This is a genomic window from Stenotrophomonas sp. 63632_Sma, from assembly GCF_056482875.1.
The window spans coordinates 2,877,935-2,934,533 of the sequence record NZ_CM151220.1 but is presented as its reverse complement, the minus strand read 5'-3'; the positions used below and the strand labels follow the sequence as shown (position 1 = coordinate 2,934,533).

Annotated in this window: 53 protein-coding genes (2 of these 53 cut by a window edge); 29 read left to right on the top strand and 24 right to left on the bottom strand. The window is 66.1% G+C overall.

All coding sequences use genetic code 11. The features are described 5' to 3' along the window. The 7 genes from kynU to asnS all read right to left on the bottom strand — a co-directional run. A protein-coding gene (gene kynU, locus ACZK45_RS13685; protein ID WP_478444831.1) for a kynureninase crosses the window boundary here: on the bottom strand, positions 1-742 show its 5' portion. Its footprint begins 533 nt before the window's first position; only the first 742 of its 1,275 coding nucleotides appear in the window; it begins with the start codon at positions 740-742; its stop codon lies off the left edge, out of view. A gap of 218 nt (positions 743-960) precedes the next feature. Then, positions 961-1,482, bottom strand: coding sequence for a 3-hydroxyanthranilate 3,4-dioxygenase (locus tag ACZK45_RS13680; RefSeq protein WP_032127723.1), 522 nt, complete (start codon positions 1,480-1,482; stop codon positions 961-963). A gap of 19 nt (positions 1,483-1,501) precedes the next feature. After that, positions 1,502-2,164: a carbonate dehydratase gene (gene can / locus ACZK45_RS13675; protein WP_014037740.1), complete on the bottom strand. Its 663-nt coding sequence runs from the start codon at positions 2,162-2,164 to the stop codon at positions 1,502-1,504. A 72-nt stretch (positions 2,165-2,236) separates the two neighbouring features. Next, positions 2,237-2,875 carry an FMN-binding negative transcriptional regulator gene (locus tag ACZK45_RS13670; protein ID WP_180837523.1) on the bottom strand — a complete coding sequence of 213 codons (639 nt, stop codon included), beginning with the start codon at positions 2,873-2,875 and terminating at the stop codon, positions 2,237-2,239. 7 nt (positions 2,876-2,882) lie between these two features. Beyond that, complete coding sequence (locus ACZK45_RS13665) at positions 2,883-3,197, bottom strand: hypothetical protein (protein ID WP_006453002.1); 315 nt, start codon at positions 3,195-3,197, stop codon at positions 2,883-2,885. A gap of 7 nt (positions 3,198-3,204) precedes the next feature. Continuing rightward, on the bottom strand, positions 3,205-3,504 hold the full coding sequence (locus tag ACZK45_RS13660) for a hypothetical protein (RefSeq protein WP_005417403.1): 300 nt from the start codon (positions 3,502-3,504) through the stop codon (positions 3,205-3,207). Positions 3,505-3,534: 30 nt separating this feature from the next. Further along, a complete protein-coding gene (gene asnS / locus ACZK45_RS13655; protein WP_032127679.1) occupies positions 3,535-4,929 on the bottom strand; it encodes an asparagine--tRNA ligase in 1,395 nt (464 codons plus the stop codon). 128 nt (positions 4,930-5,057) lie between these two features. Between asnS and ACZK45_RS13650 the strand changes: the two genes are divergently transcribed. The 7 genes from ACZK45_RS13650 to zipA all read left to right on the top strand — a co-directional run bounded on the left by ACZK45_RS13650 (position 5,058) and on the right by zipA (position 11,959). Next, positions 5,058-5,396, top strand: a complete 339-nt coding sequence (locus ACZK45_RS13650; protein ID WP_005410230.1) for a HesB/IscA family protein — start codon at positions 5,058-5,060, stop codon at positions 5,394-5,396. A 78-nt stretch (positions 5,397-5,474) separates the two neighbouring features. Next, complete coding sequence (locus ACZK45_RS13645; RefSeq protein ID WP_478444830.1) at positions 5,475-6,017, top strand: CbrC family protein; 543 nt, start codon at positions 5,475-5,477, stop codon at positions 6,015-6,017. Between the two features lie 160 nt (positions 6,018-6,177). Continuing rightward, positions 6,178-6,615 carry a 30S ribosomal protein S6 gene (gene rpsF / locus ACZK45_RS13640; protein WP_006452997.1) on the top strand — a complete coding sequence of 146 codons (438 nt, stop codon included), beginning with the start codon at positions 6,178-6,180 and terminating at the stop codon, positions 6,613-6,615. Positions 6,616-6,626: 11 nt separating this feature from the next. Then, positions 6,627-6,857: a 30S ribosomal protein S18 gene (gene rpsR, locus ACZK45_RS13635; RefSeq protein ID WP_002804494.1), complete on the top strand. Its 231-nt coding sequence runs from the start codon at positions 6,627-6,629 to the stop codon at positions 6,855-6,857. A gap of 105 nt (positions 6,858-6,962) precedes the next feature. Then, on the top strand, positions 6,963-7,412 hold the full coding sequence (rplI, locus tag ACZK45_RS13630; RefSeq protein WP_014037734.1) for a 50S ribosomal protein L9: 450 nt from the start codon (positions 6,963-6,965) through the stop codon (positions 7,410-7,412). 259 nt (positions 7,413-7,671) lie between these two features. Then, positions 7,672-11,175 carry a chromosome segregation protein SMC gene (gene smc / locus ACZK45_RS13625; protein WP_478444829.1) on the top strand — a complete coding sequence of 1,168 codons (3,504 nt, stop codon included), beginning with the start codon at positions 7,672-7,674 and terminating at the stop codon, positions 11,173-11,175. Between the two features lie 46 nt (positions 11,176-11,221). Next, positions 11,222-11,959 (top strand): cell division protein ZipA, encoded by a 738-nt coding sequence (gene zipA, locus ACZK45_RS13620; protein WP_006376490.1) that lies wholly within the window; start codon positions 11,222-11,224, stop codon positions 11,957-11,959. Between the two features lie 134 nt (positions 11,960-12,093). Here the strand turns inward: zipA and ACZK45_RS13615 are convergent, their stop codons facing one another. Together ACZK45_RS13615 and ACZK45_RS13610 are read right to left on the bottom strand one after the other, a co-directional pair. Beyond that, positions 12,094-12,540 carry an REP-associated tyrosine transposase gene (locus ACZK45_RS13615; protein WP_080103081.1) on the bottom strand — a complete coding sequence of 149 codons (447 nt, stop codon included), beginning with the start codon at positions 12,538-12,540 and terminating at the stop codon, positions 12,094-12,096. Positions 12,541-12,715: 175 nt separating this feature from the next. After that, positions 12,716-13,840 (bottom strand): pyridoxal phosphate-dependent aminotransferase, encoded by a 1,125-nt coding sequence (locus ACZK45_RS13610; protein ID WP_478444828.1) that lies wholly within the window; start codon positions 13,838-13,840, stop codon positions 12,716-12,718. 364 nt (positions 13,841-14,204) lie between these two features. Here ACZK45_RS13610 and ligA point away from each other — a divergent pair, with 364 nt between their 5' ends. The 7 genes from ligA (at position 14,205) to ACZK45_RS13575 (ending at position 25,740) form a co-directional block, all read left to right on the top strand. Further along, positions 14,205-16,676, top strand: a complete 2,472-nt coding sequence (ligA, locus tag ACZK45_RS13605) for an NAD-dependent DNA ligase LigA (RefSeq protein ID WP_180837543.1) — start codon at positions 14,205-14,207, stop codon at positions 16,674-16,676. 49 nt (positions 16,677-16,725) lie between these two features. Beyond that, positions 16,726-17,211, top strand: a complete 486-nt coding sequence (locus ACZK45_RS13600; protein WP_032127684.1) for a GNAT family N-acetyltransferase — start codon at positions 16,726-16,728, stop codon at positions 17,209-17,211. Beyond that, complete coding sequence (gene epmA, locus ACZK45_RS13595) at positions 17,208-18,164, top strand: EF-P lysine aminoacylase EpmA (protein ID WP_125892083.1); 957 nt, start codon at positions 17,208-17,210, stop codon at positions 18,162-18,164. Before ACZK45_RS13600 ends, epmA begins: the two co-directional genes overlap by 4 nt. A gap of 142 nt (positions 18,165-18,306) precedes the next feature. After that, complete coding sequence (locus tag ACZK45_RS13590) at positions 18,307-19,035, top strand: DUF3011 domain-containing protein (RefSeq protein WP_032127686.1); 729 nt, start codon at positions 18,307-18,309, stop codon at positions 19,033-19,035. Between the two features lie 47 nt (positions 19,036-19,082). Further along, positions 19,083-20,147: an S-methyl-5-thioribose-1-phosphate isomerase gene (gene mtnA, locus ACZK45_RS13585; RefSeq protein ID WP_293792773.1), complete on the top strand. Its 1,065-nt coding sequence runs from the start codon at positions 19,083-19,085 to the stop codon at positions 20,145-20,147. Positions 20,148-20,365: 218 nt separating this feature from the next. After that, a complete protein-coding gene (gene gyrA / locus ACZK45_RS13580) occupies positions 20,366-23,080 on the top strand; it encodes a DNA gyrase subunit A (RefSeq protein WP_125892079.1) in 2,715 nt (904 codons plus the stop codon). A 131-nt stretch (positions 23,081-23,211) separates the two neighbouring features. Then, on the top strand, positions 23,212-25,740 hold the full coding sequence (locus ACZK45_RS13575; protein ID WP_478444827.1) for a membrane-bound PQQ-dependent dehydrogenase, glucose/quinate/shikimate family: 2,529 nt from the start codon (positions 23,212-23,214) through the stop codon (positions 25,738-25,740). A gap of 43 nt (positions 25,741-25,783) precedes the next feature. On the opposite strand, the gene ACZK45_RS13570 is transcribed toward ACZK45_RS13575, so the two are convergent. Next, a complete protein-coding gene (locus ACZK45_RS13570; RefSeq protein ID WP_478444826.1) occupies positions 25,784-26,773 on the bottom strand; it encodes a zinc-dependent alcohol dehydrogenase family protein in 990 nt (329 codons plus the stop codon). 119 nt (positions 26,774-26,892) lie between these two features. On the opposite strand from ACZK45_RS13570, the gene ACZK45_RS13565 reads away from it, so the two are divergent. From ACZK45_RS13565 to ACZK45_RS13555, 3 genes are all read left to right on the top strand, one after another. Continuing rightward, complete coding sequence (locus ACZK45_RS13565; protein WP_049422087.1) at positions 26,893-27,798, top strand: LysR family transcriptional regulator; 906 nt, start codon at positions 26,893-26,895, stop codon at positions 27,796-27,798. Between the two features lie 219 nt (positions 27,799-28,017). Further along, positions 28,018-29,448 (top strand): serine hydrolase domain-containing protein, encoded by a 1,431-nt coding sequence (locus tag ACZK45_RS13560; protein ID WP_478444825.1) that lies wholly within the window; start codon positions 28,018-28,020, stop codon positions 29,446-29,448. A gap of 62 nt (positions 29,449-29,510) precedes the next feature. Next, complete coding sequence (locus ACZK45_RS13555; RefSeq protein ID WP_125892069.1) at positions 29,511-29,735, top strand: hypothetical protein; 225 nt, start codon at positions 29,511-29,513, stop codon at positions 29,733-29,735. A 12-nt stretch (positions 29,736-29,747) separates the two neighbouring features. On the opposite strand, the gene ACZK45_RS13550 is transcribed toward ACZK45_RS13555, so the two are convergent. From ACZK45_RS13550 to ACZK45_RS13535, 4 genes are all read right to left on the bottom strand, one after another. Further along, positions 29,748-30,140 carry a DUF3037 domain-containing protein gene (locus ACZK45_RS13550; RefSeq protein WP_032127694.1) on the bottom strand — a complete coding sequence of 131 codons (393 nt, stop codon included), beginning with the start codon at positions 30,138-30,140 and terminating at the stop codon, positions 29,748-29,750. Then, positions 30,118-30,894 carry a HipA family kinase gene (locus ACZK45_RS13545; RefSeq protein ID WP_049422090.1) on the bottom strand — a complete coding sequence of 259 codons (777 nt, stop codon included), beginning with the start codon at positions 30,892-30,894 and terminating at the stop codon, positions 30,118-30,120. Before ACZK45_RS13545 ends, ACZK45_RS13550 begins: the two co-directional genes overlap by 23 nt. Positions 30,895-30,964: 70 nt before the next feature. Further along, positions 30,965-32,386 (bottom strand): XVIPCD domain-containing protein, encoded by a 1,422-nt coding sequence (locus ACZK45_RS13540; protein WP_478444824.1) that lies wholly within the window; start codon positions 32,384-32,386, stop codon positions 30,965-30,967. Positions 32,387-32,398: 12 nt separating this feature from the next. Continuing rightward, positions 32,399-32,905 carry a hypothetical protein gene (locus tag ACZK45_RS13535; RefSeq protein WP_478444823.1) on the bottom strand — a complete coding sequence of 169 codons (507 nt, stop codon included), beginning with the start codon at positions 32,903-32,905 and terminating at the stop codon, positions 32,399-32,401. A 572-nt stretch (positions 32,906-33,477) separates the two neighbouring features. Here ACZK45_RS13535 and ACZK45_RS13530 point away from each other — a divergent pair. From ACZK45_RS13530 to ACZK45_RS13515, 4 genes are all read left to right on the top strand, one after another. Then, positions 33,478-33,807: a hypothetical protein gene (locus tag ACZK45_RS13530; RefSeq protein WP_006376346.1), complete on the top strand. Its 330-nt coding sequence runs from the start codon at positions 33,478-33,480 to the stop codon at positions 33,805-33,807. A gap of 167 nt (positions 33,808-33,974) precedes the next feature. Beyond that, entirely contained in the window at positions 33,975-36,437 is a 2,463-nt protein-coding gene (locus ACZK45_RS13525) for a S9 family peptidase (RefSeq protein ID WP_125892063.1), read from the top strand. A gap of 109 nt (positions 36,438-36,546) precedes the next feature. After that, the gene (locus tag ACZK45_RS13520) at positions 36,547-37,299 is read left to right on the top strand and encodes a hypothetical protein (protein ID WP_125892061.1); all 753 of its coding nucleotides are present in this window, start codon (positions 36,547-36,549) and stop codon (positions 37,297-37,299) included. 133 nt (positions 37,300-37,432) lie between these two features. Further along, the gene (locus ACZK45_RS13515) at positions 37,433-37,753 is read left to right on the top strand and encodes a hypothetical protein (RefSeq protein WP_125892059.1); all 321 of its coding nucleotides are present in this window, start codon (positions 37,433-37,435) and stop codon (positions 37,751-37,753) included. Between the two features lie 10 nt (positions 37,754-37,763). Here ACZK45_RS13515 and ACZK45_RS13510 read toward each other — a convergent pair whose 3' ends face one another. Further along, positions 37,764-38,747: a hypothetical protein gene (locus tag ACZK45_RS13510; RefSeq protein ID WP_049463183.1), complete on the bottom strand. Its 984-nt coding sequence runs from the start codon at positions 38,745-38,747 to the stop codon at positions 37,764-37,766. A 138-nt stretch (positions 38,748-38,885) separates the two neighbouring features. On the opposite strand from ACZK45_RS13510, the gene ACZK45_RS13505 reads away from it, so the two are divergent. After that, the gene (locus ACZK45_RS13505; RefSeq protein ID WP_125892057.1) at positions 38,886-39,851 is read left to right on the top strand and encodes a DUF2268 domain-containing putative Zn-dependent protease; all 966 of its coding nucleotides are present in this window, start codon (positions 38,886-38,888) and stop codon (positions 39,849-39,851) included. 49 nt (positions 39,852-39,900) lie between these two features. After that, on the top strand, positions 39,901-40,689 hold the full coding sequence (locus tag ACZK45_RS13500) for an SGNH/GDSL hydrolase family protein (RefSeq protein WP_478444822.1): 789 nt from the start codon (positions 39,901-39,903) through the stop codon (positions 40,687-40,689). Here the strand turns inward: ACZK45_RS13500 and ACZK45_RS13495 are convergent. Continuing rightward, positions 40,664-41,548, bottom strand: coding sequence for a LysR family transcriptional regulator (locus tag ACZK45_RS13495; protein ID WP_100468918.1), 885 nt, complete (start codon positions 41,546-41,548; stop codon positions 40,664-40,666). The genes ACZK45_RS13500 and ACZK45_RS13495 overlap by 26 nt on opposite strands. Positions 41,549-41,653: 105 nt before the next feature. Between ACZK45_RS13495 and ACZK45_RS13490 the strand changes: the two genes are divergently transcribed. Together ACZK45_RS13490 and ACZK45_RS13485 are read left to right on the top strand one after the other, a co-directional pair. Further along, entirely contained in the window at positions 41,654-42,784 is a 1,131-nt protein-coding gene (locus tag ACZK45_RS13490) for an agmatine deiminase family protein (RefSeq protein ID WP_125892052.1), read from the top strand. Between the two features lie 68 nt (positions 42,785-42,852). Next, positions 42,853-43,284, top strand: a complete 432-nt coding sequence (locus ACZK45_RS13485; RefSeq protein ID WP_180837537.1) for a hypothetical protein — start codon at positions 42,853-42,855, stop codon at positions 43,282-43,284. A gap of 37 nt (positions 43,285-43,321) precedes the next feature. On the opposite strand, the gene ACZK45_RS13480 is transcribed toward ACZK45_RS13485, so the two are convergent. Continuing rightward, positions 43,322-43,867: a thioesterase family protein gene (locus ACZK45_RS13480; protein WP_049397600.1), complete on the bottom strand. Its 546-nt coding sequence runs from the start codon at positions 43,865-43,867 to the stop codon at positions 43,322-43,324. Positions 43,868-43,936: 69 nt separating this feature from the next. On the opposite strand from ACZK45_RS13480, the gene ACZK45_RS13475 reads away from it, so the two are divergent. From ACZK45_RS13475 to ACZK45_RS13465, 3 genes are all read left to right on the top strand, one after another. After that, complete coding sequence (locus tag ACZK45_RS13475) at positions 43,937-44,512, top strand: TetR/AcrR family transcriptional regulator (protein WP_049422101.1); 576 nt, start codon at positions 43,937-43,939, stop codon at positions 44,510-44,512. A 52-nt stretch (positions 44,513-44,564) separates the two neighbouring features. Continuing rightward, complete coding sequence (locus ACZK45_RS13470; RefSeq protein WP_032127707.1) at positions 44,565-44,948, top strand: nuclear transport factor 2 family protein; 384 nt, start codon at positions 44,565-44,567, stop codon at positions 44,946-44,948. Between the two features lie 254 nt (positions 44,949-45,202). Next, a complete protein-coding gene (locus tag ACZK45_RS13465) occupies positions 45,203-45,724 on the top strand; it encodes a hypothetical protein (protein WP_125892048.1) in 522 nt (173 codons plus the stop codon). Between the two features lie 46 nt (positions 45,725-45,770). Here ACZK45_RS13465 and ACZK45_RS13460 read toward each other — a convergent pair whose 3' ends face one another. From ACZK45_RS13460 to hutI, 7 genes are all read right to left on the bottom strand, one after another. After that, positions 45,771-47,879 carry a TonB-dependent receptor family protein gene (locus ACZK45_RS13460; protein WP_478444821.1) on the bottom strand — a complete coding sequence of 703 codons (2,109 nt, stop codon included), beginning with the start codon at positions 47,877-47,879 and terminating at the stop codon, positions 45,771-45,773. A gap of 120 nt (positions 47,880-47,999) precedes the next feature. Then, positions 48,000-48,905, bottom strand: a complete 906-nt coding sequence (locus ACZK45_RS13455; RefSeq protein ID WP_478444820.1) for an IS110 family transposase — start codon at positions 48,903-48,905, stop codon at positions 48,000-48,002. Positions 48,906-49,270: 365 nt separating this feature from the next. After that, the gene (locus ACZK45_RS13450; RefSeq protein WP_478444819.1) at positions 49,271-50,707 is read right to left on the bottom strand and encodes a serine hydrolase domain-containing protein; all 1,437 of its coding nucleotides are present in this window, start codon (positions 50,705-50,707) and stop codon (positions 49,271-49,273) included. A gap of 149 nt (positions 50,708-50,856) precedes the next feature. Next, entirely contained in the window at positions 50,857-52,524 is a 1,668-nt protein-coding gene (hutU, locus tag ACZK45_RS13445) for a urocanate hydratase (RefSeq protein ID WP_180837941.1), read from the bottom strand. After that, positions 52,521-53,375, bottom strand: a complete 855-nt coding sequence (gene hutG / locus ACZK45_RS13440; RefSeq protein WP_125892042.1) for an N-formylglutamate deformylase — start codon at positions 53,373-53,375, stop codon at positions 52,521-52,523. Before hutG ends, hutU begins: the two co-directional genes overlap by 4 nt. Continuing rightward, positions 53,372-54,913, bottom strand: a complete 1,542-nt coding sequence (hutH, locus tag ACZK45_RS13435; RefSeq protein ID WP_478444818.1) for a histidine ammonia-lyase — start codon at positions 54,911-54,913, stop codon at positions 53,372-53,374. Before hutH ends, hutG begins: the two co-directional genes overlap by 4 nt. Then, positions 54,910-56,133, bottom strand: a complete 1,224-nt coding sequence (hutI, locus tag ACZK45_RS13430) for an imidazolonepropionase (RefSeq protein ID WP_478444817.1) — start codon at positions 56,131-56,133, stop codon at positions 54,910-54,912. Before hutI ends, hutH begins: the two co-directional genes overlap by 4 nt. Before the next feature lie 67 nt (positions 56,134-56,200). On the opposite strand from hutI, the gene ACZK45_RS13425 reads away from it, so the two are divergent. Next, positions 56,201-56,599, top strand: the 5' end (the start) of a protein-coding gene (locus tag ACZK45_RS13425; protein ID WP_478444816.1) for a formimidoylglutamate deiminase. It continues 972 nt past the right edge of the window; 399 of the gene's 1,371 nt are visible here — the first part of the coding sequence; the start codon lies at positions 56,201-56,203; its stop codon lies off the right edge, out of view.

Below are 56,599 nucleotides of genomic sequence, written 5' to 3'. Positions count from 1 at the left end.
TGTTGAGGTACTTGTAGTGGCACCACACGGCGAAATCAGGGGCCACGTCATGCAGGCGCAGCGGCAGGTTGCCGACCGAGTGTGCCAGGTCGAAGCCGATACGCGCGCCCTGCAGGCGTGAGGCGCGGGTGATCGCATCGAGGTCGAAGGCCTGGCCGGTGCGGTACTGCACGCCGGGCCACAGCACCAGCGCCAGGCGTGAACCGTGCTCGGCGATGGCATGCTCGATCGCGGTCAGTGAAATCGTGCCGTTGGCCTCGTCCGGCTGCACTTCCACCAGGCACTCGGCCGGGTCGAAACCATGGAAGCGGATCTGTGCTTCCACCGCGTGGCGATCGGTCGGGAATGCGCCGGCTTCCATCAGGATCACCGGGCGCTCGGCCGTGGGCCGGTAGAAGCTGACCATCATCAGGTGCAGGTTCACGCTCAGCGTGTTCATTGCAACCACCTCGCTGGGCAGCGCACCGACCACGCGGGCCAGCTGCGCGCTCACCAGGCGGTGGTAGGACAGCCACTGCGTCGGGCCGGTGAAGTGGCCTTCCACCGCCAGCTCACCCCACTGCTTCATCACTTCCTGCACGGCCGCCTGCGCGCCACGCGGCTGCAGGCCCAGCGAGTTGCCGACGAAGTAGGTCTGCTCGCCGCCGCCATGGCGCGGAATCAGGAATTCATTGCGCAGCGGGCGCAGCGGATCGGCGGCGTCCAGGGCAATGGCGTGGGTGCGGCTGAGCAGGTCGGACATGGTCGGGCAACAGGCTGCAACGGGACCGCCAGTGTAGCGCCTGGGGCATGGCCCGGTAGCTGCCAACCCAACGCCAGCGCCGCATGACCCGGTTGTCGCCAACCTTGGTTGGCGCACGTACAAGCAAGCGCCCACCAAGGTGGGCATCTACAAGGTGGGCATCTACCAGAGCGGGGGCGAGCATGCGCCCACCAGGGTGGGCGACTACCGTTCGAGGCTCAGCCGACCGCTGGCGCCGGCAGCGGGTCCACGTGCCCGCACTCGCTGCAGGTACGCAGTTCCAGGCTGGCGTGGTAACGCGCGAATACCTTGGGCAGGTCGGTTTCGATGTTCTGCAGCGGGAAATACTCTTCGTGCAGCTTGTGGTTGCAGCGTTCGCAATGCCAGATCACGCCGTCCATCTCGTGCGGCAGGCGCTTGCGCTCGACCACCAGACCGATACCACCGGGCGGGCGCCGCGGCGAGTGCGGAACCTTTGCCGGCAGCAGGAAGATCTCGCCGGCGCGGATCGGAATGTCGCGCACTGCGCCGTCTTCCTGCACCTTCAGCACCATCTCGCCTTCGAGCTGGTAGAACCACTCGGGGCCTTCGTCGTAGTGGAAGTCGGTACGCGAGTTCGGCCCGCCCACCACCATCACGATGAAGTCTCCGTTGTCGATCATCTTGTTGCCCACCGGCGGCTTCAGCAGGTGGCGGTTTTCTTCGATCCAGGCGTGCAGGTTGATCGGCGAAGCGAGCATGGTGGTCATCCGTAAGGGATCAGTCGCGCTTGCCCTTGCGCGGGACGTAGGACAGGGCCTTTTCGTAGGCCGGCTGCAGTTCTTCCTGCGAACCGACGTCGATGCCCATCTCGCGCACGCGTCCGTCCTTCAGGCTGTAGACCCAGCCGTGCACCATCAGCTTCTGGCCGCGGGCCCAGGCGTCCTGCACGATGGTCGAGCGGCACAGATTGGCCACCTGCTCGATCACGTTCAGTTCGCACAGGCGTGCGTGCTTTAGCTCGTCGGTCTCGATCGCATCGAGGATGCCGGTGTGCTTCTGCATCACGTCGCCAACGTGGCGCAGCCAGTTGTCGGCCAGGCCGACGCGGGTGTTGTGCAGGCAGGCATGCACGCCGCCGCAGCCGTAGTGGCCGACGATCAGGATGTGCTTCACCTTCAGCTGGTCTACCGCGTACTGCACCACGCTCAGGCAGTTCAGATCGGTGTGGGCGACCACGTTGGCGACGTTGCGGTGCACGAACACTTCACCCGGGGCCATGCCGATGATCTGGTTGGCCGGCACGCGCGAATCGGAACAGCCGATCCACAGGTATTCGGGGTGCTGCTGCTTGGCGAGCTGGTGGAAGAACTCGGGGTCTTCCTTCTCGATGCGGTCGGCCCAGTCGCGGTTGTTCTGCAGCAGTTTGTGGATGTCTTTCATGTATGGGTCCCTGGCGTCGGGTGGGGGCTCGCCGCAGCCGCCCGGCTGCGTCGTCGCGGGAATCTGGGGCGTTCAGTCGCTGCGGGCGGCCTGTTCGCGGTGCCAGCGCATCCACTGCGCCAACTCGGTGGAAGCGGGGGTGCCCAGCTGTTCCAGTTCGGTGATCACCGCGCGCTGGTTCGCATCGGGATGGTTCTGGCTCAGCTTGAGCTTCAGCTGCACCTGTTCGACCTGGAAACGGAAGCCGACGATGGCGCGCAGCTCCGGGCCATGTTCGGCACGCGTGGCATCGAACTGCCAGGCCTGGCCGACACTCGCTTCGAAGCGGTCGCTGATCGCGCCGACCAGTTCGGCCAGCGCCTCGGTATCGTCGAAGGTCTGCAGCTGGCCACGCAGCTCGGCAGCGGCGTAGTTCCAGGTGGGTACCCGCGCAGCGGGTTCCTTGTCCGGATACCAGCTGGCCGAGACGTAGCCATGCGGACCATCGATCAGTACCTTGGCCGCGCCGCGGTGGCGCGACTGCGGGTTGGCGCGCGCCCAGTGGCCGCGCAGTTCGATCTGGTCGCCGTCACGCCGGTACAGCACCGGCATCCGGGTCAGCTCCGGCAGGCCATCGCTGCCGGGCGTAAGCACGGTAACGAACGGGTCGCGCGCCAGCAGGCGGTCCAGCCAGAGCAGGTCGGTCTCGGCGAAGGCGCGCGGGGTGAACATGCAGGGGTCAGGCGCGCCCGCCCAGCGACTGGATCATGCGGCCGCGCAGGCCCTCATCGCTGTCGGCCTGCGGCGGCTGCACTTCGTGCAGACTGAAGCCGCGCACCAGCGCGTCTTCCTCGTCCAAGCCGTCGTACTCGACGAATTCGGCGTCGAACAGCTGCGAACGCGCGGTGTCTTCGCTGTCATAGCTCAGCGTGTTGCCATCGCTGTCGAGCACTTCGGCGGTGCCGGCCGGGCGCACGCGCAGGCGCGCCCAGATCAGGGTGTTGCCGAGGCTGGCCAGCCACCAGCTGTCGCGCGAGGCGGTGATGTCATTCATGGATGTGTTACCAGAGCGAGGCCAGCCAGAGCAGGGCGGCCATGCCCAGTCCGGCCAGCAGGGTCAGCAGCGATACCCAGGCCGGCGTCGCCAGCCCGGACAGCGAGCGGTCCGGCTGCTGGCGATAGTCACGGCGCAGCAGCCAGGCCAGGGCATCGGGCTTGAGGAAGGCACCGCTGCCGAAGCGCTCGGCGAGCGCCGGATGGCGATCGCGTACGTGCACCAGGGTCAGCGGCCAGAAGATCACGAAGGCACTGAACCCGGCCACTGCAACGCCGACGAAACAGAGGGCGAAGAACAGGGTCATGGGAGCGGTACCTCCGTGGTCGTGTGGGGCTTAGAAGTCCGCGCTGCCCGGGGCGCGCGGGTAGGGGATCGCATCGCGGATGTTGGACAGCCCGCAGACGTACACCACCAGGCGTTCGAAGCCCAGGCCGAAGCCGGCGTGCGGCACCGAACCATAGCGGCGGAAGTCGCGATACCAGCTGTAGTGCTCACGATCCAGGCCGAACTGGGCCATGCGCGCATCCAGCACGTCCAGGCGCTCTTCGCGCTGGCTGCCGCCGATGATCTCGCCGATGCCCGGGGCCAGCACGTCCATCGCGGCAACGGTCTTGCCGTCGTCGTTCAGGCGCATGTAGAAGGCCTTGATGTGCTCCGGATAGTTGGTCACCACCACCGGGCGGCCGACGTGTTCTTCGGTCAGCCAGCGTTCGTGCTCGGTCTGCAGGTCCAGGCCCCATTCGACCGGGAAGTCGAACTTCTTGCCGGACTTCTGCAGCAGGCTGACCGCATCGGTGTAGTCGATGCGCTCGAACGGCGCATTGATGAAGTCTTCCAGCTTGGTGATCGCGTTCTTGTCCACGCGCTCGGCGATGAAGGCCAGGTCGTCGCCACGCTCGTTCAGCACCGCACGGAACAGGTACTTCAGGAACTCTTCGGCCAGGCGCGCGTCTTCGGCCAGGTCGGCGAAGGCGATTTCCGGCTCGATCATCCAGAACTCCGCCAGGTGGCGGGTGGTGTGGCTGTTCTCGGCGCGGAAGGTCGGGCCGAAGGTGTAGACCTTGCTCAGCGCCAGGCAGTAGGCCTCGACGTTCAGCTGGCCGGACACGGTCAGGAAGGTTTCCTTGCCGAAGAAGTCGCGGCTGAAATCGATCGCGCCCTTCTCGTCACGCGGCAGGTTCACCATGTCCAGGGTGGACACGCGGAACATCTGGCCGGCGCCTTCGGCGTCGGAGGTGGTGATGATCGGGGTGCTGATCCAGTTGAAGCCGTTCTCGTGGAAGAAACGGTGCACGGCCTGGGCCAGGCAGTTGCGGATGCGGGTGACCGCGCCGAACAGGTTGGTGCGCGGGCGCAGGTGCGCCACTTCGCGCAGGAACTCCGGCGACATCGGCTTGGGCTGGATCGGGTAGGTGAGCGGGTCTTCGACCCAGCCGACCACTTCCAGCGCGCTGGCCTGGATCTCGAACGACTGGCCCTTGCCCTGCGACTTCACCAGGGTGCCGGTGGCGATGACCGAGCAGCCGCTGGTCAGGCGCTTGATCTCATCGAAGTTGGCCAGGCTGTCGCCGGCCACGACCTGGATCGGCGCGAAGCAGGAGCCGTCGCTCACATTCACGAAGGCCAGATTCGCTGAACCGCGCACCGTGCGCACCCATCCGCGTACCGTGACTTCGCCGCCTTCCGGGATCTTCCCGGCAAGCGCATGTTCAACGCTGACCACCGTCATGACTTGAATCCTCTGCTGATCGACTCGATCTGTGAACACGGGAGTTTACCGGTTGCAGCGTTCTGCTTGCGAGGCATTTTTCGTGGCAACGGCTCCTTATAATGTCCCCGTACCTATGGAGTAGCCCCATGGCCGTCAGCCTGACCCCCATTGCCTTCGAGCGCGTGCAGCGCTTTGTCGCCCAGACCCCTGGCGCGCTGGGCCTGCGTTTCGGCGTGACCAAGACCGGTTGCTCGGGCTGGGGTCACATCACCGACCTGGCCCGCGACGAGCGCGAGGGCGATACCGTGTTCGAGCAGGACGGCGTGAAGATCTATGTCGATGCCAAGAGCCTGGCGCTGGTGGACGGCACCGTGATCGACTTCGGCAAGCACGGCCTGAGCGAAACGTTCACGTTCAGCAACCCGAACGCCACCGCCGAGTGTGGCTGCGGTGAAAGCTTCACCACCGACGCCGACAAGGCCTGAGGGCTGGTTCTGGCGTCCGCCGGGCATGGCCGGGCGCTGGTAGATGCCAACCTTGGTCGGCAGGGAAGGGATCCACGGATGGAACGACCGCTTTTCATTTATCACCCCAATGCCTACGCCCTCTCCTTCGAAGAGGTCGACGGGGTCTGCGACTGCTGCGGTCAGCCGCGCACACTGCGCTACCGGGGGCCGTTCTACTCCGTTCTGAGCCCCGATTACCTGTGCCCCTGGTGCATTGCCGATGGCAGGGCAGTGGCCAGTTACGAGGGTGAATTCACCGGCTGGAGCGATATCGAGGGGGTATCCCCGGATCCGGCCGATCCGCCGCCGACCATCGCCCGCGAGCTGCTGCTGGAGATCTGCGAGCGCACCCCGGGCTACTCGTCCTGGCAGCAGTCGGTCTGGCTCAGCCATTGTGAGCGGCCCTGCGCCTTCCTCGGTTACGCCGGCAGCGAAGATCTGCTGCCCATCCTCGACGAGGTCCGGCCCGACGTGGTCGAGGTCAACCCGCGCGACGCCGACTGGGTGCTGGACCACCTGAGCCGGGACGGGGAGATGATTGGCTGCCTGTTCCAGTGCCTGGAATGCGGCCAGCACCGCCTTCATGTGGATCTGGGGTAGCCCGGTTCAGGTTGCCCTGTGGCCCGCCGGTTGCCCGGCCACCCCATCTGCGCCATAATGCGCGGCTTCCTGCCTTCCTGGCGGGAATCCTTGCCCCACCGCGGTCTCAACGGCGGGGGGCTGTCCGGCCGCGAGGCCACATCCGAAAGGTAGAAAAAACATGAGTCGTCATTACGAAATCGTGTTCATGGTCCACCCGGACCAGAGCGAGCAGGTCCCGGCCATGATCGAGCGCTACAAGTCGCTGGTCGAGAACGGCAACGGCACCATCCACCGTCTGGAAGACTGGGGCCGCCGCCAGCTGGCGTACCCGATCCAGAACCTGGTGAAGGCCCACTACGTGCTGATGAACATCGAAGCCGACCAGGCCGTTCTGAACGAACTGACCGAAAGCTTCCGCTTCAACGACGCCGTGCTGCGCAACCTGGTCATCAAGCGTGACGAGGCTGACACCGAGCAGTCGCTGATCATGAAGAGCAAGGACGAGAAGGGTGACAAGCCGGAGCGCGGTGAGCGCCGTCGTCGTGACGACGAAGAAGGCGAGTCCACCACCACCGCTGACAACGAAGCCGGCGACGACGCCGCTTCCGCCGCCTAAGGAGCCTTCCCATGTCCAAGTTCTTCCGTCGCCGCAAGTTCTGCAAGTTCACGGCTGAAGGTGTGAAGGAGATCGACTACAAGGATCTCAACACCCTGCGCCAGTATCTGACCGAGAACGGCAAGATCGTGCCGAGCCGCGTCACCGGTACCAAGTCGAAGTACCAGCGTCAGCTGGCGACCGCCGTCAAGCGCGCTCGCTTCCTGGCCCTGATCCCGTACACCGACAACCACGACGTCTGATGCCCGGCGGGGCGGCCCGGTGCCGCCCCCGCTGTGCCAGCTATTCGGACAGCCTTTGTTGCGGGGCATCGCCTCGCTAACGAATAACTTATCTGGAGCAATACCATGCAGCTGATCCTCCTGCAGAAAGTCACCAACCTCGGCAATCTGGGCGACCTGGTCGACGTGAAGCCGGGCTACGGCCGTAACTTCCTCGTGCCGCAGGGCAAGGCCGTTCCGGCCACCGAGAGCAACAAGGCCGAGTTCGAAGCCAAGCGCGCCGAATACGAAGCCAAGGCCCAGGCCATCCACGCCGACGCTGACGCCCGCAAGGCCAAGCTGGAAGGCGCGAGCGTGACCATCCCGGCCAACGCTTCGACCGAAGGCAAGCTGTACGGCTCGGTCGGCGCCCGCGAAATCGCCGATGCCTTCACCGCTGCCGGCCTGCCGGTCAGCAAGAGCGAAGTCATCCTGGGCGAAGGCGCCTTCCGCAACATCGGCGAATACGACGTGCTGGTCCACCTGCACGCCGACGTCGAGACCACCGTCAAGGTCGTCGTCGTCGCCGAAGCCTGATCCCACGCCGCAAGGCCTGGAATCACCGCAGAACGGGCGCCCGCAAGGGTGCCCGTTTTGTTTTATGGCTCCGTTTCGTGGCGTCGGGCCACGTCCGGCCGGCGGGGTGGGGCTGGACAATGTTCCACGCCCATTCGTAGAACACGGCCACATCGGTATACTCAGGGCGTCACACCCGTTCCACGGGCATCGATCCCAGCAGGATCAATGACTTGGAGGGTAAACGCAGGCCGCTTGCCGGCCCCAGTCCGGAACCCCTATGCGTCTTTCCACGATCAAGCTGTCCGGCTTCAAGTCGTTCGTCGATCCGACCACCCTGCACCTGCCGACCAACATGACCGGCGTGGTGGGCCCCAATGGCTGCGGCAAGTCGAACATCATCGACGCCGTGCGCTGGGTCATGGGCGAGAGCTCGGCCAGCCGCCTGCGTGGCGACTCGCTGACCGACGTGATCTTCTCCGGCTCCAACGCCCGCAAGCCGGTGTCGCAGGCCACGGTTGAGCTGATCTTCGACAACTCCGACCACACGATCTCGGGCGAGTACGCCTCGTTCAACGAAATCTCGGTCAAGCGCACGGTCAGCCGCGACGGCACCAGCAACTATTACCTCAACGGCACCAAGTGCCGCCGCCGCGACATCACCGACCTGTTCCTCGGCACCGGCCTGGGCCCGCGCAGCTACTCGATCATCGAACAGGGCATGATCAGCCAGATCATCGAGGCGCGCCCGGAAGACCTGCGCGTGTACCTGGAGGAGGCGGCCGGCATCTCCAAGTACAAGGAGCGCCGCAAGGAGACCGAGACCCGCATCCGCCACACCCGCGAGAACCTGGACCGGCTGGGCGACCTGCGCGACGAGATCAGCAAGCAGCTCGAACACCTCAAGCGCCAGGCCAGGCAGGCCGAGCAGTACCAGGCGCTGCAGGAAGAGCGCCGGGTCAAGGATGCCGAGTGGAAGGCCCTGGAATTCCGCGGGTTGGACGGTCGCCTGTCCAAGCTGCGCGAAGGGCTGTCGCAGGAAGAGACCAAGCTGCAGCAGCTGATCGCCGATCAGCGTGATGCCGAGGCCCGCATCGAGACCTCGCGCGTTCGACGCGAAGAGGCCGCCGACGCGCTCAACACCGCGCAGGCTGCGGTCTATCAGGTCGGCAGCACGCTGGCGCGCCTGGAGCAGCAGATCCAGCACCAGCGCGAGCTGTCGCAGCGCCTGCACAAGGCGCGCGACGAGACCCGCCAGGCGTTGGCCGAACTGGGCCAGCACATCAGCGGCGACGAAGCCAAGCTGATGGTGCTGCGCGAGGCGGTGGAGGCCGCCACCCCGCAGCTGGAAGAACTGCAGGAAGAGAACGAGATCAAGCAGGAAAGCCTGCGCGAGGCCGAGGACCGGCTGGCCAGCTGGCAGCAGCGCTGGGAGCAGCACACCTCGCAGAGTTCGGAGGCGTCGCGCGCCGGCGATGTCGAGCGCACGCGCGTGGACTACCTGGACAAGCAGATCCTCGACGCTGACCGGCGTCGCGAGGCCCTGGCCGCCGAGCGCGCCGGGCTGGACGTGGACGCGCTGGAAGAAGCCTTCGAGCAGCTGCACCTGCAGCACGACACGCAGAAGACCGCGCTGGATGAATTGAGCGAAGACGTCGAGCTGCGCAAGCAGGGCGTGGCGACGGTGCAGGAACAGCAGCGCAATGGCCAGAACGAACTGGCCGAACTGCGCAAGCAGGCCAACGGCCTGCGCGGTCGCCTGGCTTCGCTGGAAACCCTGCAGCAGGCCGCGCTGGGCCAGGAGCAGGGCGCGGCCGTGGCCTGGTTGAAGGCGCGTGGACTGGATTCGGCGGCGCGTGTCGGCGAACGCCTGGACGTTGATGCCGGCTGGGAAAACGCGGTGGAAAGCGCGCTCGGCCAATTGATCGAAGGCGTGCTGGTTGATGATCCGGCCAGCCTGGTCGATGCCCTCGGCGAATTGGGCGAGGGCCACATCGCGCTGGTTGCCAACGATGGCGCGGACCTGAAGGTCGCGCCAACCTCGCTGGCGGCCCGCGTGCGTGGCCCGGCCGCGATCCGTCGCCTGCTGGCGCACCTGCACGCAGCCAAGGACCTGTCCGAGGCGAAGGTGTTGCAGGGCAGTCTTCCGGAAGGCGATTCGATCATCACCCGGAGCGGCGAGCGCCTGGGCCAGGGCTGGCTGCGCGTGTCGCGCTCCGGTGCGGCCCAGCAGGGCGCGCTGCTGCGCGAACGTGAGATCAACGAGCTGCGTGAGCAGATCGAGCAACTGCAGGATCGCGAAGCCGAGCTGGAAGAACAGCTGAGTGGTTTCCGCGAGCAGTTGCAGGCCGCTGAGCAGCAGCGCGAAGACGCGCAGCGTGCGCTGTACCAGGCCCATCGTGCGGTCTCTGAACTGGCTGGCCAATTGCAGGGACAGCAGGGCAAGGTGGAGGCGGCGCGAACGCGCATCGACCGCATCGAAGGTGAACTGAAGCAGCTGCAGGAAGCGCTGGAAGCCAACAACGAGCAGGCGCGTGAAGCGCGGTCGCGGTTGGAAAACGCGGTCAGCAGCATGGGCGACCTGGAATCGACCCGGCAACGGCTGGAGGGTGAGCGCCGCCAGCTGACCGAGGCCCGCGACCTGGCCAGAGACGCCGCGCGAGCGGTGCGCGAGCGCTCGCACTCGTTGGCGCTGACCCTGGAATCGCAGCGGGCGCAGCTGGCTTCACTGAGCCAAGCGCTGGAACGCATGGGTACCCAGCGCGGGCAGTTGGATTCGCGACTGGGCGAACTGCATTCGCAGCTGGACGAAGGTGATTCGCCGGTCGAGTCGCTGCAGGCCGAGCACCAGAACGCACTGGAAGAGCGTGTGCGTGCCGATCGCGTGCTGACCGAGGCGCGCACGCTGCTGGACGGCATCGACGCCGAGCTGCGCAATTACGAGCAGACCCGTCACCAGCGTGACGAACAGGCGCTGGCCCAGCGCGAGCGTATTTCGCAGCGCAAGCTGGACCAGCAGGCGCTGGTGCTCAGCGCGGATACCCTGCAGGGCGCGGTGGAGAAGGCCGGGTTCGTGCTGCAGGACGTGCTCAACGCACTGCCCGAGGACGCCCGCCTGGGTGACTGGGAGCAGGCCGTGCACCAGATCGATGGCCGCATGCGCCGGCTGGAGCCGGTCAACCTGGCCGCCATCCACGAGTACGGCGAGGCTTCGCAGCGCTCGGATTACCTGGATTCGCAGCACACCGACCTGACCACGGCGCTGGAAACCCTTGAGGATGCCATCCGCAAGATCGACCGCGAGACCCGCGGTCGTTTCAAGGACACCTTCGATCGTGTCAACGCTGGCGTGCAGGCGCTGTACCCGCGCCTGTTCGGTGGCGGCCACGCCTACCTGGAACTGACCGGTGAAGACTTGCTCGACACCGGTGTGACCATCATGGCGCGTCCGCCGGGCAAGCGCGTGTCCAGCATCTCGCTGCTGTCCGGCGGCGAGAAGGCGATGACCGCGGTGGCGCTGGTGTTCGCCATCTTCCAGCTGAACCCCGCGCCGTTCTGCCTGCTGGACGAGGTGGACGCGCCGCTGGACGAAGCCAACGTCGGCCGCCTGGCCAACATGGTCAAGGAGATGAGCGAAAAGGTGCAGTTCCTGTTCGTCAGCCACAACAAAGCGACGATGGAGGCCGCGCACCAGCTGTCGGGCGTGACCATGCGCGAGCCGGGCGTCAGCCGCCTGGTCAGCGTGGACCTGGAAGAAGCCGCGCGATTGGCGGGCGCGGCCTGACGTGCCATCCTAGTTACCTGAATGAACTAGCCGGAGAACCTATCGAATGTCCGACACGGCACTGTTGCGCATCGGCATCCTGGCCGCCGGCCTGCTGTTGATCGCCGCGATCTTCCTGTTTGGCCGTCCGAAAAAGAAGCCCCAGGGGCGCCGCGTGGAAGGCGCGGAACCGACCAGCGGCGAGCGCCGCGAACCGGTACTGGGCGAAGACGGCGTCGCCGTGGCCGATGGCCGCGTCGAACCGGGCATGGGCACGGAAGGCGAGCAGGCCGAACTTGGTCTGGGCGAAACCGACCCGGGCGCCAGTGATCTCGGCAAGCGCGCCACCCAGGATTTCGACAAGATCGTCTCCTTGTTCGTGGCTGCCCGGGCCGGCGAGCAGCTTCGTGGTGAGGACATCGTGGTGGCGGCTGAGAAGACCGGCCTGGTGTTCGGCCACATGAACGTGTTCCACCGTCTGGTGGAAGGCCACCCCGAGCGCGGCCCGATCTTCTCGATGGCCAGCATCATGAAGCCGGGCAGCTTCGACATGGCCAACATCCGTGCCATGGAAACCCCGGCCATCGCCTTCTTCCTGACCCTGCCGGCGCCGCTGACCGCGCTGGACGCCTGGGAGAAGATGCTGCCGACGGTGCAGCGCATGGCTGAACTGCTGGATGGCGTGGTGCTCGATGACAGCCGCAATGCCCTGGGCCGCCAGCGCATCGCACACATCCGTGACGAGCTGCGCGCCTACGACCGCCAGCACCAGGCCCCGCCGCTGACCAAGACCCCGCGCTGGTAAGCCCCCAACTGTGGAGTCGAGCCATGCTCGACTGCCTTTCTGTAGAGTCGAGCCATGCTCGACTTGCGGATCCCAGGGTAAGCCCCAGTCGAGCATCGCTCGACTCTACAGGGTCGGCCATCCCTGACTCGCCTCTAGGGCGATCGATCGAACCACCGGCACCAGGCAAACGGATGATCGCCGAGCTGTGCCGCCAGCCCGGCGCGCACAGGATTCGCTGCGATGTACAGAGCTTGGTTTCTCAGGGACTCATCACATCGCACAGCGTGATCATGGTAACCACGCTGCCAGAGCGGCCCGTCGATGCCTATGAGTCGGCTGCAGCGGGATTTCATCATCTGGACCGACGCGGCAAGGGTTCCTGAGCGCAGTTGCATCAACCAATGCACATGATCTGGCATGACCGCCCATGCGAGGTTAAGGCATCGACCCTCCTGCTGAATCCACTGCAGGCCCGCTACAACGACGGCGGCCTGGTGTGGATCATCAAAGTGCCGATGGCGCTGGTGAGTGACAGTGGTGATCGCGTAGACGTTCCGCAGTTGCGACCAACGGCCTCTCAGGAGACGTGGACTGGGCATGCCTCAGCATTGGCTGGCCGAGGCAGCTTGGATATCGCTTGAGTGCGGTAAGGCTTGTAGGGAAAGCCCCAGTCGAGCATGGCTCGACTCTACAGGGGCCCAGGTCGGCACCCACAACAGTAGATCCACGCCATGCGTGGATGGGGCGAACCAAGGTTCGCCCCCACCAACAGGATCAGGCCGGCACGCCGGCCACCTTCGCGAACGCATGGCGGAACGCGGCCATTTCTTCTTCGGTGCCGACGGTCACGCGCACGCGCTGTGGCCAGATCGGCCAGCTGCGTCCGATCACCACGCCGTTGTCCGCCATCGCCTTGGCGAACGCGCTGCCATCGCGTTGCACGTCGACCACGAAGCAGTTCGCTTCCGACGGCACGCAGCTGAAACCACGCTTGCCCAGCCACGCGATGGTGGCCTGCCGCACCTTGGCATTCTGCAGGCGGCGCTGCGGAATCAACTGCGGATCGCGCAGGCTGGCCAGTGCAGCGGCCAGTGCCGGCACGGGTAGCGGGTTGTCGCCGAGGCTGGCCAGCTCGCGCAGGCGGTCGGGATGTGCGGTCGCCACGCCCAGGCGCAGGCCGGCCATGCCATATAGCTTGGAGAACGTGCGCAACACGATCAGGTCATCGCGCTGCGCCACCTGCGCGATCAGGCTCGGCTGTTCGCTGTACTGCAGATACGCCTCGTCCAACAGCACGCGGGTGGAAGCGGGCTTGTGGGCCAGCAGCCAGGCGAGCTCATCCGGTGGGCTGATCGAGCCGGTCGGGTTGTTCGGGTTGCACACATACAGCAGCCCGGTCGGGCGTGCGTGTGCGGCGGCGACCATCGCACGCAGGTCGTGTGCACCGTCCTCGCGCAGCGGCACTTTCTGCACGTGTGCACCGTGTGCGGCGGCGACCTCGCCCAGCGTCTCGAAGGTCGGGTCGGCCACTACCAGCCCCGCCTGCGGGCCGGTCCATAGCACGGCGGCGCGGTTCAGCGGCTCGCTGGAACCCGGATACAGCCGCACGTGATCAGCCGGGATGCGCGCCTGTTCGATGAAGGCATCGCGAACCTGTGCCGCCAGAGCGAAGCGGTAGCGGCCGCAGCTGGCGATGCTGTCGCGCGCCGCCTGCTGGGCGGCGCGCGAGGGGCCGTACGGGCATTCGTTGAAGTTCAGTAGTACGGCGCCTTCGGCAGGGGCTGGGGCGGCGGCTGTCGCGGGTTGGGCATGGCCGAGCTGCGGCAGCCCGGTGCCGGCGACGGCGAGGCCAGCACCGGCCAGTTGCAGGAAGCGTCGACGGGAGGCGGGCAGGGTCACGGGCGGGATTCCGAAGGGAAGACCGTCGCACGCTAGCGCCGGTGGGGATGGGCGGCAAGCTGCTTTTTGTGGAGTCGAACCATGCTTGACTGCAGATGTGCCAACCAAGGTTGGCACCTACCAGAGCGGGAGGGTGGTTGGCACCTACCAGAGCGGGAGGGTGGTTGGCACGTACCAGAGCTGGGGAGTGGTTGGCACGTACCAGAGCTGGGGAGTGGTTGGCACGTACCAGGATGGGGGAGTGGTTGGCACCTGCCAGAGCGAGGGAGCACCAGTCGAGCAAGCTCGACGCTACAAAGGCGGGAGCGTTACAGGGCCTGACGGTCGGGCGCGGTAGAATCCCCGGCCATCCCAGAACCACCGGATCCCGATGAGCCCCAGCCCCGCCGAACGCGCCGAAGACCTTCGCCGGCAGATCGCCCAGGCCAACCGCGCCTACCATGAGCTGGACGCGCCGGAGATCCCCGACGTCGACTACGACCGGATGGTGCGCGAGCTGGAAGCGCTGGAGCGCGAGCATCCGGAGCTGGCCCGTGCCGACAGCCCGACCCAGCAGGTCGGTGCGCGCCCCTCCGGCCGCTTCCCGGAAGTGCGCCACGCGGTGCCGATGCTGTCGCTGTCCAATGCCTTCAGCGACGAGGAAGTGGCAGATTTCGTGCGCCGCATCGACGAGCGCCTGGGCCGACGCAGCCTGCGGTTCTCGGCCGAGCCGAAGATGGACGGCCTGGCGATCAGCCTGCGCTACGAGGACGGTCATTTCGTACTCGGCGCGACCCGCGGCGATGGCAGTACCGGCGAGGACGTGACGGCCAACCTGCGCGAGATCGGTGATATTCCCAAGCGGCTGCACGGCAAGGACTGGCCGGATGTGCTGGAGGTGCGTGGTGAGGTCTACATGGCCCGCGCCGACTTCGAGTCCTACAACGAGCGTGCGCGCCTGCAGGGCGGCAAGGTGCTGGCCAACCCGCGCAACGCCGCCGCCGGTTCGCTGCGCCAGCTCGACCCGAAGATCAGTGCGCAGCGCCGGCTGAGTTTCTTCGCCTACGGCACCGGCGAAGTGCAGGGCGGCGAGCTGCCGGACACCCATTCGGGCACACTGGCCCAGCTCGGTGCCTGGGGCTTCCCGGTCAGTGAGCTGTGCAAGGTCGTGGAAGGCACCGACGGCCTGCTCGGCTACTACCGCGATATCGGTGAGCGCCGCGATGGCCTGCCGTTCGATATCGATGGCGTGGTCTACAAGCTGGATGACCGCGCCGGCCAGCAGGCCATGGGCTTCGTTTCGCGTGCGCCGCGCTGGGCCATCGCGCACAAGTTCCCGGCACAGGAACAGAGCACTACGGTAGAGGCGATCGAGATCCAGATCGGCCGCACCGGTGCAGCCACACCGGTCGCGCGGCTGGCGCCGGTGGCGGTGGCAGGCGTGATCGTGTCCAACGCCACGTTGCACAACGCCGACCAGATCGCACGCCTGGATGTGCGCGTGGGTGACAGCGTGATCGTGCGCCGCGCCGGTGATGTGATTCCGGAAGTGGTCAGCGTCATCCTTGATCGCCGCCCGCCGGGCACCACGCCGTGGCAGATGCCGACGCGCTGCCCGGTGTGCGGCTCGGAAATCGTGCGCGAGGAAGGTGCTGCCGCATGGCGCTGCTCGGGCGAACTGTCCTGCCCGGCGCAGCGCAAGGAAGCCATCGCCCATTTCGCCTCGCGTCGCGCGATGGATATCGATGGCCTGGGTGACAAGTACATCGAAACTCTGGTCGACGCCGGCATCGTCAGAAGCGTGGCCGATCTGTACCGGCTCAACCGTGACCAGCTGCTGCATCTGAAGCTGGTGCTGGATGCCGAGGACCCTTCCGCACTGGCGGCTGCGCTGAAGCTGCACCTGCCCGCCGAAGGCAGTGGTGCGGTGCTCAATGCGGTGCTCAAGCTGGATGGCAACGATCCGGGCTGGCGAGCACAGGCGCTGGCACAGCCGGCCAGCTTCGAATGGAACACGAAGAAGATCGCCACCAAGTGGGCCGACAACCTGATCGCGGCGATCGATGCCAGCCGTGCGGCCACGCTGGAGCGCCTGCTGTTCGCGCTTGGCATCGAGCACGTGGGCGAGAGCACGGCCAAGGCGCTGGCGCAGTGGTTCGGTGACCTGGAGCTTATCCGCCACCTGCCGTGGCCGCTGTTCAAGCGTGTGCCGGACATCGGCGGCGAAGTGGCGCGTTCGCTGGGTCATTTCTTCGAGCAGCAGGGCAACCAGCAGGCCATCGATGACCTGCTGCAGGTCGGTCAGGTGCGCATCAGCGATGTGCATGCGCCCAGTGCCAAGCTGCGCGAAGGGCTGGATCTGGCGCAGCTGCTGGTCGAATCGGAGATCCCTGGCATCACCCGCCTGCGCGCCGAAAAACTGGTCGCTGCGCTTTCCGGCGCGCAAGCAGTGCTCGACGCCGAGCATGGCCAGTTCGTCAACGCCGGCCTGCCCGATGACACTGCACGCGGCCTGGCTGCGTGGCTCGATGCCGATGGCCATGGCGCGATGTTGCTGGCGGCCGAGAAGGCGATGCAGCAGATCCTGGCCAAGGCGCCGGCGCTGGCCGAGATCGTGGCCGGCCCGCTGGATGGGCAGACCGTGGTGCTGACCGGCACCCTGGCCCAGCTCACCCGCGATGCCGCCAAGGAACGCCTGGAAGCGCTGGGTGCCAAGGTCTCCGGCAGCGTGTCGAAGAAGACCAGCTTCGTGGTGGCCGGTACCGAGGCCGGCTCCAAGCTGGACAAGGCGCAGTCGCTGGGCGTGCCGGTATGGGACGAAGACCGCCTGCTGGCCTACCTCGCCGAACACGAATGATGACCCCGCCGGGTGCCTGGCGCCCGGCATGAAACACAAAGGAACACCGATGCAGACCGCTCCGCTGGATTTCCGCCTGGCCACCCGTGCCGACGAAGAACTGTTGATCGCGTTGATGCGCGAGTTCTATGCCGAAGACAAGATCGACTTCGACGACGCGCGCGTGCGTCGCGGCGTGGACGCGCTGCTGGCCGATCCGCGCAATGGCGAGGTGCTGCTGTGGCTGGACGAGGCCGCCGAGGTGGTGGGCTACGCAGTGATCGCGATGGGTTTCAGCCTGGAGCAGGGCGGCCACTTCATGCTGCTGGACGAGCTGTACCTGAGCCACCGCGCGCGCGGCCGCGGCCGCGGCAAGCAGGCGCTGGCCATCTGCGAACAGCGCGCTCGCGGGCGTGGCGTCAGCCGCCTGCGGCTGGAAGTGAACCACCACAACGAACTGGCCCGGCGCCTGTACCTGGCCAGTGGCTACATCGATGACACCCGCGATCTGCTGACCCTGCCGCTGGATCATCCGCGCCCGGAGGGCATCCTGTGAGCGAGGCCCTGCTGCGCGCGCTGCAGCAGCGTGCCGCGCTCAACGCGCTGGTGCGCCGCTTCTTCGCCGATCGCGATGTGCTGGAGGTGGAGACGCCGATCCTGTCGGTGGCCGGCAACACCGAGCCGAACATCGACAGCTTCCATACCGATTTCACCGGCCATGTCGATGCCGGTGGCCGCCGCCGCTGGCTGCGTACCTCGCCGGAGTATCCGCTCAAGCGCCTGCTGGCGGCGGGCGTGGGTGACTGTTACGAACTGGGCCGGGTGTTCCGCAACGGCGAGGCGGGCGGCCGCCACAATCCGGAATTCACCATGCTGGAGTGGTACCGGGTCGGTTGGGACCACCATCGTCTGGTGCAGGAAACCGCCGAGCTGGTCGGCCAGGCGCTGGCCCTGGTCGGGCGCAGTGCGACGCTGCGTGTGCTCAGTTACCGCGAGCTGTTCCAGCAGTACGTGGGTGTGGATCCGTTCGATGCCGACGAGGCCGCGCTGCGTGCCGCGCTGGGCGAGGTACATATCGACCCGGTCGGGCTGACCCGCGATGACTGGCTGGATCTGCTGATGACCCATCATATCCAGCCGCATTTCGATGACGCGGTGATGACCGTGGTCCACGATTGGCCTGCCAGCCAGGCCGCACTGGCGCGCATTCGAGCCGGCACGCCGCCGCTGGCCGAGCGTTTCGAGCTTTATCTGGGGGCCGTGGAACTGGCCAACGGCTATCACGAACTGAACGACGCGCACGAACAGCGTGCGCGATTCCAGCGTGACCTGCAGCGACGCCATGAGCGGGGCCAGGTGCAACCGTCCGTGGATGAGGCGCTGCTGTCGGCGTTGCCATCGATGCCTGCCTGCGCTGGCGTGGCGGTGGGTGTCGATCGGTTGTTGATGGCGATGAGCCGCACGCCGCGTATCGCCGATGTGCTGGCCTACGACTTCGCCCACGCGTGAGCGCGGTGCGCACGTTCCTGAACATCGAAGACTGAACGGAATTCCGCGTTTCCGCGCTTGCTTCGGTAAGCAGGATGATGCTCTTATCACGGCAGATGCCGGACACTGGCACGCAGTTCATCCATTCCTGCTGGGGAAGGCTTTGGTCAAGTGGTTTGCGGTTGTCGCTGCACCGGTGTACTCCATCGCGCTCTGGGGTGCCTGGCTGCCGTCATCGGCGTCGGCCCAGCAGGCGGGCTATGACGGCGAAGTGGTGACCTGCGAATCGCGCGACATGGGCTGGGTGCATTGCGATATCGACGTCAGCAATGGCATCGACCTTGTGCGCCAGTTGTCCAGCAACAGTTGCATCCGTGGCAGCGAGTGGGGCACCGACCGCAGTGGCGTGTGGGTCACCCTTGGCTGCCGCGCAGAGTTCCGTGCGCGTCGTGCGGAAGGTGCAGCGCCTGCGGCAACGGAAGGCAAGCGCCTGGTCCGCCGTGTGGTGCGCTGCGAATCCAATGGCCGCCCGCAGAGTTGCCCGGTGCGCCTGGACGGGGCGCCGGTGCGCCTGCTGCGCCAGCTGTCGGTGCTGCCGTGCCGCGAAGGGCAGGGCTGGGGCTACAAGCGCAATGAAGTCTGGACCAGCCGTGGTTGCCAGGGCGATTTCGAAGTGGCTGACGAGGACGGCCGTTTTGTCGACGTGCCACGCCGCCTGACCTGCGAGTCGAAGTCGAAGAAGCGCCGCTTCTGTGGGGCGAGCATTTCGGTCGGCGCGGTCGTTACCGAGCAGTTGTCCAGCACCCCGTGCGAGGAAGGCAACACCTGGGGCTGGAACCGCAACGGGATCTGGGTGGACGGCGGCTGCCGCGCCGAATTCTCGGTGAATTGAGCCCGGGCAGGCTCCAACCACGCGGGGCGTGGCCCTACAATGGGCCCATGAACACTGCCTCCGACATCGACTACGCCCGTTATGACCACATCCGCCCGATCCTCTGGACCGGCGATGCCCTGCAACTGCTGGACCAGCGCAAGCTGCCGTTCGTGGTCGAGCACGTGGTCTGCCATGACAGTGACGAAGTTGCCAGCGCCATCCACGCGCTGACCGTGCGTGGCGCGCCGGCGATCGGCATTGCCGCAGCCTGGGGTGTGGTGCTGGCGGCGCGGGACGTGCAGGCCGCTGATGGCGCGCATGCGCTTCAGCAGTTGGAGCCGGCGCTGCAGCGCCTGAACGCATCGCGCCCGACCGCCGTCAATCTGGCCTGGGCGCTGGCGCGCATGCGTCGCTGCCTGAACGTCGCCGGCGGCGACTGGAAGGCCCTGCTGGAAGCCGAAGCGCAGGCCATTGCCGAGGAGGACCTGGCCGCCAACCGCCACATGGGCGCGCTGGGCGCGGGCCTGATCGAGGCCGGCAGCGGCGTGCTGACCCACTGCAACACCGGCTCGCTGGCCACCGCCGGCTTCGGCACGGCACTGGGCGTGATCCGTGCCGGCATGGCCCAGCACCGCATCGCCCGCGTGTTCGCCGGCGAGACCCGTCCGTGGCTGCAGGGCGCACGCCTGACCGTGTGGGAACTGCAGCAGGATGGCATCGACGCCACCCTGATCGCCGATTCGGCAGCCTCGCACCTGATGAAGACCGGCGCCGTGCAGTGGGTGATCGTCGGCGCCGACCGCATCTGCGCCAACGGCGATACCGCCAACAAGATCGGCACCTATCAGCTGGCCATCGCCGCTCGCCACCACGGGGTCAAGTTCATGGTGGTGGCGCCGTCCTCGACCGTGGACATGGAGACCGTGGATGGCAGCCAGATCGAGATCGAGCAGCGCGACCCGGGCGAGCTGTACGGCGTGGGCGGTACCCGCACCGTGGCCGAAGGCATCGCCGCCTGGAACCCGGTGTTCGACGTCACCCCGGGTGAACTGATCGATGCCATCGTGACCGAGCGCGGGGTGATCCTGAACCCGACCATCGAGAACATGCGCGCCGCCTTTGGTGGCTGAGGCACAGGGGAGGGGGCAGCGTGACCTCCGTCCCCGGTAGTGCCGGCCGTTGGCCGGCACCCCCCTAAGTTCCTGATTTGTGCCGGTAAAATCCCCGTAAATGGAGGCAGGGAACGGCCTGTTGTGGTAGTATCCACAGGTTGAATCGAGGTTCCGGCACGACCCCCTCCCGCAGAGGGCTGCGCCGGACTGGACCGCTACCAGACAACGGAACCCGAATGGCAGAAAACGCCAAGGAAATCATCCAGGTCAACCTGGAAGACGAGATGCGCAAGAGCTACCTCGATTACGCCATGAGCGTGATCGTGGGCCGCGCGCTCCCGGATGCGCGCGATGGCCTCAAGCCGGTGCATCGCCGCGTGTTGTTCGCGATGAACGAACTCAACGCGCACAGCAACAAGCCCTACTTCAAGTCGGCGCGTATCGTCGGTGACGTCATCGGTAAGTACCACCCGCATGGCGATCAGTCGGTGTACGACACGCTGGTGCGCCTGGCACAGCCGTTCTCGCTGCGTTACATGCTGGTCGATGGCCAGGGTAACTTCGGCTCGATCGATGGCGACTCCGCCGCGGCGATGCGATACACCGAAGCGCGCATGTCGCGCCTCGCGCATGAGCTGATGGCGGACATCGACAAGGAAACCGTCGATTTCCAGCCCAACTACGACGAGAAGGAACTGGAGCCGACGGTCATGCCGACCCGGTTCCCGAACCTGCTGGTCAACGGTTCGGCCGGTATCGCGGTGGGCATGGCCACCAACATCCCGCCGCACAACCTGAGCGAATCGATCAACGCCTGCATCGCGCTGATTGATAATCCGGAAATCGATGTCGACGGCCTGATGGAGTACATCCCGGGCCCGGATTTCCCGACTGCCGGCATCATCAATGGCACTGCCGGCATCGTCGCCGGCTATCGCACCGGCCGCGGCCGTGTGCGCATCCGTGCCAAGGCCGATATCGAAGTGGCCGACAACGGCCGCGAATCGATCATCGTCACCGAAATTCCTTACCAGGTGAACAAGGCGCGTCTGATCGAGAAGATCGCCGAGCTGGTCAAGGAAAAGAAGATCGAAGGCATCAGCGAGCTGCGCGATGAGTCCGACAAGGACGGCATGCGCATCTACATCGAGATCAAGCGCGGTGAATCTGCCGAGGTTGTGCTGAACAACCTGTACCAGCAGACGCAGATGGAATCGGTGTTCGGCATCAACATGGTGGCGCTGGTCGATGGCCGCCCGCAGTTGATGAACCTCAAGCAGATGCTGGAGGCGTTCGTCCGCCACCGTCGCGAAGTGGTCACCCGTCGCACCGTGTTCGAGCTGCGCAAGGCGCGCGCCCGTGCCCACGTGCTGGAAGGCCTGACCGTTGCGCTGGCCAACATCGACGAGATGATCGAGCTGATCAAGACCTCGCCGAACCCGAATGAAGCACGCGAGCGCATGCTGGCGCGCGTGTGGGAGCCGGGCCTGGTCGGTGCGATGCTGGGTGCCGCCGGTGCCGAAGCCTCGCGTCCGGAAGACCTGCCCAAGGGCGTGGGCCTGATCGAGGGCGGCTACCAGCTGACCGAGATCCAGGCCACCCAGATCCTGGAAATGCGCCTGCACCGCCTGACCGGGCTGGAGCAGGACCGCCTGACCGACGAGTACAAGCAGCTGCTGGAAGTGATCGCCGGGCTGATCCACATCCTGGAAGATCCCGACCGCCTGCTGCAGGTGATCCGCGAGGAGCTGGTCAACGTCAAGGCCGAGTTCGGCGACGAGCGTCGTACCGAAATCCGCCACAGCGAAGAAGACCTGGACATCCTCGACCTGATCGCGCCGGAAGACGTGGTGGTCACCGTGTCGCATGCTGGTTACGTGAAGCGGCAGCCGGTGAGCGTGTACCGCGCACAGCGCCGTGGCGGCCGCGGCCGCAGTGCGGCAGCGACCAAGGAAGAGGATTTCATCGAACAGCTGTGGCTGGTCAACACGCACGATACGCTGCTGACCTTCACCAGCTCGGGCAAGGTGTTCTGGCTGCCGGTCTACCAGCTGCCCGAAGCCGGTTCCAACGCCCGCGGCCGTCCGATCATCAACTGGATCCCGCTGGAGCCGGGCGAACGCGTGCAGGCCGTGCTGCCGGTGCGTGAGTACGCCGACGGCCAGTTCGTGTTCTTCGCCACGAAGAACGGTACGGTCAAGAAGACCCCGCTGAGCGAGTTCGCCTTCCGTCTGGCGCGCGGCAAGATCGCAATCAATCTGGACGAGGGCGATGCCCTGGTCGGCGTCGGCCTGACCGACGGCGAGCGCGACATCCTGCTGTTCGCCTCCAACGGCAAGACCGTGCGCTTCGGTGAAGACAAGGTCCGCTCGATGGGCCGTACCGCAACCGGCGTGCGTGGCATCAAGATGCCGGCCGGCGAGGAAGTGGTCAGCCTGATCGTGGCCGAAAGTGCCGGTGGCAGCGAGGACGAGAACGAGGACGACAACGGTGTCGAGGAAACCGCAGCCAATGGCGATGCGGTGATCGACGGCGCCGATGACGCCAGCGTGCAGTACATCCTCACCGCCACCGAGAACGGCTACGGCAAGCGCACCCCGCTGCCCGACTACCCGCGCAAGGGCCGTGGCACGCAGGGCGTGATCGGCATCCAGACCACCGAGCGCAACGGCAAGCTGGTCGCCGCGGTGCTGATGGGCTCCAGCGACGAAGTGCTGCTGATCTCCGATGGTGGCACCCTGGTGCGTACGCGTGGCTCGGAAATCAGCCGCGTCGGCCGCAACACCCAGGGCGTGACCCTGATCCGCCTGTCCAAGGACGAGAAGCTGCAGGCGGTGGAGCGCATGGATGCCTCGATCGACGAGGACGAGGACGAGGTGGCCGTCGCCGCCCCGGCCGCGACCGACGGCGCACCGGCGGCTGCCAGCAGCGAGGACGCCGCGCAGGAGTGATCCTGCCATCAGGTTGAGGTACCCGACGACGCCGGCCCTGTGCCGGCGTCGTCGTATCCGGGTGCCGCACATACGCGCGCGCTTCACGCAGGCGGTGGGATAACGGCGCATGCTGCCCCCGGAGATCGACGATGTCCGCCACGCCGCAGTCTGCTCCTGCCCCCGTTCGCGCCTCCCGGCATCCCCTTGTCACCGTGCTGTCGCTGCTGCTGGTCGTGCTCGGCCTGGTCATCGGCGGGCTCGGTGCGTGGCTGTTCAGCCTTGGCGGCTCGGCGTACTACGCCATCGCCGGGCTCGGTCTGCTGGCCAGCGGCATCCTGTTGTTCGGCAACCGCCGCAGCGGTGCATTGCTGTACGCGCTGGTGTTCATCGGCACGCTGCTGTGGACCTGGTGGGAGTCAGGCAGCGACTACTGGCGCTGGGTGCCACGGCTGGGCCTGGTGACGGCACTCGGCATCGTGCTGGCCTTGCTGGCGCCCACCCTGCACGAGCCGGTCTCCAAACGCCTGTCGCGCAGCGTGGCGGGTGTGCTGATGCTGGTGTTCGTGGCCGCCTTCGGCCTGGCCTTTGCGCCGCATGGTGAAGTGGATGGGCATCAGCCGTTCCCGGAAGGCGCGGTCAGCGCCGGACTGGAACCTACGCGTGATACCACGGGCCTGCAGCCGGCTGACCAGCCCGCCGAGGGCGACTGGCCGGCGTGGGGCCGCAGCAACGCCGCCACCCGCTATTCGCCGCTGCAGCAGATCACCCCGGCCAATGTGGCCACGTTGCAGCCAGCCTGGCAGTTCCGTACCGGCGATATGCCCAAGAAGCGCTGGGGCGCGGAAACCACGCCGCTGAAGATCGGCGATCGCCTTTACCTGTGCACCGCGCGCAACCGCCTGATCGCACTCGATGCCGCCAGCGGCAAGGAACTGTGGCGGTTCGACCCCAAGGTGAAGGACGCCTCGATTCCGTACACCGCCGCCTGCCGTGGGGTGAGCTACTACGAGCAGCCCCGCACGCCGACCATTGCCGATGCGGCATTGGCCGATGTCGCCGCCGATCTGGCGCTGCCGGAGCCGCCGCCCAGCGTCACCCGCAGTGCTGCACCGGGCAGCCGTCCGGCGTGCTGGGCACGCATCATCGAAGGCACGCTGGACGGCCGCATCATCGCGGTGGACGCGGACAGCGGCCGCCCCTGCGCCAACTTCGGCAACAACGGCCAGGTCGACATCACCCTGGGCATGGGGGAGGTGCCACCGGGTTACGTGTCGATCACCTCGCCACCGGCCATCGTGCGTGGCGTGATCGTGACCGGTCACCAGGTGCTGGACGGGCAGCGCCGTGACGCGCCGTCGGGCGTGATCCAGGCCTACGATGCCATCACCGGCAAGCTGCGCTGGGCGTGGGACATGGACCAGCCCGAGCGCAGCGGTCTGCCGCCGCGCGGGCAGACCTATACGCGCGGCACGCCCAACATGTGGACCACCGCCACTGGTGATGAGGCGCTGGGCCTGGTCTACCTGCCGCTGGGCAATTCCGCGGGTGACTACTGGAGCGGCTCACGCACGGAAACCCAGAACCGCTATGCGACGTCACTGGTGGCGATCGACGTGGCCACCGGCAAGCCGGCCTGGCATTTCCAGGCGGTGCGCAAGGACGTGTGGGATTACGACCTGGGTTCGCAGGCCAGCCTGATCGATTACCCGACCGCTGCCGGCAAAGTGCCGGCGATCCTGTTGCCGACCAAGCAGGGCGACATCTACATCCTCGACCGCCGCAACGGCCAGCTTCTGACCGCGGCCGAAGAGCGCAAGGTGCCCATCGGTGGTGTTGAGCCCGAGCAGCGCTCGCCCACGCAACTGTTCTCGCTGTATCACACGTTGCGCCGCGAGCATGAGCTGACCGAGCGCGACATGTGGGGCATCACCCCGATCGACCAGCTGGTCTGCCGCATCCAGTTCCGCAAGGCCTACTACGAAGGTTTCTACACGCCGCCGAGCAGTGACCGCCATTCCTTCGAGTACCCCGGCTACAACGGCGGCTCGGACTGGGGCAGCGTGTCCATCGATACGCGTCGTGGCGTGATCGTGGCCAACTACAACGACATGCCCAACTACAACCGGCTGGTGCCGCGTGCCGAGGCCGATCGCCTGGGTTGGCTGCCGCGCGAAAAGATCCGGTTCGACAAGGGCGGCGCTGAGGGCGCGGGCGACCCACAGGTGGGCACGCCCTATGCCATCCAGGTCAATGCCGGTTGGCGCCTGCCGTTCACCGGTCTGCTGTGCAAGCAGCCGCCCTATGGTGGCATCCGTGCCATCGACCTGCGCACCGGCAAACTGCTGTGGGACCGCCCGTTCGGCAGTGCACGTGGCAATGGACCCTTCGGCATCCGCTCCGGCCTGCCGATCGAGATCGGCACGCCGAACAATGGCGGCTCGGTGGTGACCGCCAGCGGCCTGATCTTCATCGCCGCCGCCACCGATGATCTGCTGCGTGCCATCGACCTGAAGACCGGCAAGGAACTGTGGCACGCCAAGCTGCCTGCCGGTGGCCAGGCGAACCCGATGGTGTACGAGCAGGGCGGGCGCCAGTACGTGGTGATCATGGCCGGCGGCCACCATTTCATGGAAACCCCGAACGGCGATTACGTGATGGCGTTTGCGTTGCCGAGGTAACCGCAAGGGGGGCGGTGGGCCGCCCCCGTTGCATGACGCTGGATCACACCGTCACTACCACCTTGCCGATCTGCTCGTTCGCTTCCAGGTAACGGTGTGCGTCCTGGATCTGCGTGAACGGGAATACCTTGGCGATCTTTGGCGCCAGCGTGCCCTGGTCCAGGCCGTTGACGATGAAGGCCTTGGCACGTGCCAGCGCGGCATCGTCGGAGACGATTTCCGAGTACAGGTAACCCTTCAGCGTCAGTGACTTGCCCAGCACGTTGAACAACGGGAACGGCGTGGGTTCACTGCTCAGCGCGCCGTATTCCAGCAGGATGCCGCCACGCGCCATGGCTTCGGTCAGCGGTACGAACTGCGGACCACCGATCGGATCGAACACCACGCGGGCACCTGCGCCGCCGGTGATGCGCGCCACTTCGGCCACCAGATCCTGTTCCTGGGTGGCGATGACATGGGCGGCACCGGCGTCGAGCAGGGCCTGGCGCTTGCCCGGGCCACGGGTCACAGCGATCGGCGTGGCGCCGACTGCATTGGCGATCTGGATGGCGGCCAGGCCGACGCTGCTGCTGGCGGCGGTGATGATGACGAAATCCCCGGCGGACAAGTGCGCCTGCTCCAACAGCGCCCCCCAGGCGGTGACGTACTGCATCCACACCGCGGCGGCCGTTTCAAAGTCCAGTGCCTGCGGATGCTTGACTACCAGTCGTGCCGGCACGTTGGCCAGTTCGCCGTAGGTGCCCCAGCGCGCGATATCCAGCGGCGGCACTACGCTGACCGCATCGCCCGCAGTGAATCCGCTCACTGCACTGCCGACGGCTTCAACCACGCCGGCCGCTTCGTAGCCCAGGCGGCTGGGGAACTGCGCTTCCTGCAAGTAGGCGCCGTTACGGAACATCACCTCGGCGCGGTTCAGGCCGATCGCCTTCACCCGGATCTGGACTTCGTCAGGGGCGGGGGCGGGAACGTCGATATCGTCGATGCGCAGTACATCGGCAGTGCCATATTCGTGGATGCGGACAACCTGGCTCATGGAGGGCTCCGAGGAAGGGCCGGCGAGGGCGCCGGCGAAAGGGTGAGCGCTACTGTGCGCGTAGTCTGCATCCAGAATAAGGGGTAATCTGGCGTTTCATTGAAAAACAATTGTTTGCAATGGACCTGATCGTTCCCCTGCGGACCTTCGCCAAGGTGGCCGAGGTCGGCTCCTTCGCCGCCGCTGCCGAGGCACTGGACCTGTCGCCGCAGCTGGTCGGCAAGCACATCCAGGCGCTGGAGCAGCATCTGGGGGTGCGCCTGCTCAACCGCACCACGCGCAAGCAGAGCCTGACCGACTTCGGCCAGGCCTACCTGGCGCGGGCGCGGGTGATCCTGGAGGAAGTGGAGGGGGCCGAGCAGCTGGCCGAAGTGGCGCGCGGGCGACCGATGGGGCGCCTGCGCATCAGTGCGCCGGTCACCTTCGGCGTGCACGCGCTGGGTCCCGCGGTGGTGGCCTACATGCAGCAGTACCCGGACGTGCAGGTCGATCTGAACCTGTCCAACAGTCTGGTGGACATCGTTGAAGACGGCTACGACCTGGTGTTCCGCACTGGCGATCTGGCCGACAGTGGGCTGGTGGCGCGGCGGTTGGGGCCGTATCCGCTGGTCCTGTGTGCCTCGCCGGACTATCTGGCTTCGCGCCCGGCCATTGCCCATCCCAATGACCTGAGCCGCCACGAGTGCCTGGGCTTCGCGCATTCGATCATCCGCACCCGCTGGAGCTTTCGCGATACCGATGGCGGAGTGCTGACCGTGCCAGTGTCCAGCCGCTTCATGGTCAACCAGGCCGAGCCGCTGCTGACCGCCGCCATCGGAGGGCTGGGGCTGATCCTGCAACCGCACGAAATGCTGGCCGGAGCATTGGCGCGTGGTGAGCTGGTGGAAGTGCTGCCGGACTACGTACCGGTGTCGACCTGGATCAACCTGGTGTATCCGCGCGATCGCCAGCTGACGCCCAAGCTGCGCAGCTTCCTGGACTTCTGCGTGGCGAGATTCAGCGAACAGACGATGGCAAGGCGATAGCGGGGCCATCGGGTAGCAGGGTTTCCATCAACTGCGAAGGATCTCGCACTCACGTTGCATCCGGGGCTGTGCGCATTCCACCACGCACGCGGAGTGGATGGCAGCGCATCGACGCATTCAGCGTCACCGTTGAGATGTTGCAACAGAGTCCCTGGTGTCGATGCGGCGGCCGCATCCTTGGTCTAGGATGCGTCCAGGAATCCCCGCAAAGGAACTGCCATGAGGATTGTTGGACGCCTGTTTCTCTGCAGTGCACTGGCCTGTTCGGTTCTACTGGTTACCCCGGTTTTTCCAGCAATCGGCGCCACATCTTCCGAGCGTGCACATCCACGTGCGCAGGACGCCATCGATGACTGGCTGGCGGCCTTCAACGCTGGCAGCCTCGAGCAACTGCAGGCGTTCGCCGATACCTACGCGAAGAAGGAAGGCAGCAGCCCCAAGGACTATCTCGAGTTCCGCGAGAGCACCGGCCCGCTGCGTGTGCTGGAAACACGCCAGAGCGCGCCCGGTCACGCGAAGGTGCTGGTGATGGGCCAGCTGAGCGAGCGCGCGATGTGGGTGACGGTCGTCATGGATCCGGCCAGCCCGGCGCATGTGAAGCAGTTCCAGATCGAAGGCACTGAAACGCCGGACAAGTACAGACCGGAGAGGGTTGCTTTGCCTGCCCTGATGGCCGATGCCACAGCAAGGCTGGAGGCGCTGCGGGCCCAGGACGCGCTGTCGGGCGCGTTGCAGGTGGCACAGAATGGAAAGGTGTTGCTGGACTGGCGCGGTGGCGAGGCCGATCGCACCGCTGGCATTCCAGTGGGCGTGGATACGCAGTTCCGCCTTGCGTCCTCCAACAAGATGTTCACTGCCGTGGCCATCCTGCAGCGGGTGCAGGATGGCAGGCTCAGTCTCGACGACACGATCGGCAAGCACCTGCCGGACTATCCGAACAAGGCCGTCGCCAACAGCGTGACCGTGCGCGAGCTGCTGTCACACACCAGTGGCCTGGGGGATTTCTTCGGCGACGATTTCGAGCAGTATTCCGCGTCGCTGAAGACGCTGGATGACTACGTGCAGCGCTTTGCCAAGGATGCGCCGCAGTTCACGCCCGGCAGCCAGGACAGCTACTCGAACTATGGCTTCATCGTGCTTGGGCGGATCATCGAGGCCGTCTCCGGGCAGTCGTACTATGCCTATGTGGAGCAACACATCCTGCGCCCGGCCGGCATGACCGGCACCGGCTTCGAACCGGAAACAGTGACGGTGCCACAGCGTGCCGTCGCCTATACGAAGCAGGATGGGCAATGGGTCCGTGAAACGAGGTCGCTGCCCTGGCGCGGCATGTCAGCCGGTGGTGGCTACAGCACGGTGAGCGACATGGTGAAGTTCGCCGAGGCGCTGCGCAGCGGAAAGCTGGTCTCACCTGTATTGCTGCAGCAGGCCACCACGGCGCAGAACCACAAGGGCTGGTACGGGTTCGGCTTCCTGGTGCAGGGCGAGGGCAGGGAGCATCAGTACGGCCACGAAGGCGGTGCGCCCGGATCGAACAGTGCCATCGTGGTGCTACCCGCGCAGGGCTATGTGATCGTTGGGCTGGCCAATGTCGATCCGGATGCGATCGGCAATGTGGTCAACTACATCGCGCGAAGAGTGCCGCTGTAGTCCCGAGCGACTATGCCGCAGCGATGTTGACGCTGGGGCGGGTGGCGGACCAGAATCGGGCCATGAGCCGACTTCTTCCCGTGGTGTGTCTGGTCGCCAGCATGGTGCTGCTGCTGCGTGGGGTGCACGTGATACTCAAGGGTGTTCCGGCCATGGCCAGCGAAGGTGCCAGTGCTGCGTATGCACAAGGCTACCTGCATGGACAAGCGGCAGCCGGGTGGGTGTTGATTGCCGCTGCAGCAGCCTGTGCGCTCATTGCCTGGCACAGGGCGCGCGCCCGGAAGTGAGAGACGGGCGCGTCAGCGCGGCACCCGCACCATCTTCGTCATCAAGTGTTCCACCACACCCGCCGGGTCCGCCGTGCGGCCCACATGCGTGCTCGACATCTGCACCACCGAGCTGCGCTTGGCGGTGAGGAAATGGAAGCGCGCACGCGCTGGCAGCTGTGCGATCGGCCCGGCGCTGGCATCGCCGCGGCAGATGGCCACGATCGCATCCAGCCACGGCTGCAGCGCCTCCTGGTCCAGCGCTGGGGCGAACACGTGCAGGCGTGCCGGATCGATCTCGATGGCCGCCTCCAGATGACGCGCGCCGGGACAGGAGACGATCACCCCGACGTTGATGAATTCCTCGCGCTCCACCCGCGGTACCACGCGGATGACGGCGTAGTCATACGTGTGCAGCGTGGGCACGGATGGCCTCCTGCACGAACACCGCACGCACCTTCAGGCGGTGCTTGAGGTAGTTGATATAACCCTGCCGGTAGGCCTGCGGGCTGTCGAACGCCGGTTCGTCCACCAGCCAGCTGTCCGGCACCAGGCCGACGATGCGCTCGATCTCGGCATCGGTCAGGCGCGCGGCCAGTTCGGCATCCACCTCGGCGATGCGGCTGGCGAACGACAGCAGCACATGGTCGCGGATCAGCACGAACGGCTTCTCGCAGGCATCGCCGGCGTTGGCCCAGTCGTGATGGAAGTACATGGCCGCACCGTGGTCGATCAGGTATAGCTTGCGGTGCCACACCATCAGGTTGGGGTTGCGCGTGGTGCGATCGACATTGCTGGTGAACGCATCGAACCAGACGATGCGCGAGGCCAGGTCGGCATCCACCGGCATCGCCGCCGGGTCGTAGTTGATCGCACCGGGCAGGTAGTCCAGGCCCAGGTTCAAACCTTCACTGGCGCGTATCAGTTCCTGGATCTCCGGGTCGGGCTCGGTGCGGGCGAACTCGCGGTCCAGCTCCACGAACAGGATCTCCGGAATCGGCAGGCCCAGCGTGCGCGCCATCTCGCCGGCGATCAGCTCGGCGATCAGCGCCTTCGGGCCCTGGCCGGCGCCACGGAACTTCAGCACGGCCATGCCGTCGTCGTCGGTCTCGACCACGGCCGGCAGGGAGCCACCTTCCCGCAAGGGGGTGATGTAGCGGAGGGCATGTACGGTGCGCATGCGCGCATTCTAGCGTGGGTGCCGCCAAGGGAGCGCCGGGCGCGTCCCGGCGGCTCCATGTCGTTCCCCGTCAGTGCGTCAGCGCGCCGCGCTGCTGCTCCTGCACGCGGACCTGTTCCTGCGTGGCCTGATCGGCCTGCCGCTGGTTGACCACGGCAAGCGTATCCAGGCTGTCCTGCACAGGGCGCTGGGCGGCCTCGGCAGTGGGTGATGAGGCGCGCAGCGAGGCCGGATCATCCAGCGGCCCCTTCACCACAAAGATGTTCTGTGCCGCGCCCGCACCCTCGGTCTGGCGGCTGAGCACCACATGGTCGACCCGGTCCAGCCCGTTTTCGCGGGCCAGCACCAGCAGGCTGGCACTCAGGCGCTCGCTGGAGGCATCGAAGCTGCGTCCGTTGGCAGCATCCAGCTCCGCTACCTTGCCGCGGATCTGCTCGTGCAGGGTGCGGTCACGCCCTTCCGCAAGCGGCGTCGGTACGCCATCGCCCTCCACCGCATGCTGTGTGGTGATCGGCACATGCGTATGCGTGCCCTCAGTGTGGTCGAAGTAACGCAGCGTCGACGGCGAGGTACTGGTATCGAAGTAGGGCTGGCGCGGGGGCGAGCCCTCGCCGAGGTTGAGCCCGTTCTGCTCCAGCAGGCGCTCGTCCAGGCCCAGCTTCTTCATGTTCACTTCCATCCGGCTGACGCCATCGGGCGCTGGATTCGCGGCCTCGAATTCGCTGGCCAGTCCGATCGCCAGGGCGCCGTAGAAATTCTGGTAGTCCGAATTCCCATGATGGCCCAGGCCGGTGCTGACGCCCTGATCGTAATAGTGCCTGGCCATTCCCTCGATGTTGGCTGCGGTGGGGGAGATGGTCAGGTCCGCATTGAGGGTCAGCTCCGGGTGCGGGGCATAGGTGATCGGCGGGCCGGGTCGCGACTGGATGACATCTGTCGAGCGGGTGCTGGCTTCATACAGGTCGCGCAGGGTAGCGTCCGGGTTGTTGGCACGTACCTGGCTGACCAGCGCATTCCAGCCTGCGATGTTCGAAGAAGCCTCATCGCGGCGGTTGGCCGCGAGCAGGGTGCCGATGGCCTCGGTGTAATCATGGCTCGTTGTACGGCCCGCGACCTGCTCCACGTCGGCTTCGAACTGCACGTAGGCGCGCTCGACATCAGCATCGTTGAAGCCGTGCTGGATCTCGTGACCGAGCACAAAGGCAACCTCGGCCGCGTCGAACCTGTCCGGGGCCGACGGGGTCGACAAGCTGCTGGCGGGCAGGTTGATGGATTTCGTGCCGGTCTCGTAGGTGCCACCCGCGTTGCTTGTGGCGGGCAACAGTTCGAAGCGTTCCAGGTAGCCTGCCGCGATGGCGGCGTCCACCTGCTTTGCCAGCACGGGCGAGCCCGCGATGACGTTGCGCAGGTTGTCGACCTGGTCGCTGGTGACGTCGGTCTTGCCAGCGAACTCGCCCAGCAGGCGTTCCGTTTCTGCGGAAAGGATCGTCATTGATGGCTCCCCTTACTGCACGGTGACAAGACGCACGCAGGCATGCGTGGCGTCGCCGAGGGCGTGAGGGTTCTCGGGCATGGTGTCGATCTTGATGCTCAGCTGCGGTCGATCGAAGCGGTCGTAGATCACCCGGCCGTGTTCGCCGCGCACCGTCTCGCGCTTGAAGCCGGCGGCATCCAGTGCGGAAGCGAAGTGGTTGAAGTCGACCTGGCAGATCGCCGCAGCCGAGGCCTTGCGATCGCTGCTGGTGTCCATGAAGTTCAGGTCCAGCCGCGCGTCGGCAGTGCCGGCCCGCTGCACTTCCAGTCCATAGCCCCATTCCGGTGTCAGCGTGCCGCCATAGCCGAAGTGGCCGGGGCCGAAGACCTGCGCCGGCGCCTGCATTGCCGCGGACAGGCGCTCGGCGGTGAGCTCGCGGGTGGAGGTCGTGGCCTTGATCAGGTCCAGCAGGCGCAGCAGCAACTGCTCGGCATTGAGCGGGGAGGGCGAAGTGGTCTCGGATACGGCGGGGGCCATGGTGTCGGTTCCTTGAGAAGTCGGCGTGCGGTCGGCGGCATGTGCGCAGGCGCAGAGCGCGGCCGCTGAAAGTGCGAGCGTCCACGGTCGTATGAATGCGTACCGGGGCATGTGCGTTCCTTGCAGATTGAAGGCTGACCCTAGGGCCAGCCGGATGAAGCAGAGGTTAAGCGTAATCGAGGCACCCGAATGCGTTACAACAGGTGAACGGGTGCGCATTCTTCACTTGACCATTCCGGGCGCGATGTCAGCATCGGGTCCATGGAGCATCAACTTCGCGTGTGACCTTCAACAGGAGGCCGTCATGCAACAACTGCGCAGCTGTCACGCTTTACCCTGCATGCAATGCAACGCGTGGTGTTGACCCTGGTCTGATACGGCCACTTTGCCGGCACGGATGGCCGCCACCCACAGCATCTGCCACTGTTCACCCGATGCGGTCCCGGCATGCTCTTGCCGGCCCTGCAATACAGACATACGCCCGCCAGATTGTCCTCTGCGTTGCCCGATGGCCTTCGCAGCGCGGAGGCTGGCTTGTCCATGATGATCCTGCAGGCTTTGGAGGTGCACCGATGAGCGACCAATACGAACGAATGCTGCCGGCCTTGGACGATGCCAAGGTCGAGGAAATGATCGGAAAACTGGTGCTGGTCGGGGTGACCCGCTACGGCGGCGACGGCCAGGTGCAGGGACTGGAGCAGTACGCGGGAACGGTGCTGCGCATCAGTGCCGATGAAGGCGTGGTGCTGGCCGACGAGAACGATGGCCACGAGCGTTACCTGCCGCCGATGCTCGACCAGTACCTGCCGGCCCAGCCGGGAGAGTACCGGATGAGCAACAGCGGCATGATCGTGGTCGACCCGGACTATCTCACCGCCTGGGACCTGCACGCCCAGCAGTAGTGCCAGGCCATGCCTGGCAGGTGCCGGCAGCTCCCCGGCACCTGCCGGAGCTGCACTTTGCCCCATCCGGCCACTAGCCCTTCCGGCCCATTCACGACAACCCCTGCGGTGCTAGATTCGGGGCCATGCCCGATTCCGGGTACCCATTCACACCCCAGGGGATAAGGATGCTGATCCGTCGAACCTCTCTGGCAGCGGCCGTTGCCGTTGCCACCGTCGGCCTGCTGGCCGCTGGCCCGGCGCTTGCCGATTACGCGAAGCCGCCGGAGCACCTGCTCAAGGTGCTGAAGGCACCGCCGCCGCCAGCACCGAACGTGGCCCCGGGCGGCCAGCGCCTGCTGCTGACCACCGCGCAGACCTATCCGTCGATCAGCCGCGTCGCCCAGCCGTACCTGAAGCTGGCCGGCGTTCGGCTGGAGCCGAAGAACCGCAGTCGGCATGACACCCCCGGCGGCTACGGTATTCCGGCCTGCGTGGCCGACTTCACCCTGGTCGATATCGGCAGCAGCAAGGAGACCAAGGTCAACCTGCCGCAGGGCTGCGCCACCGGCGCGCTGTGGTCGGCCGATGGCAGCCACTTCGCCTTCCAGAATGCGGTCGATACCAGCGTGCAGCTGTGGGTGGGCGATGCGGCCACCGGCCAGGTGAAGCAGGTGCCGAACGTACAGCTGAACCCGATCTTCGGCTACACCGTGCAGTGGCTGGGTGGCAGCCAGAACCTTCTGGTGAAACTGGTGCCGGCCAATCAGGGTCCGGCGCCGTCCAACGGCGGCGTGCCGACCGGTCCGGATGCGCAGGAGTCGCTGGGCAGCAGCGGCGAGAGCAGCACCTATGAAGCTCGCGACACGCTGACCAGCGTGCATGACGAGAAGCTGTTCGCCTACTACGGCGCTTCGCAGCTGGCCGTGGTCGATACCGCCGCGGGCAGCGTGCGCCCGGTCGGGCAGCCTGCGCTGTTCAACGAGGTCAGCGCCGCGCCCGATGGCGTGCACGTGCTGACCGAATCGATCAAGGCGCCGTACTCACATGCGGTGACCTATCAGCGCTTCGCCAATGATGTGGCGGTGCTTGACGTAAGCAATGGCCGCAGCACGCCGATCGCCAGCCTGCCGCTGGCGGATCGCGTGCCGGTGCACGGCGTACCGGAAGGCCCGCGCGGTTTCGACTGGCGGGCCACCGATCCGGCGACCCTGGTCTATGCCGAAGCGCTGGACAAGGGCGACTGGAAGGTCAGCGTACCGCACCGTGACCGCGTGCTGATGCTGAAGGCCCCGTTCAACGGCAAGCCGACCGAAATCACCCGTACCGCGCAGCGTTTTGAAGGGTTTGCGTGGACCGCCGATCCGGCCGTAGCCTTCCAGTACGAGAACGACGAGAACCGCCACTGGATGCAGACCCGCATCGTCGATGTGGACCAGCCGAAGAAGGAAGGCCGCCTGCTGTGGGACATGTCCAGCGATGAGCTGTACGGCAATCCCGGCAACCTGGTGTTCACCCGTCTGCCGAATGGTGCGCAGGTCGTGCGCCGTGAGGGCAACCACGTGTTCCTCAGCGGCCGTGGCGCCTCGCCGCAGGGCGATCGTCCGTTCCTCGACCGCCTGGACCTGGGCACGCTGAAGAGCGAGCGCCTGTTCCGTAGCAGTGCCGACGCCTACGAACAGTTCCTCGGCTTCAGCAACACGCAGGGGCGCTACCTGACCTGGCACCAGTCGGTGATCGATCCGCCGAACGCCTTCATCCGCCAGCAGGGGGAGGCAGTGGCCGATGCGAAGGCCGGCGAGGCGCAGTTCGCGTCGACCACGACCGCGCTGACCAAACTGGTCGACCCGACCCCGGAAGTGCGCCAGATCAAGAAGCAGCTGGTGACCTACAAGCGTGCCGATGGCGTGGACCTGTCGTTCACCCTGTACACGCCGCCGGGCTACAAGGAGGGCCAGCGCGTGCCGGCGATCCTGTACGCCTACCCGGCCGACTTCGCCAATGCCGCGCAGGCCGGCCAGGTGTCTGGTTCGCAGCAGACCTTCACCCGCCTGCAACCCTACCGCCTGATGCTGCTGGCCGGCTACGCGATCATCGACAACGCCTCGTTCCCGATCGTGGGTGACCCGAAGAACGCTTACGACACCTACCTGGAGCAGTTGGAAGCCGACGCCAAGGCAGCGGTGGACAAGGCCGTGGACATGGGCGTGGTCGACCGCAACCGCATCGGCGTGACCGGTCACAGCCACGGCGGCCTGATGACCGCCAATCTGATCGCGCACACCAACCTGTTCAAGGCCGGCGTGGCGACCAGCGGTTCGTACAACAAGACCTTCACCCCGTTCGGCTTCCAGAACGAGCGTCGCTCGGTATGGCAGGCGCAGGACGTGTACCTGAAGGCCTCGCCGTTCTTCTATGCCGACAAGATCAAGCTGCCGCTGCTGCTGGTCCACGGTGAGGATGACGCCAACCCGGGTACCGAACCGTTCCAGTCGCGCAAGCTGTACCAGGCCATTCGTGGCAACGGCGGTACCACCCGCCTGGTGATGCTGCCGAACGAACCGCACTGGTACACCGCGCTGGAGTCCAACGAGCAGCTGGTGTCGGAGATGCTGAACTGGTTCGACACCTACGTGAAGAACGCCAAGTAGCGTCGAGCGTGCTCGACTGCTTTGCAGAAGGCCGCCTTCGGGCGGCCTTCCTGCATCCTGTAGAGCCGCGCCATGCTCGGCTGCTGTTCGACAGAGATAGGAAAGTCTCATGAAGGCATGGATGTTGGTACTGGCCACGTTGTTGGTTTCTCCCGTGGCAATGGCGGTGCAGCCCCGGATGAGCGTGCACGTGACGTACGACTGGTCTGGTTGGGGTTCTGTATCTGAGCGCTGGGTCATCCGGCGCGATGCCTATGGCTTGACCACCCGTGTACAGGTGGTTGATGCGCCCGACGTCCAGCCGCGTTTGCCGGAGCTTCTGCCGTTCGGCGCGCTGTCAGCGTTCGAGGCCGCGCTGCGGGCAGCACCGTTGACCAGGGACGCCACGGTGGATCTGATCACTTCGCAGCTGGACCGGCCCGCGATACTCAAGCTGGATCCGGAGCTGCGCAGCATGCCGCCGGCCAGATGTTCGTTTGCCCAGCAGCAGGCCTGGGCACGGCAAGCTCTGGCCGGGCAGGGTTTGCAGGAGCGCGTTGCAGAACACTTCAACAGTCTCCGGACCGATGACTATCCCATCATGACCGTGGTCGTATCCCGGCTGGGCCACCCGGATACCGTCTTGGTGTCCACCTCCCAGCACACGATGATGCTGCCTTGGAAGCGCCTGTCGTCGGCGGACTTCGATCAGCAGGTTCTGGAAGGTGCTCAGGAAGAGTGGCGTCCGGCGTTGAGCGATGCATTGATGGGGCTGCTACCTGGGGGAGAACCCACACGCGAACGCTTCAAGATCGCTTGGTTTCAGAACAGATTACGCGGCGACCTTGCCTTGGAGGCGCTGCGTTGTGGAACCCTGCGCTAGGAAACGGCAGATTGATCATCCATGGATGCTCTGCAATCAACTGTGGAGCCTCGGTAACGACGTGTTACCGGCACATTCGCATGCCACGCAAATGGTCTAGGCTGAACCTGATCGCTCGTTCCAGGTCGGTGCAATGAAAGCCATTCTCCTTGCTGCAACGTTGTCGTTGGCCCAGGTTTCAACGGCATATGCTCAGTCGTTTCCCGCTGAGCTGACGCAATTGGGCATCATCGCCGGCATGCCTTACGCCAAGGCCAAGCGCCTGCTGGATGCCGCAGGCTGGCAGGCGAAACCTGCGCAGGGCGCGCCGGAGTCGCTGGAGGGCTTTCCGGAAGTCGGATGCCATAAGGACGGAAAGCAGTGTGCGACGACCTTCGAAAAGGACGGTCAACAGATCGCGGTGCGGCTGGGTACTACCCTGGCAGGGCAGCCGTTCGTGCAGAGCGCTGACTGAGCACCCGCCCTCACGCCAGCGGTAGGCGGTCCTGCGCGTGGGATAACCCGTCATGCAGGTCGCGCACGTGCTCGGCCTTGGCATGCACCCGGGTGGTATCGCCGAAACTGCGTAGATAAGCGCAGGCTGCGAAGCCGGCGCTCTTCTTTTCGTACTCGGCAATCCAGGCCAATCGATCCGGATTGTTGGCCTGTTCGGATGACCACGCGGCCACTGGTGGGCGGATGCGGTACTTCAGGCCGACGCGCCACGGCTTCGGTGTCAGTCGCGCACGGAAGCAATGCTGCAGCCGGCACATGCGCGCGTACAGGGTATCGGTGCCCAGTGCCTTGAAGAATGCCTGCAGCTGCTCGTCCTCCGGGGAGAACGTGGCATGCATCGCCAGTACGCGCAGTCCCGCAGGCGTCCGGTAGGCGCGCAGATGCCAGTGGGGGTGTTGTTCGCTGAAGGCTTCCACGCGTCGCAGCGCCAACCCCTCGGCGCCCCCGGCGGCGGCCAGCCGCTGCCTGCGGCGCATCAGCAATGCGGCATTGACCAGAACCACCGCCGCCACGCCCAGCACCAGTCCCACCAGCCAATGCCACAGCAGCGTGCCGGTGACGGCGCCGGCAAGCAGCACGACCGCCGCAACGATGGCTGGCATCACGCAGCCGGCTGGCGGCTGCGCATGGTCGATGTCGGCGAACAGTACGTCCGGGCTGTTGAGGCACAGTGCGCCATAGCTGTTGCGGGTGATGACGACGTCGCCGTCGCGCTGCACGATCTGCTCGCGGATCGGCACGCCTTCCACGCCGTAGTTGCTGCGCACTTCGCGACGCGGCAGCACCTGTCCGGCGAGGATGGCATTGAGGGCTTCATTGGCGCGGCGGTCGGCGTGCACCTGCGCCTCGGCAGGGCCTTCGTCGGACCAGCCGAAGCGGCGCACCACCACCGGCCGGCCACGGAAACGGGCCTGCAGGCGGGCTTCGGCCCAGTAGGCGGGAACGATCATCATCGCGGGGTGCTCTATCTTCCGTGGCAGGTGCCAACGCGAGTCTGGCACAGCGCCGGGGTGCCCGCATCTGCTTGCTGCGGCGGCCGGGCCGGAGTGATAGATTGCGCGCTTCGCATGCACTCCACCAAGGACGGAGCGATGTCCATGATCCTGCGCGGCCTGTTGGCCCTGGCCTGTGCCGGGGTGGTTGGCATGGCCACGGCGGCGGCACCGGTCGGGCCGCAGATTGTCACTGACGATGTCAGCCGTTTCTACGCGCTGTACGACAACGCAGGTGGCAAACCCAGCGTTGCGCAGTTGCGTGGCTACATGGCCGAGGGTTCGGCGGGCCTGGCCGAGCTGGCCAAGGCGCGCCGGGTCACCCCCGAGCGCATTGCCGAGTCCATCGCCAGCCAGCCGGAGCTGTATGTGCAGGGGCGAAGCTGCCTGGCCGAACTGCCGGCGGTGAAACAACGTCTGACGCAGGTGTTTTCCAACCTGCAGGCCATCTATCCGCAGGCTGCGTTTCCGCCGGTGACCATCGCCGTCGGCCGTGGTCGTCCGGTAGGGTTGACCTCGAAAAGCGGCGTGATCATCGGCCTGGAAGCGCTGTGCGCAGCCGATTTCATGAATCCCAATGTGCAGGACCGCTTCGTGCATGTGATCGCGCACGAGTACGTGCACATCCAGCAGACCGGCCTGACCGACTTCGAGCCGGGCGACCCGCATGCGACGGTGCTGCGTGTTTCGTTGGGCGAGGGCATTGCTGAGTTCATCGCCGAACTGATTTCCGGCAACGTCGGCAACGGGCGCCATGCGGCCTGGACCCGTGGTCGGGAAGTGCATATCGAAAGCGCATTCGCGCTGGATCTGGATAGCACCGATCTGTCGCCGTGGCTGTACAACTACAAGCCCGGTTCGCAGGAGCCCTATGACCTCGGGTACTGGGTGGGATACCGCATCGCCAAGGCCTATTACCTGCAGGCCAAGAACAAGCGTGACGCGGTGCGTGCGCTGATCCAGCAGGACAACCCGAAGGCGATCCTGGCCGCCAGCGGCTGGACGCCGGGTATGTGGATGCCGGCGAAAGTCACGGGTGTGGCGGCGCGTACGGCTGCACGCTGAGCACAGGGTGGGGCGTTAGACTGCTGAAGATGATTTCAGGAGTACCCGCATGCGTGGACCTGTTGAGCTTGCCACTGCCACTGTCGTGGCGTTGGGCCTCGCGTTGGCTTCTCCGCTGGGCGCCGCTGAGGCCGTCGCAGTCAACCCGCTGCTGCAGACGCCCATCGACCAGCTACGCCCCGACGAAGTGCGCTTCATGCAGCAGCGCCTGACCGATTGGCCGGAGCTGCAACGCTATCGTGATGCCAATGCGCGCCTACCTGATGCGGTGCCCGGCCAGCCGCGCGTGGTGTTCTTCGGTGACTCCATCACCGAAGGTTGGGGCAGGGAAGGCAGTGCCGGTTTCTTCCCCGGCAAGGGCTGGCTCAACCGCGGCATCAGCGGCCAGACCACGGCGCAGATGCTGGTGCGTTTCCCGCAGGACGTACTGGCACTGAAGCCACAGGTGGTGGTGATCCTGGCCGGCACCAACGACATTGCAGGCAACACCGGCCCATCCACGCAGGCGATGATCGAAGACAACCTGCACGCGATGGTGGACCTTGCCCGTGCACATGGCATCGGCGTAGTGCTGGCATCAGTGCTGCCGGTCAGCGATTACCCGTGGCTGCCGGGCACAGCACCTGCGCCCAAGGTGCGTGCATTGAACACGGCATTGAAGCGCTATGCCGATGCACAGCAGCTGGTCTATCTGGACTACTACACGCCGATGGCCAATGCGATCGGCGGACTGGACCCGCAGTTGGCCGACGACGGCGTGCATCCTACGGCGAAGGGCTATGCGGTGATGGCGCCGTTGGCCGAGGCGGCGGTCATGCGCGCGCTGCAGCAGAAGTAGCTCCGCCGGGCAGGCTTGCCAACAACCACTCGCAGAAACTGATCACCAGCGGATCGGTTGCACTCTCCTCATGTACCAGCCAACTCCAGCGTGGGCCGCGCACGCGTGCATCATCCAATGGTTGCAGCAGGCCTTGTTCGCAGGCTCGGGCTGCCAGCAGCTCGCTGACCAAGGCGATACCCAGCCCTTGGCACGCGGCATCCAATAGTTGCCCAGGCTCGGAGAAATTCATTCCCTCGCGGCGCTGGCCGACATCGGCGCCACCCTGTACCTGCCATTGGCTCCAGTCCATCTCACGCTCGCCATGCAGGGTGAGACGTTCGTGCACGGGCGTCGCCAGCAGCTTGGGATGGCAGGCCGGATAGAGACGATCCTGCAGCAGCACGCGATGCTGGCACTGCGCCTGTGAGTCGAGGTCATCACGTACCGCTACGTCCAGCGTCTGCGTGGTCATGTCCGGCGCTTCCTCGCTGGTCAGCAGCCACAGATCGGCGTCGGGATGCAGCCGGTGAAAGCTGGCCAGGCGTGGCACCAGCCAATGCCGAGCAAAGGCCGGGCTGGCGTTGACGATCAGTTGATTGGGCTTGCGGTACTGATCGAGCCGGCGGATGCCGCTGGCCAGCTGCCGCAGCAGCGCCTGCGTTGTTTCCAGCAGGTCGATGCCGGCATCGGTGAGGGTGACGCTGCGGCCCTGCCGGAAGAACAACGGCTGCTGCAGCGACGCTTCCAGGCCCCGGATCTGCTGGCTGATGGCCGACTGGGTCAGGTGCAGTTCCTCCGCCGCACGGTGGAAACTGCCGAGCCGGGCGGCAGCCTCGAAACCCCGCAGGGCGTTCAGTGGTGGCCAGTGCTTGAGCATTTAAGATAAGTAGAACTGTTCAATTGATGGCTGAATCTATCGTTTGTTCTTATGTGTCGGCAAGCGCGGCATAGCGCCCATCCCACACCGGCCATGGAGCCTGTCATGAGCAACCGTCGTCACTTCCTCACCCAGCTGGCGGGCGCCGCCGGCCTTGGCGGCCTGGCTGCTCTGGGCCTGGCCGGGCTGCCGGGTCGCGTGGCTGCAGCAGGGCCAGGTGCGGGGACTTGGCGCATGCCGGACGAGCACGGCCCACAGGAACGCGTGTTCCTTGCCTTCGCCGCGCAGCCGAGGGTGTGGGGCGCGCAGGCCGATGCGGTGAACACCGCCGTGGCGCGGCTGGCCCGTACCATCGCCCGCCACCAGCCGGTCAGCGTGCTGTGCCGCCCGGCGCAGTTGAAGCAGGCGCAGGATCGCTGTGGCCGCGACAACATCGAGTTCCTCGAGGTGCCGCTGGATGACATCTGGGTGCGCGATTACGGTGGTTGCTTCGTCACCAATGACAAGGGCGGCCTGGGCCTGGTCGACTTCAACTTCAACGGCTGGGGTGGCAAGCAGAGCGCGCGCAACGATGGCGCGGTGGCGCCGTGGCTGGCGCAGGTGACTGGCGCGACGCTGCTGGAAAGCGATCTGGTGGGCGAGGGCGGTGGCATCGAAGTCGATGGCCATGGTACGGCCATCCTCACCGAAAGCTGCTGGGTCAACCGCAACCGCAATCCGGACTGGTCGCGCGCGGATATCGAGGCCGAGCTGAAGCATCACCTGGGCCTGCGCAAGGTGATCTGGCTGCCCGGCATCGCCGGCAAGGACATCACCGATGCGCACGTGGACTTCTATGCGCGCTTCGTACGCCCGGGCGTAGTGATCGCCAATCTGGACAACGATCCGGAGTCCTACGATTACGACCTGACCCGCGAGCATCTGCGGATCCTGCGCGGGGCCACCGATGCCGATGGCCGTCGCCTGCAGGTGCATACGCTGCCGCCGCCGCTGGACGGGCGCGATAACGTGCATACCCGCGACAACGATGATCTTGCGATGGGCTACATCAACTACCTGCCGATCAACGGCGCGGTGGTCGCGCCGCAGTTCGGTGACGACGAAGCCGATGGATTCTGCCGCGAACTACTGGAAGACATGTATCCCGGCCGCGTGATCGAGCAGGTGGATATCGATGCCATCGCCGGTGGCGGTGGCGGCATCCATTGCGTGACCAAGAACATGCCGAAGGTGTAGTCCACTGTTGCGTTGACGCGCCGGAGGTCATGTCATGATGCTCCAGATACACATGCTCGGGGGAGCAGATGGATCTGGATACGGGTATATGGAGTGGATTGGTCGGCGGCAGTATCGCCACGATGATTGCACGGCGAGCTGCCGGTCGACTTCCCAGTCACTACCGCGGCCATAGTCTGGTCTACCTGCGACGCCGCCATCGCGCTTCCATCTGGAGTGCAAACGCGCTTTTCCTGCTCGGGTTGATCAGCGGCCTGTTGATCTGGCCGTTGGGTCACTACGCCAGTACGGATTCACTTCCATTGCTGCTGGCTACCGGCATGAGTTGCGGTCTGCCGCTGTTGGCGCTGCTGCTGATTCCCTGGATGACCCGCCGTCCGATCCGTGAGGCATGGGTGATCTTCGGCTATTCGCAGGGTGGGCCGGTGTGGTTGATCTACTCGATCCTGCTGGCAGGCGTCGCCTGTGGTGTGGTCGGAGTTTTGCGGCTGCCGGGCTGAGGCGGCAGCACCTGCATGGCGCGCACATCCAGCCCGCTCAGGCGTCGTCCTGCTTCAACGCCGCATCGGCAGCCAGCAGCGCCTCGGCGGCTGCACTGAGCGGCGGCGACGGCGGGGCGACCACGCCGATCGCTTCCATCATCTTCGGCATGCCCAGGAACTGACGTGCGCGACGGTCGTAGATGCCGGTGACCAGCAGCGCACGGGTGGCGATCTTCTGCTCGGGCCCGATCAGTACGCGTTGCTCCATGATCCCGCGCGAGCCGACCCAGCCGACCAGCCGCGTTTCCAGGGTGAAGCGCTGGAACGGCTTCAGCTCGCGGCGGAACTGGATGGTGCCGGCGCCGACGATCGGTGCCCACTTCTCGCGCAGCGCCACCCGTCCCAGGCCCATGCGCAGGATCAGGTCCAGCCGGCCCAGGTCGAAGATGTTCCAGTAGCGGCCGTTGGTCATGTGCAGGTTGCTGTCCAGGTCATTGGGCAGTACCCGGAACTGCAGCCGCGAGACCCCGAACGGGGCCTCCAGCTTGGGCCGGAACAGGCTGCACAGCAGCAGGTGGAGCAGGCGGAACCAGAGATTCATGGTTATGACGACTGTTATAGAATCGCCGGTACGCTAATCTATGACGACTGTCCTGGCAAGGAGCCTGCCGTGAGCCCGCGTCCCTCTGATGCGCCACAACGCGTGATTGATGCTGCGGCACAGATGCTGGCGCGCGTGGGTCTCAATGCCACCAGCATCCGTGAGGTCACCAAGCTGGCCGAGGCACCGCTGGGCTCCACCTATCACCACTTTCCCGGCGGCAAGCAGGAGCTGTTGGCGCGTGCCACCCATATGGCCGGCGACAAGGTCGAAGCGTTGTTGGTGGAGCTGCTGAAGGGCGGGGCGGTGCAGGGCCTGCAGCAGTTCCTGACGATGTGGCGCGAGCGCCTGCTGCGCACCGATTTCCGCGCCGGCTGCCCGGTGCTGGCCGCTGCGGTGGAGGAGCCGGTTGACGCGGTGCACAGCCAGCCGCGCGCGGCAGCTGCAGAGGTATTCGCGCGCTGGCAGGGCCATCTGGCCGCAGCGTTCGTCGCCGACGGACACGATCCGGCCGCCGCAGGTGGGCTGGCCAGTCTGGTGATCGCCAGCGTGGAAGGTGCGGTGGCGATGTGCCGCGCTCTGCAGGACATCGCCCCGTTCGACCAGGTGGCCGCGCAGTTGTTGAAAGCCGCCGCGCGGCCTTGATCCGGCGGCACGGTCGCGGGAGACTCGGCGCAGGCCCTGACTGGACGCCGCCATGGACGAATCGCACTGCCGCCACCTGATTGAGCACTACCTGCAGGCCTACAACCGCTTCGACATCGACGCCATGCTGGCGGTGCTGGCGCATAACGTGCGATTCGAGAACCACAGCGGCAGCCAGCTGACGATGGTCACCGAAGGCATCGATGCCTTCGGCGAACTGGCACGGCAATCGGCGCCGTTGTTCCGCGAGCGCGAGCAGCGGTTGCTCGAGTTGACCTTCGAGGATGGCATGGCGCTGGCCAGCATCGGCTGGCGTGGCGTGTTCGCGCAGGACATTCCCGATGGTCCCAGTGCGGGCACGGAACTGGCCCTGCAGGGACGCAGCGAGTTCGCTTTTGAGGACGGTCGCATCGTGCGGATCATCGACCGCAGCTGAGGATCGATGGCATAGGTCCGCCGTCTGGACAGCGGACCTGCCCGCGGTAGAATCCGCCCATCACCACCTACGCGTGCCCGGCAAGGATGTCCGCATGCTGCATCAGGCTCTTGAGCCCCCATGCTCCACGAGCTGTAGCGGCGCATGTGGATGGCCGAGCCCAGTTTTTCGTTCCTGGCCTACCCTGCGCTATGATCCGCGCCAAGGCCAAGGTATGTGGCCGGCTGTCAACCACCACTGACGAGGAAGAGCGCATGGATGTCGCTGCACACCGCAACAGGACGTTGTTTCGTTGGACCATGATGGTGCTGCTGGCTGTGTTGTTGCCGTTTGCAGCACTGGCACAGCCTGCAGCCGGGCAGGCCGATGGCGCCGAAGCCGCCACCACCGCTACGGAAGAGGCGCAATGCCGCGCCTGCGCTTATGAGCGCATTGGGCCCAAGGTCGATATCGGCCTGGTGGCCCTGATTTCGCTGCTGGTGGTGGGCCTGCTGGTGGCGGTATCCCGCGAATGGGGCACCACCTCGCAACGATGGACCTGCCGCACGCTGGCCCTGTTGCTGGTGGGTGTCGGTGTGGCGTTGCTGTGGTGGGCTGGCAGCGTCGTCTACCTGGGCTACAACCCGTGGCAGGAAATGGCCGCCCCCGTCGATGGCTCGCTCACCTCGACACTGCTCAATACCTCACCGAAGTGGCTGGCGGCGATGGTGCTGATCGGCTTGGCGCCTTCCATCTGGAAGCGCAGCGAGCGCCTGCCAGCGTGGCGTATCGGCTGACCCTGTAACGGCGGCGCCGGATCACGCCCGGCGCCGCCTGAGGCAATCAATCAAAGCGCAAGCGCACGCCTGCATAGACCCCACGGCCTTCGCCCGGCGTCGAGCGGGCAATATCCTTGCCGGCATCGTTGTAGCCCGGCGTGACCGTGGCGGCGTAGTGGCGGTTGCCGATGTTGCGCATCTCCGCCCAGGCCTGCCAGCGGCCACCGGGTGCGTCGTAGCCGATGCGGCTGCCGAAGATCACACGGCTGTCGGCCCAGTAGCTGTTGGCGTAGTCGACGGCGATGCGCGAGGCGTATTCGGTATTGAGCGCAGCGTACAGGCCGGAGGCGTGATCGAAGCGCAGCTCGGCCTGGTAGGCGTGGCGCGGCAGGCCGGGCAGGCGGTTGCTGCCGAAACGCGCATCGTGGCGATAGCGGAAGTCGCTGAAGGTGTACGCCTGGCGCAAGGACAGGCGGCCCGCCGCTGCCTGCCACAGCGTGCTGTCCAATCCGGCTTCGATGCCGCGGTGCACGGTGGGGCTGGCGTTGTTCTCGGCGATGAACAGGTTCGGCACCGGCTGCAGCTCGACGCTCAGCAGTTCGTGGTTCACGTGTGCGTAGTAACCGGTCAGTTCCCAGCGGCCCAGCGCCGCGTCACCGCGCGCGCCCAGTTCCAGCGTGGTGGCGGTCTGGTTCTGCATCGGTACCGGCGCGCGCTGGCGGCCGGTGGACGGGCCATTGCCCGGCCCGAAGTACTGGTTGGAACTCCAGATCATCGACCACGGATGCGGTGCTTCCACCGAGTGGCTGAGGTTGCCGAACCACTGGGTCTGCGCGCTGTGCTGCCAGGTGAAGCCCAGACGCGGCGCGTAGTCCCAGTCGTGGTCGCGCAGGCGGCCGCCGCTGCTCGGCCAGGTTACCTGCACATCGCGACGGGTGTTGATCAGCGCCAGCCCGGTCTGCATGCGCAGGCGGTCATTGAAGGAGAGGGTGTTGCTGACGTGCAGGGTGCTGTCGGTGCCGTGGTGGCGGAAGTCACGTGTGCGCGTGCCGGCGGCATAGCCGTTGCTGGCAAAACGCAGCGACTCGCGCACATCGGCGTCCAGATCGTGGGTGACGCGCAGGCCGACCGTGGTTTCGCTGTCCAGGCCGAACAGCCGGTGGCGGCGGCGATAGTCCAGCGTGGCATTGAGGTTGGCGTAGTCCAGCTGCTGGCGGTACAGGCTCTCGTTCAAGTCCATCGGGTACTTGTGATAGACCAGCCCGGCCTGCAGCGAGGAATCCTCATCGATCTGCAGCGTGGTGACATTGCCCACCCACGTGCTGCCCGGCTGCGGGCGGCGCGCATCGATGGCCAGGTTGGCGGCATTCGCGGCACGCGGATCGTTGCGGATCTGATCGCGGGTCAGGCGTCCGGGCGTTTCGTGATTGGTCTCGCGGTAGCGCACGAAGAAGCGCGTCTGCAGATCGGGCGTGATCTGCCAGCCGATGTTGGCCATCGCGCCTTTGCCATCGCCGCGCGCATGGCGCTGATAACCGTCGAATTCGGTATCGGTGTAGGCCAGGAAGTAATCGACATCGCCACTGACGCCGCCCCAGCTGAGGCCACGCTTCTGGTAGCCACGGCTGCCGGCTTCGTAGTGCAGTTGCACGCCCGCCGAATCACGCCCGCTGCGGCTGATGTAGTCGATGGCACCGCCCAGTGCCAGCGCGCCACGCTCGAAACCGTTGGCGCCGCGCAGTACTTCCACGCGGGACAGCCACAGCGGTTCCAGCAGCTCGTAGGGCGTGCCGCCCGGGCCGGTCAGTGGCAGGCCGTCGATCGACACCGCAATGCCCGAGGCGTGCGCGCCCGGGCCCCGGTTGATGCCCGAGCCACGGATCGAGATCTTGGTGCCCTCGTTGCCCGGCGACTGCGCGCTGATGCCCGGTTGGTAGGCCAGCACATCGGCACTGCTGGACAGCCGGCTGTCCGCCTTGGCCACGTCGATGACGTTGCTGGCGCCGGGTACGCGCTTCAGCGCCTCGCGCGCCTGGGCGCTGGCATCGGCGGCGGTGACCTGCACCGCATCCAGCGTGGTGGCCTGCGGGGCCGCAGCGGCGGTGGAGGAGAGGCAGAGGGAAACGGCCAGGAACAACAGCGACGGGGTGGGGCGGTACGGCGAGAGCGACATGCGGGAATGCTGTAAACCAATAAAGTGGCGCGCAAGTTAACAGGTCGGCGACGTCACGTCACCCATCGGCGGCGTATGGCCGCCCGCGCTCCTTGTAGAGTCGAGATCCTATGTTCGTGGTCAAGCCTGCTGGAAGCAGGCTTGACCCACCTTCAGCATGGCCGGATCGAAGTCCCGGCCGCTTTTGAAGACACCCCAGGCGATCCTGGCCAGCTTTCTGGCCAGGATGTTGAAGACGGCGGTGCTGGGGTGACCGCGTTTTGACAGCTCGTCGTAGAGCGGTTGCCCCCGACGACACCGCTTGAGCCCCATTGCGGCCATGTAGAGCATCTGGCGCAGCACTGGCGCGCCCTGTTTGGACAGCCGACGCCGTCCCGTTCTGCCGCCAGACTCGTTGGGCCGGGGATCCAGGCCCGTGCAGGCGATCCACGCGTTGGCGTTGGCCAACGGCCAGCGCGTCATGTAGTAGATCAGGTGAGCGGCGACGGCAGGGCCGATACCAGGGATGGTCAACAGGCGCTTGTAGAGCGCGCCATGCTCTCCATCGCGACCCAAGCGCTGCAGTTCGCTTTCCAGCTCGGACAGCGTCCCAGCCAGAGCGCAGAACAGATCTGACAGCTCCCCGGGGGCACTTTTGCTTACCCCGAAGGATTGCTCCAGGCGCGCGCGTGTCTTTACCAGCGTCTGCCGCTTGCGCAGCAAATCGTGCATCTGCTGCTGCTCGTCGGTACGCGGTACGTATTCACGCAGGCGATCGCTCTCCTTCTTCACGTACCGGGCGATCGCTTCGGCGTCCATGGCGTCCGTCTTGCCACGCGAGCCCGTCGCCCGGCCGTAGTACTTGATCAGACGTGGATTGATCACATAGACAACGTGGCCTGCCTGGCCAGCCATCCGAGCCAACAACTCGTAGTACCGCCCCGTCGCCTCCATGCCAATCCGGCATCGCTGGGGCAAGGTGTTGAGCCACTGGGCTATGCTAGCCCGGGTGTTGGCGATCCTGTCGCCGGCCTTGCGGTCGGCCACTGCCGGTACGAACTCCTTGGAGTCCACGTCCACGCCAATATCGAGAGAATCAGACATTTGTACGGCTCCCAGCTATCTTTAAGGGGCTGGGGTGGTACCGCACCGACGTTAGCTTGCCTACATCGACGATCCCCTTTGGGGGCCGTACGATCCTTTATCGACGTTCGTGTGCGGGATGGGGATCGCTCGACTCGTCTGTCGGCTAGTATCCGCAGATGCATGCTTGACGGTCCCTCCACCCTGGCTCCTACATACCGCGTAGGAGCCGGGAGGAACATACAAGCTTGCTCGACTGTCTTTCGCTTTCTGTAGAGTCGAGCCTTGCTCGACTGCCTCTGTGTCCCGGAGTCGAGCACGGCTCGACTCTACAGAGCCGGCTTCGCCAGCGCCTTGGCCTTTGCATACAGCCGATCGGCCGCTTCCTTCTCACCCAGCGCCGCTTGGCATTCCGCCAGGCTGTCCCACGCATTTGCCGAATCCGGATACAGCTCGGTGTTGAGAGCAAATACCTTTACTGCCTTGCGTGCCCCGAGGCTCTCGCGGATCGCGTAACCATCGGCATTGATCGCGCGTTCCAGTTCTCTGGCAGCAACCTTGTTGCTGTCGCGCAGCCAGCGATGCACAGCTTCGGCCGCGCCAGCGCTGTCATCCAGCGCATACGCGATCAGTCGCTCGGACAACACCGTATGTGGGAACTCCTCCGGCGCGGCCACCGCCATCGTGCTCTCGACCAGCGTGCTCGACCAGACATTGCGGGTGCTGCCGTTGGTCAGGTACACGAACACCCAGTAGCCGTTGGCCAGCGTGCCCTTGTAGGCCAGCCGCGCACGTACACGGGTGCCGCCATCGTGGCCGACCTGGGTGTAGCCGTCGCTGCGGGTGGTATCCCAACCGGTGGAGAAGAAATTGCTGCCACCGCCGCTCAGCTTCTGCGGCTGCCAGAGCGTTTCCAGCGTGGACGTGCGCAGCAGCTTGCCGGTCGCCAGCGCCTGCAGGAATCGGTTCATGTCGCCCACGGTGGTCTGCAGGTCGGCGTGGCCCCAACCGTAGTTCGGCCAGGGGTCTTCATTGGCCGGCTGCAGTTGGCCGTCCTTGCCGATGTAAGGCACCGCCGCGCGCGTGGCTGGCACGCTGGTGACGCCCCATGAGGTGCTGGTCATATTCAGCGGTTGCAGGATGCGTTCGCGCGCGATGGCCGGGTAGGGCTTGCGATAGTACGCTTCCAGCAGCGCCGTCAGCACCAGGTAGTTGGCCTGGGTGTACTGCACGCGGCTGCCGGTGACGAACTGCATCGGTGTCGCGCCGGCCACCTTCAGCGCTGCTGCAAGGTCCGGCGCCACTCCGGTGTAGCCCTTGCTCACCCAGCGGTTGTCCACGCGATCGTAATACTCGCCGATACCCGAGCTGTGGTTGAGGAAATCGCGTACGTGAATGGTCTGCCATGCTGATGGCAGGTCCGGCACATAGCGACTGGCCGGCGCATCCAGATCCACCTTGCCCTGATCCACCAGTTGCATCACCAGCGTGCTGGTCAGCAGCTTGGCCATCGACTGCGCGGCGAAGATGGTATCGACGGTGGCCGGTGCATGCGTGGCCGGGTCGCGCTCGCCGCTGGCGCCCTGGTAGAGCACTTGGCCATTGTGTGCGACCAGTACCGCCTGGCCGGCGATGCCGTAGCGCTCGCGGTTGCTCTGCAGTTGGGCGTCGAGCCGGGAAGAGAGGCCGGTAGGGACGTCACGCGCCGAGGCGGGCAGGGCGATGGCCAGGGCACAGAGCAATGCGGCAGCAAGGGTGCGGTACATCGCGGTGATCCGTCAGCGGTGATGGCGCATGTTGGTCACGGCGGGAGAGCGGGTCAAGGGCACCGATTCCCGCATCAGGGAGAACCGGCCAGCGGCCGGCACTACCCTACGCTTCCGGTAGTGCCGGCCGCTGGCCGGCACCCCTGCGATCAGCCCAGGATGCCCGGCAGATCCAGCCCCTTTTCCTTCGCGCAGTCGATCGCGATCTCATAGCCCGCATCGGCATGGCGCATCACGCCGGTGGCCGGGTCGTTCCACAGCACGCGGCCAATCCGCTTGGCTGCGGCCTCGGTGCCGTCGCAGACGATCACCATGCCGGCGTGCTGCGAGAAGCCCATGCCGACGCCACCGCCGTGGTGCAGGGACACCCAGGTCGCGCCGCTGGCGGTGTTGAGCAGGGCGTTCAGCAGCGGCCAGTCGGAAACCGCATCGGAGCCATCAGCCATCGCTTCGGTCTCGCGGTTCGGCGAGGCCACACTGCCTGAATCCAGATGATCGCGGCCGATCACCACCGGTGCCTTCAGTTCGCCGTTGGCCACCATCTCGTTGAAGGCCAGACCCAGACGATCGCGGTCACCCAGGCCGACCCAGCAGATGCGTGCCGGCAAGCCCTGGAACTTGATCTTCTCGGCAGCCATGTCCAGCCAGCGGTGCAGGTGCGGGTTGTCCGGAATCAGTTCCTTCACCTTGGCATCGGTCTTGGCGATGTCTTCCGGGTCGCCGCTCAGTGCGGCCCAGCGGAACGGGCCGATGCCGCGGCAGAACAGCGGGCGGATGTAGGCCGGCACGAAACCGGGGAAGTCGAAGGCATTGGCCACGCCTTCCTCCAGCGCCATCTGCCGCAGGTTGTTGCCGTAGTCCACGGTCGGCACGCCCAGTGCGTGGAAGCCGAGCATGGCGCGGATGTGGTTGGCCATCGACGCGCGCGCGGCCTTCTCCACGTCCTTCGGTGCACTCACACGCTTCTCATCCCACTGTTCGACGGTCCAGCCCTGTGGCAGGTAGCCGTTCACCGGGTCGTGCGCGGAGGTCTGGTCGGTCAGCAGGTCCGGCTTCACGCCGCGCTTGAGCAGTTCGGCCAGCACGTCGGCGACGTTGCCGAGCAGGCCCACCGATTTGGGCGTACCGGCCTTGCACGATTCGTCGATCAGCCGCAGCGCTTCATCCAGGTTGTCGGTCCAGGTGTCGAGGTAGCCGGTGCGCAGGCGCATGTCGATGCTGCTCTTGCGGCACTCGACGGCCAGGCAGGACGCGCCGGCCATCACGGCAGCCAGCGGCTGCGCGCCACCCATGCCACCGAGGCCACCGGTGAACAGCCACTTGCCGGTCAGGTCGCCACCGAAATGCTGGCGGCCCATCTCCACGAAGGTCTCGTAGGTGCCCTGCACGATGCCCTGCGCACCGATGTAGATCCAGCTGCCGGCGGTCATCTGGCCATACATGGCCAGGCCCTTCTTATCCAGCTCGTTGAAGTGGTCCCAGTTGGCCCAGCGCGGCACCAGGTTGGAATTGGCGATCAGCACGCGCGGCGCATCGGCATGGGTGCGGAACACGCCCACCGGCTTGCCCGACTGCACCAGCAGAGTCTGGTCGTCGTCCAGGCGCTTGAGCGTCTCGACGATGGCATCGAAGCTCTCCCAGTCGCGCGCGGCGCGGCCGATGCCGCCGTACACCACCAGTTCCTGCGGGCGCTCGGCCACGTCCGGGTGCAGGTTGTTCATCAGCATGCGCAGCGGCGCTTCGGTCAGCCAGCTCTTGGCGTTGAGCGTGGTGCCTGTCGGCGCGGCAATGGTGCGGGTCGGGTCGTTGCGGGTCATGCGGCGCTCCGGTTCGTAGCGAATTCAAGGCAGGCGTTGAGCACCTGCGCCAAGGTGTGGCGCAGCGGTGCGGCGTGATCGGGGTCGAGCGGGGTGGGCCAGCTGTGTTCGTCCACCTGGTCCGGCAGGGGTTCGTGCATGTAGCCGCGGCAGGCAAGTTCCATCTGCAGGCTGTGCACGCCACCGGCGATGTTGCTGTAGTGGCGGGTGATCCAGCCGCCCTTGAAGCGGCCGTTGCGTACCTGGCTCATGCCGCTGATCTTCAGCAGGTTCTCCACCACATCGCTCAAGGCGTTGTCGCAGGACGTGTCCGGTGCGCCGGACGGGCCGGCGGTACCGAGGTTGAACTGCGGCAGCTCGCCTTCGAACAGGTGCGGGATATGCGAGCGGATCGAGTGCGCGTCATACACCACCACGGTGCCGTGGCGTGCACGCAGGCGCGTGATCTGTGCGGCCAGCGCATCGTGGTAAGGAAGGAAATACGTGTCGCGGCGACGAGCGATTTCCGCGTCATCCGGTTCGCGCCCGGCGTGGTACAGCGGCTGGTTGTCGAAGGTGGTCAGCGGACACAGGCCGGTGGTGTTCTGACCCGGGTACAGCGACACACCGCTGGGATCGCGGTTGAGGTCGATCACCGAGCGCGAGATCGCCGAGCGCACCGTGGTGGCGCCCATGCCGCGCACGAAGTCGTACAGCTCGTGCACCCACCAGTCAGCATCGCGACGGGCCAGCCACGGCGAGTGGTAGTCGCCGATCAGGTCGTGCGGCAGTTCGCTGCCGGTATGCGGGAAGCTGACGATCAACGGGGCGTCGCCCTCGTGCACCGTCAACCATTCGGGATGGGCATTCATGCCTGCGGTTCCACGGTCGGCAGCAGCTCTCCCAGGCCCTGCGCCAGTGCACCGCTGCGCACAAGATTCGTGGCGGTCACCATGTCCGGGTGGAAGTAGCGGTCTTCTTCCAGCGTCGGCACCTGCGCACGCAGGGTGGCGCGCACGGTTTCCAGCGCGGCGCTGGAGCGCAGCGGCGCATGGAAGTCGCAGCCCTGCGCAGCGGCCAGCAGTTCGATGCCGATCACGTTGGCGGCGTTCTCGGCCATCTGCATCAGGCGCCGCGCGCCGTGCGCGGCCATCGACACGTGGTCTTCCTGGTTGGCCGAGGTCGGGATCGAATCAACACTGGCCGGGTAGGCACGCTGCTTGTTTTCCGAGACCAGCGCAGCCGCGGTCACCTGTGGAATCATGAAGCCGGAATTCAGGCCCGGACGCGGGGTCAGGAACGCCGGCAGGCCGGACAGGGCCGGGTCGACCAGCATCGCCAGGCGGCGCTCGCTGATCGAACCGATCTCGCACACCGCCATGGCCAGCATGTCGGCGGCGAATGCGACCGGTTCGGCGTGGAAGTTGCCCCCGGACAGTGCTTCGCCGGTATCGGTGAACACCAGCGGATTGTCGGACACGCCGTTGGCTTCGATTTCCAGCGTGGTCGCGGCCTGGCGCAGGATGTCCAGCGCTGCGCCCATCACCTGCGGCTGGCAGCGCAGGCAGTACGGATCCTGCACGCGTACGTCGTTGTCACGATGCGATTCGCGGATGTCCGAGCCCTGCATCAACGTGCGCAGGGTGGCGGCAGTGGCGATCTGCCCGCGCTGACCGCGGATGGCATGGATGCGCGGGTCGAACGGCGTGTCGGAACCCTTGGCCGCTTCCACCGACAGCGCGCCGGTGACCAGCGCGGCCTGGAACACGGTCTCGATCTCGAACAGGCCGGCCAGTGCATAGGCGGTGGAGAACTGGGTGCCGTTGAGCAGCGCCAGGCCCTCCTTCGCGCCCAGCTCGATCGGCTGCAGGCCGGCACGTGCCAGTGCGTCGGTTGCCGGCAGGCGTTCGTCACCGATAAAGGCTTCACCCACGCCCAGCATCACGCTGGCCAGGTGCGAGAGCGGCGCCAGGTCACCCGAGGCACCCACCGAGCCCTGTGCGGGCACCACCGGCAGCACGCCCTTGACCAGCATTGCTTCCAGCAGCAGCAGGGTTTCCTCGCGCACGCCCGAAGCGCCCTGCGCCAGGCTGACCAGCTTCAGCGCCATCATCAGTCGCACCACATTCGCCGGCATCGGCTCGCCCACACCGGCCGCATGCGAGAGCACGATGTTCCGCTGCAGGGTAGCCAGGTCCTCGCGCTCGATGCGCACGCTGGCCAGCTTGCCGAAGCCGGTGTTGATGCCATAGACCGGCGCGCCCTTGGCGACGATGGCGGCCACGGTCGCGGCACTGGCACGCACCACCGGCAGCGCGGCCGGGTCCAGTGCAAGCGGCGCACCGCGATAGGCCTGCCGCCACTGGGCGAGGGTGACATGGCCGGGGCGAAGAACCAGGGTGTTGCTCATGTGTTGCTCCAGGAGGCAGGCAGGTCGGGCTGTCCGCGCACCACGCGCGCGTGCAGCGGGTTGAATCCAATGCGATAGACCAGGTCGGCGGGCGCGTCGATGTCCCAGATCGCCAGGTCGCAGTCCAGGCCCACGGCCAGGCGACCGATGCGCTCGCCATGGCCCAGTGCGCGCGCCGCTTCACGGGTGAAGCCGGCGATGCACTCGTCCACGGTCAGGCGGAACAGGGTGGCGCCCATGTTCATCGCCAGCAGCGGGCTGGTCAGTGGTGATGTGCCGGGGTTGCTGTCGGTGGCCAGCGCCAGTGGCACACCGGCCGCGCGCAGCGCCGCAATCGGCGGCAGGGTGGTATCGCGGGTGAAATAGAAGGCACCGGGCAGCAGCACGGCGACGGTGCCGGCCCCCGCCATCGCGGCGATGCCGGCATCGTCCAGATGTTCGATATGGTCGGCCGAGAGTGCACCGAAGCTGGCGGCCAGTTCGGCGCCATGCTGGTTGCTCAGCTGCTCGGCGTGGATCTTCACCGCCAGCCCGTTGGCGCGCGCCGCTTCGAAGACCTGCCGCGCCTGCGCCAGCGAGAACGCGATGTTCTCGCAGAACACATCCACCGCTTCGGCCAGGCCTTCGGCGGCGATGGCCGGAATCATCACGTTGCACACCTCGTCGGTGTACTCCTGTGCTTCGCGGCCTGGCGGAATCGCATGTGCGCCGAGGAAGGTGGTCACCACGTTGACCCTGCATTCCTCGCCCAGCGCACGCGCCACCTGCAGCTGCTTGCGTTCGTCGGGCAGGGTCAGGCCGTAGCCGGACTTGATCTCGAGGGTGGTCACGCCCTCGGCGCGCATTGCCAGCAGGCGCGGCCGGCTTTCGCTGGCCAGCTGTTCCGGTGTGGCGGCGCGGGTGGCGCGCACGGTGGAGACGATGCCGCCGCCGGCACGGGCGATGTCGGCATAGCTGACGCCCTGCAGGCGCTGCTCGAATTCGTTGGCGCGGTTGCCGGCGTAGACCAGGTGGGTGTGGCAGTCGATCAGGCCGGGCGAAATCCAGCGGCCTTCACCGTCGATTCGGGTGGTCGGCTGCAGGTGGGCATCGCTGCCGGCCGGGCCGACATGGACGATGCGGCCGTTGGCGCAGGCCAGTACGCCATCGCGGATGACACCCAGCCCCTCGCCATCGAGGGTGATCAGGTGAACGTTGGACCAGAGGGTATCGACGTGCATGGCATCCACAACGCGGCTGTGCTTATATGTCTATACAATATAGGCGTCCATTTCGGGTTGTCCAGCCATGTCCGATTCGCGTTCCCCGCACTGTTTCCATGCCACCCACGCCCTGCTGGCCGAGGGCTGGGCCCGCGGTGTGCGCCTGCAGGTGCAGGACGGCCGCATCACGGCCATCCGCACGGGGCAGGATGCGCAGCCGGGCGATACCCGCGTCGGCATCCTGGTGCCGGGCCTGCCCAACCTGCACAGCCATGCGTTCCAGCGCGGCATGGCCGGGCTGACCGAGATCGGCGGCGGCGACGGTGACAGCTTCTGGAGCTGGCGCGAGCTGATGTATCGCTTCCTGGCCCATCTGCGCCCGGAGGCGGTGCAGGCCATCGCCGCCCAGGCCTACATGGAAATGCTGGAAAGCGGCTTCACCCGCGTCGGTGAATTCCACTACCTGCACCACGATGCTGACGGC

Coding starts and splice junctions, on each gene's coding strand:
- ACZK45_RS13680 (WP_032127723.1), bottom strand. CDS start 1,482: ATGCTCGCTTCGCCGATCAACCTGCACGCCTGGATCGAAGAAAACCGC.
- can (WP_014037740.1), bottom strand. CDS start 2,164: ATGAAAGACATCCACAAACTGCTGCAGAACAACCGCGACTGGGCCGAC.
- ACZK45_RS13670 (WP_180837523.1), bottom strand. CDS start 2,875: ATGTTCACCCCGCGCGCCTTCGCCGAGACCGACCTGCTCTGGCTGGAC.
- ACZK45_RS13665 (WP_006453002.1), bottom strand. CDS start 3,197: ATGAATGACATCACCGCCTCGCGCGACAGCTGGTGGCTGGCCAGCCTC.
- ACZK45_RS13660 (WP_005417403.1), bottom strand. CDS start 3,504: ATGACCCTGTTCTTCGCCCTCTGTTTCGTCGGCGTTGCAGTGGCCGGG.
- asnS (WP_032127679.1), bottom strand. CDS start 4,929: ATGACGGTGGTCAGCGTTGAACATGCGCTTGCCGGGAAGATCCCGGAA.
- ACZK45_RS13650 (WP_005410230.1), top strand. CDS start 5,058: ATGGCCGTCAGCCTGACCCCCATTGCCTTCGAGCGCGTGCAGCGCTTT.
- ACZK45_RS13645 (WP_478444830.1), top strand. CDS start 5,475: ATGGAACGACCGCTTTTCATTTATCACCCCAATGCCTACGCCCTCTCC.
- rpsF (WP_006452997.1), top strand. CDS start 6,178: ATGAGTCGTCATTACGAAATCGTGTTCATGGTCCACCCGGACCAGAGC.
- rpsR (WP_002804494.1), top strand. CDS start 6,627: ATGTCCAAGTTCTTCCGTCGCCGCAAGTTCTGCAAGTTCACGGCTGAA.
- rplI (WP_014037734.1), top strand. CDS start 6,963: ATGCAGCTGATCCTCCTGCAGAAAGTCACCAACCTCGGCAATCTGGGC.
- smc (WP_478444829.1), top strand. CDS start 7,672: ATGCGTCTTTCCACGATCAAGCTGTCCGGCTTCAAGTCGTTCGTCGAT.
- zipA (WP_006376490.1), top strand. CDS start 11,222: ATGTCCGACACGGCACTGTTGCGCATCGGCATCCTGGCCGCCGGCCTG.
- ACZK45_RS13615 (WP_080103081.1), bottom strand. CDS start 12,540: ATGCCCAGTCCACGTCTCCTGAGAGGCCGTTGGTCGCAACTGCGGAAC.
- ACZK45_RS13600 (WP_032127684.1), top strand. CDS start 16,726: ATGCAGACCGCTCCGCTGGATTTCCGCCTGGCCACCCGTGCCGACGAA.
- mtnA (WP_293792773.1), top strand. CDS start 19,083: ATGAACACTGCCTCCGACATCGACTACGCCCGTTATGACCACATCCGC.
- gyrA (WP_125892079.1), top strand. CDS start 20,366: ATGGCAGAAAACGCCAAGGAAATCATCCAGGTCAACCTGGAAGACGAG.
- ACZK45_RS13575 (WP_478444827.1), top strand. CDS start 23,212: ATGTCCGCCACGCCGCAGTCTGCTCCTGCCCCCGTTCGCGCCTCCCGG.
- ACZK45_RS13570 (WP_478444826.1), bottom strand. CDS start 26,773: ATGAGCCAGGTTGTCCGCATCCACGAATATGGCACTGCCGATGTACTG.
- ACZK45_RS13565 (WP_049422087.1), top strand. CDS start 26,893: ATGGACCTGATCGTTCCCCTGCGGACCTTCGCCAAGGTGGCCGAGGTC.
- ACZK45_RS13560 (WP_478444825.1), top strand. CDS start 28,018: ATGAGGATTGTTGGACGCCTGTTTCTCTGCAGTGCACTGGCCTGTTCG.
- ACZK45_RS13555 (WP_125892069.1), top strand. CDS start 29,511: ATGAGCCGACTTCTTCCCGTGGTGTGTCTGGTCGCCAGCATGGTGCTG.
- ACZK45_RS13545 (WP_049422090.1), bottom strand. CDS start 30,894: ATGCGCACCGTACATGCCCTCCGCTACATCACCCCCTTGCGGGAAGGT.
- ACZK45_RS13540 (WP_478444824.1), bottom strand. CDS start 32,386: ATGACGATCCTTTCCGCAGAAACGGAACGCCTGCTGGGCGAGTTCGCT.
- ACZK45_RS13535 (WP_478444823.1), bottom strand. CDS start 32,905: ATGGCCCCCGCCGTATCCGAGACCACTTCGCCCTCCCCGCTCAATGCC.
- ACZK45_RS13530 (WP_006376346.1), top strand. CDS start 33,478: ATGAGCGACCAATACGAACGAATGCTGCCGGCCTTGGACGATGCCAAG.
- ACZK45_RS13525 (WP_125892063.1), top strand. CDS start 33,975: ATGCTGATCCGTCGAACCTCTCTGGCAGCGGCCGTTGCCGTTGCCACC.
- ACZK45_RS13520 (WP_125892061.1), top strand. CDS start 36,547: ATGAAGGCATGGATGTTGGTACTGGCCACGTTGTTGGTTTCTCCCGTG.
- ACZK45_RS13515 (WP_125892059.1), top strand. CDS start 37,433: ATGAAAGCCATTCTCCTTGCTGCAACGTTGTCGTTGGCCCAGGTTTCA.
- ACZK45_RS13510 (WP_049463183.1), bottom strand. CDS start 38,747: ATGATGATCGTTCCCGCCTACTGGGCCGAAGCCCGCCTGCAGGCCCGT.
- ACZK45_RS13505 (WP_125892057.1), top strand. CDS start 38,886: ATGTCCATGATCCTGCGCGGCCTGTTGGCCCTGGCCTGTGCCGGGGTG.
- ACZK45_RS13500 (WP_478444822.1), top strand. CDS start 39,901: ATGCGTGGACCTGTTGAGCTTGCCACTGCCACTGTCGTGGCGTTGGGC.
- ACZK45_RS13495 (WP_100468918.1), bottom strand. CDS start 41,548: ATGCTCAAGCACTGGCCACCACTGAACGCCCTGCGGGGTTTCGAGGCT.
- ACZK45_RS13490 (WP_125892052.1), top strand. CDS start 41,654: ATGAGCAACCGTCGTCACTTCCTCACCCAGCTGGCGGGCGCCGCCGGC.
- ACZK45_RS13485 (WP_180837537.1), top strand. CDS start 42,853: ATGGATCTGGATACGGGTATATGGAGTGGATTGGTCGGCGGCAGTATC.
- ACZK45_RS13480 (WP_049397600.1), bottom strand. CDS start 43,867: ATGAATCTCTGGTTCCGCCTGCTCCACCTGCTGCTGTGCAGCCTGTTC.
- ACZK45_RS13470 (WP_032127707.1), top strand. CDS start 44,565: ATGGACGAATCGCACTGCCGCCACCTGATTGAGCACTACCTGCAGGCC.
- ACZK45_RS13465 (WP_125892048.1), top strand. CDS start 45,203: ATGGATGTCGCTGCACACCGCAACAGGACGTTGTTTCGTTGGACCATG.
- ACZK45_RS13460 (WP_478444821.1), bottom strand. CDS start 47,879: ATGTCGCTCTCGCCGTACCGCCCCACCCCGTCGCTGTTGTTCCTGGCC.
- ACZK45_RS13450 (WP_478444819.1), bottom strand. CDS start 50,707: ATGTACCGCACCCTTGCTGCCGCATTGCTCTGTGCCCTGGCCATCGCC.
- hutU (WP_180837941.1), bottom strand. CDS start 52,524: ATGACCCGCAACGACCCGACCCGCACCATTGCCGCGCCGACAGGCACC.
- hutG (WP_125892042.1), bottom strand. CDS start 53,375: ATGAATGCCCATCCCGAATGGTTGACGGTGCACGAGGGCGACGCCCCG.
- hutH (WP_478444818.1), bottom strand. CDS start 54,913: ATGAGCAACACCCTGGTTCTTCGCCCCGGCCATGTCACCCTCGCCCAG.
- hutI (WP_478444817.1), bottom strand. CDS start 56,133: ATGCACGTCGATACCCTCTGGTCCAACGTTCACCTGATCACCCTCGAT.